Raw genomic sequence first — 56,792 nt, 5'->3', positions numbered from 1 at the left:
CGGCTCGGCGCTGGGGTTGTCAGCCTCGGGCTGGCCCGGCCCGCCGAACGGGCGCTGTGGCATCGAACCGGACGGGTCCACGGCGGCGCTGTCGGTGGGAACACCGTCCGGGGAGTGGCTGAATCGTCGCCACTGCTCCAACTCGGCCATGTAGGCCGCGTCCCGGGCGAGCGTGCGGTCGGCGACCCGGGCGATCCCCGCGACCGCCTCCACCGCCACTGAGCCCACCACCAGTTCCAGCCAGCACCCTTCGGTCTCCGCGGCCTGGCGCAGCCGGAGCCGCTCGGCCGGCGGAACCGGATCCGGCCGCAACGCCCCGCGGTTGCTGTGTCTCAGCGCGATCGCGGCGTACAGCGACTGCTCGGTCGGGGTGGGCGGGCGGCGCGCCGCGGGCGTCAGGCGGGCCAGAACGGACGGATCGTTCGGCAGCGGGCCAAGCGTCAGGTCGGCTGGTCGGCCGGCGATCGCCAACGCCAGCTCCAGGTTGAGCGCCGCGGCCCCGCAGGCCAGCCGGGCGCCCCAGCCGTGCGGGTCGGCCGCCGGGAGCGCCCGGTCGGCGTCCAGCAGCACGTCGATGGCGCCGTCGTGGAGCCGGAACCGCCACGGCTGGCTGTTATGCATCGAGGGCGCCCGCCCGGCAGCCGGGGCCGCGTCCAACAGGTCGTCACGGGTGTATCGCAGTGTCGTCGTCGCCATGGCGGCTCCCTCCGGCTGTGTCCCCGCACTCACCATTACCGGTCATTCCAGTTCCTACCAGGGCCGAATTGCCTATCTCGCACCCTGCCGGCTGGACCGCCGCGCCCAGCTCGGGACCTTGGACTCATAGCGGCGCCTGGCCGCAGCGGGTAGAAAAGGCGCATGATCCGGGTGTTTCTTCTCGACGACCACGAGGTCGTCCGTCGCGGCTTGGCCGACCTGCTGCGCTCCACCGGCGATATCGAGGTGGTCGGCGAGTCCGGCTCGGCCCGGGAGGCCGTGCAGCGGATCCCCGCGCTGCGCCCGGACGTCGCCATCCTCGATGCCCGACTGCCGGACGGCAACGGCATCGACGTCTGCCGCGACGTGCGGGCCATCGACTCGTCCATCAAGGGCCTCATCCTCACCTCGTACGAGGACGACGAGGCGCTGTTCGCCGCGATCATGGCCGGCGCGGCCGGCTACCTGCTCAAACAGATTCGGGGCACCGACCTCGCCGATGCCGTCCACCGGGTCGCCGCCGGCCAGTCCCTGCTTGACCCGGCGGTGACCCGACGGGTGCTGGAACGCATCCGCAGCGGCGCCGACGAGCCGGCCGAGCTGCGTTCCCTGACCGAACAGGAGCGACGCATCCTGGAGCACATCGCCGAGGGCCTCACCAACCGCGAGATCGCCGGCCGGATGTTCCTGGCGGAGAAGACCGTCAAGAACTACGTGTCCAGCCTGCTGGCCAAGCTCGGTCTGGAACGCCGTACCCAGGCGGCGGTCCTGGCCACCCGGCTTCTGGGCGCCCGCCGATGACAGCCGACGCCGTCCGCTGACGGCGTCACGCTGGCAGCGGCACGTCCCAGATCAGCTCGGCGCCGGTCGGCGCGACGGGGCGCAGGCTCAGCTCGCCGGCCCACCCGAGCGCGCGTTCCCGCAGGTTCACCAGGCCACCGCGGGCCCGGTCCCGGTCAGCGCCCCGACCATCGTCGCGCACCGACACCGACACCCTGCCGTGGGCGACGACGACGGCGACATCCACCCTGGTCGCCCGGGCGTGCCGGGCCGCGTTGGACAGCGCCTCGGTCAACACCGCCAGCACGTCGCCGCGCATCGCGTCGGGCACCGCGCTGTCGACCGGGCCGTCCATCCGCAGCGTCGGGGCGAACCCCAACGTGTCGGCGGCTTCGGCGATCGTGGCGTGGATCTCGGTGCGCAGCGTCGCCGTGGCCGGCGCCCGCAGCTCGAAGATCGCCCGGCGGATGTCCCGGATCGTGGAGTCCAGGTCGTCCACGGCCGCGTTGATCCGCTGTGCTACCTCGGGCCGACCGGTGAGCGGCACCGCGCTCTGGAGCTGGAGGCCGGTGGCGAACAGCCGCTGGATGACGACATCGTGCAGGTCCCGGGCGATACGTTCCCGATCTTCCAGGACCGCCAGCAGCTCCCGTTCGTCCTGGGCCCGTACCCGCTCCAGCGCCAGCGCGGCCTGCCCGGCGAAGCTGGCCAGCAACGGCACGTCGCCGTCGTCGCGCCGGTCGTGCCCGACGGGGTACCCGACGACCAGCAGGCCGTGCAGGGCGTCCCCGGTGGTCAGCGGCGACACCACCGCCGGGCCGGCGGGGACCGGGCCGGGCCACGCGGCGGCGGTGGAGAGGTCGTCGAACAGCTGCTGCTTGTTGGACGCGGCGGCCAGCGGGGGGCCCACCGCCGGCAACAGGCAACCGACCAGGCCCACGCCGGCGTCCTCGGTGGCGCCGGCGACCACCTCGATCCGCAGGTTGTCCGACTGCGGCTCGTTGAGCAGCACCATCGCCAGCTCGGCGCCGGCGACCTCCCGGGCCCGCCGCGCGACCAGGGCGAGCGCGTCGGTGCGTTTGACCTGTCCGAGCAGGACGGTGGTGATCTCGGCCGTGGCCGTCAGCCACTTCTCCCGACGGTGCGCCACCTCGTACAGGCGCGCGTTGTCGATGGCCACCCCGGCGGCGGCCGCGAGCGCCACCGCCAGCTCCTCGTCGTCGTCGGTGAACTCCTTGCCGCCGATCTTCTCGGCCAGGTAGAGGTTGCCGAACACCTTGCCGCGCACGTGCACGGGCACGCCCAGGAAGCTGCTCATCGGCGGGTGGTTCGGCGGGAATCCGTACGACCGTGGATGTTTGGTGATGTCGGGCATCCGGACCGGCTGCGGGTCGTCGATGAGCAGGCCAAGGACCCCGCGTCCGCTCGGCAGGTCGCCGATCGCGGCGTGTTGCCGCGGTGTCAGGCCGTGGGTGATGAACTCGACCAGCCGGCGGTCCGGTCCGATCACCCCGAGCGCGGCGTAGCGGGCGTCCAGCAGGTGACAGGCGCTGGCGACCAGGCGGCGCAGGGTGCTGCGCAGGTCGAGCCCGGCGCTGACGGTCACCACGGCGTCGAGGAGCGCGCGTAGCCGTTCCCGGCTGTCGGCGATCTCCTGGACCCGGTCCAGGGTCTCCTGGAGCAGCTCGTCGAGCCGTATCCGGGACAGCGGGCTGAGCCCGAGCGACGGCGCGGCCTCGGCGCCGGCGGTGGACCTGTGCTCGGGCTGCTCCGCCATGCCCGGGATGCTACCGGCCGGGCCCGGCGGTGGGAACGCGACGATGGCGCGGTGGAGCTGTGGACCAACCCGGCATGTTCGAAGAGCGTCGCGGCGGAGAACGCGTTGGCCGATGGTGGCGTGGGACGATCAGACGCTGGCGGGCGCGGTACGAGCTGGAGCCGGCGCTCCGCGGGCGCTCAGTTCCCGTTACGCCAGACGCGACCACTGCGACCGATGAGCCGGTCGGCGTCCATCGGACCCCACGAGGCTGCCTCGTACGTGGGGATCGGCCGGTCATCCTGCGACCAGCGGTCGATGATCGGATCGACGATCCGCCAGCACTGCTGCACCTCGTCCGAGCGGATGAACAGCGTCGGGTCGCCGATGAGGGCGTCGAGCAGCAGCCGCTCGTACGCCTCCGGCGACTCCTCGCGGAACGTGTCCCCGTAGGAGAACTCCATCGACGCCGACCGCACCCGGAACGAGTGTCCCGGCACTTTCGCGCCGAACCGCAGCGTGATGCCCTCATCTGGCTGGATACGCAGGATCAGGGCGTCCGGATCCATCTCCCGGACCTGAGCCGCGCTGATCGGCAGGTGCGGGGGCCGTTGGAACTGCAACACCACCTCGGTCACCCGGGACGGCAGCCGCTTGCCGGTGCGGACGTAGAACGGCACGCCCGCCCACCGCCAGTTGTCGACGTCCAGCCGCATCGCCGCGTACGTCTCGGTGCGCGACAGTGGGTCGACGCCCGGCTCCTCCCGGTAGCCGGGCATCAGCTCGAACCGGGTGCCGCCGCGGGTGTACTGACCGCGCACGGCGAGATCGTCGATGTCCCGGTCTCCCGGTAGCCGGATCGCCTGGAGCAGCTTGACCTTCTCGTTGCGGATCGCTTCAGCCGAGAATGACGCTGGCGGTTCCATCAGCGCCAGCGCCAACACCTGGAGCACATGGTTCTGCACGATGTCGCGCATCGCGCCGGCGTGCTCGTAGAAGCTGCCCCGCGAGCCCACGCCGAGCGTCTCGGCGACCGTGATCTGGACGTGGTCGACCCAGCTGCGGTTCCAGATCGGTTGGAAGATGGCGTTGGCGAAGCGCAGCGCCATGACATTCTGGACGGTGTTCTTACCCAGGTAGTGATCGATGCGGAACACCTGTGACTCGTCGAACGCCCGGTGGACGCAGGCGTCGAGGGCCCGGGCGCTGGTCTCGTGGTGTCCGTACGGCTTCTCGATGACGACCCGGGCGAAACTGTCGCCCGTCGGGCGGTTGAGGCCGGCGCCGGCCAACCCGTTGATGATCTTCGGGAACGCCTGCGGGGGAGTGGCCAGGTAGAACAGCCGGTTGCCGGCCACACCTCGGCTGGTGTCGAGATCGACCAGCAGCTCAGCCAGTCGGGCGTAGGTGGCCGGGTCGTCGTAACCGCCGCTGACGTAGCGGATGCCCCCATGCAACGACGGCATGGAACGGGTGTCGGCGTCCCCGAACGCGGCGGCGGCGAACTGGTCGTCGTCGAGTTGGCTACGGGCCACCCCGACCACCGCGAACTGCTGGGTCAGCCGCTTGTGCCGGGCCAGGTTGAGCACCGCCGGGATCAGCTTGCGCCGGGTGAGGTCCCCTGACGCTCCAAAGATCACCATGGTGGCCGGCGGGGCGCTGCGGTCGTCCCGGAAGCTCGCGTCCAGTGACGCCGCCGCCGCTGACCCGACGAGCCCGGCCCGCCCGTCGGCCCGCGTCTCGGCCGGTGCGCTGGCCGTCGCGGTTGAGGTCGACCGGCCAGCGGTGCGTCCCGCGAGATTCATGCGACGAGCCTAGTGCGCGACCTCAGCTTCAGGGGCGCTATCGGCCGCGTCCGGTACACGCTGGGGCTGAACGGGCGAACGTCTCGGACGAGTAGGCGACCGCGACCGTGAAGCAGTACTCCGCCCGAGGCGACAGACCGTGCACCCGGTAGCTGGTCTCCCCTGGGGGCAGCGTCTGGAAGGCGCTCGGGCGCTCGCTGGTCCGCCCACCGGAGACGACCACGGCGCCCTCGGCCTGCTCCGGGTAGTGCCAGCTGAGACCGATGGCGTCGCCGTTGTCGACGAGCCGCAGCCTGTCCGGCGTGGGCGGCGCTGCGGGCGTGGGCGGCGCTGCGGGGCTGGGCTGTCCGCCGCCTCCCGCGGTCGGCGCGTCGGCGGCTGTGGCGACAGCCGCGCCAGCGCCAGCCGCCGCGATGAGGGCTACGAACACCGCTGCCGTTCGCCGGCGCGACCGCCGACGCGTGCCGGCGATCTCGGCGCCCGGGTCGATCAGCTCGGCGCCGTCGCCGAACACGCTGGCGCCCGCGCCGGGCATCGCCTCCGGCGCGGCTGGGCCGGGTGGGACCAGTCGTTCGGCGAGCGTCCGGACCGGGTGGTCCGGCGCCAGGTGGTCTCGGGCCAGCTCGCGGCCCCGCTCGGCGTACGCGCGTGCCGCTTCGGCGTCGCCGCCGTCCCGGCAGATCACCGCCAGTCTGGTCAGCATTCTGATCCCGGCCGGGTCGGCCACCCCGTACCCGGCCTGTTGGGCCGCGAGCGCCCCGGTCAGCTCAACCCGGCTCGCGGCGAACGCGCCAGCGGAGTGCAGGACGGTGGCGAGGTCCGCCCGGGCGGCGAGGGTGGCGGCGGCTCCGGGGCCACCGATCTCGGTGAGTCCGGCGACGACCTCCCGGTACCGCGCCTCGGCGCCGGCCAGGTCGCCCAGCTGGCGTAGCGCAGCTGCCCAGGTGGCGGCCGCCCGCAGCGCGCCCGCGTCGGTGGCGCCACCGGCGTCCGATGACGACCGGTAGGCGTGCTCGGCCCAGGCGGCGGCGGGGCCGGGTTGGCGATCGGCGAGCAGGATCCGGGCGTAGGAACTGGCGACGGCGCTCGGGGGCCCGTCCGGGCCGTATGCGGTGATGGCCTGCTCAATCGCGTCGCGGGCGCCGGGGACATCCCCGGCGCCCGCGAGCGCGTCCGCGTGTTGGGTGAGTTCGTCCGGAGCCGCCGTCACCGGTCCATACTGATCGGCGCCGAGGGTCTGGACAAGTCCGGTGCGGTCAGCGGCCGGCCAGCAGCCGGTTGACAGCGGCGTCCACATCCAGGTGGTCGGTCTCCTTGCCGCGCGGCACCACCACGTAGGTGCGGCGGAGGAAGCGGACCAGGACGCTGCGGGGCACCTCGAACAGGGCGTTGCCGTCCGGTGAGGAGAGCGCCAGCGCGACGAAGTCCCCGCGCGGGGTGGCCCACGGCCAGACCCGGACGTCGCCGATCCCGGCCGGTTCGTCGAGGCCGGTCATCAGCAGCTCGCGGGCGAACGACCAGCTCACAGCCTCACCGCCGGCGGACTCGGCGTGGAACAGGACGTGGACCGCATACGGATCGGCTGGGTCGTAGCGCAGGCTCGCGCGCACCGGCAACGCGGTGGCGTCGGGCGCGACGAGCCGTAGCGAGGTTTCCACCTCGACGGTGGTTGGTCGAATGGCACTCATGGACGAACTCCCCCCGGCACCGCGGCGGGGCAGCTCAACCCCGCGATTCCCATAGTCAGGCGATAGCTGTCGTTACGCTCAGCCATGCTCTGATCTCACCCAGTAGTGGGAAGGCGGACATTGTGTTGCCGCGGATCGGCCTGTTTGCGGATATGCTGTGCAGTTTGCCCGCGCAGGCAGCACCGCGCAGACGTCGTCGCCCGGCGTCCGGGATGATCCTTGACGTCGACTTACTCCGGTAACGTGCGGCCCACATGGTTAGTGACGGGCCGAGGTCCATGGCGCGGCGAATTGGTGACGGTGTCGACACTAACCGTAATTATGGCAAGTTGTCCGTTTAATTCCAATTACCGGCAGTTAGTGGGGGATGCTGGGTGACGCATTCGCGGCTGATGCGGCGGCTACACGCGACGCTCGACAGCATTCGGGCCCGGCCCACCGGCCGGCTGGCGTTGAAAGTGGCCATCGGCGGCCTCGGTGCGGCAGTGTTCCTGCTCGGCCTGGTCCTCATCCCACTGCCTGGTCCGGGCTGGGCGCTGGTCATCCTCGGCATGGCGATCTGGGCCGTCGAGTTCGTCTGGGCCAAACACCTGCTCGGCTATACCCGCCGCCAGGTCGGCCGGTGGACCAGCTGGGCCAGAGCGCAGACCCTGCCCGTACGACTGCTGCTCGGCGCCTCCGGGCTGCTCATCGTCAGCGTCGCGCTGGTGCTCTCGGTGCGCTTCAGCTTCGGTCGGAACCTCGTCACCGAAGCCTGGATCTACGTGACGACGCACTGACCCCGGTGCGTTCGCGGGCGCTCGGCATCGGGTAGAGTCTGACCGGTCGCGAGCGAGCCGCTCCCGGCTGTTCACGGGCGATTAGCTCAGTGGGAGAGCGCTCCGCTCACACCGGAGAGGTCACTGGTTCGAACCCAGTATCGCCCACCGTGATCAAGTAAAGGCCTCGCAGGTCAGAGAGTTTCTCCACGTCGGAGACGCCTTCTTCGCTGTTCATCTTGTGATCACACCCGTGGTCATGTCGCTGAGATCGCTGCTGATTCCCGTGACCATTGACGTACCGGCGGCTGTTGCGACGGTACTTCGGTAGCGCGGCTCATACCCGGCCACCGAGTCGGGGCCGCCAGCGGGTCAGGATCTCGTACTGGGACGACCTCTGCGCCACGCCGCAGCTCACCGCTGGCGTGCAGCTCGAGCGGGTAGGTGCGGTGGGTGGGGGAGCTTCAGCGCCAGCCTTTGAGCTTGCCTTGGCGCGGGCGAAAGCCATTCCTTCGCTCGTGTACGACGCCCTGCCATGACTGCCCCGTCGTGGTTGGGCGGCTAGTCGGTCAGGTGGCGTTGCGCGTAAGCGTGCATCGCGTCGCGGACGAACTCCATGGTCCCGTCGTCGGGCTCACCGTAGTTGGCGGCGAATCGCGGATCGGCGACGGACATGTCGCCGAAGCCGCTCACGTAGGAGCGGCTGGAGGTTCCGCCGGTGGCGGTGCCCAGCCATGGACGTGCCGGGCGATGATGGCCTGGACAGCGGCATTCGCTGGGAGCCTTGTCGGCCCTGGACAGGCACTGCCACCAGCGGTCGCCACTGCGGTAGGCGTCCTGCCCCAAGGATCGACAGACTTCGGCCTACCGCTCCTGCCGTAGCAGCGGCGCGACCACATCCACCTGGTTGGTCCACACCCAGCCTGTGAACCCCTCTGGCAGCTCTGTCAGGTCTTCCGGCCGGTCGAACCCTTCCGAGAACTCCCCGTCGCCGGCGACGATGACCACACGTGTGTCGGCTGCCCGCATCCTGGCCTCGAATCGGTGCGGCCAACCCCACATGAGCCGCCCGTACTTCTGCGGCAGGTGCAGCTGCCGGCCCCGGCAGGGCTGCGGCACGTGGCCGCTCCAGCCGACGGCCAGGTACCGGATCAAACACTCTTTCATGATCTTCTTTGAGGTCGCCCGGAGGCCGGGCAGCCGCGCTGTCACCGCGTCTACGGCTTCTTCGCCGCCGTACACCGTTAGTAGTCTCTGGCGCGAGGGTGCCAGGGTGGCCAGATACTCGGCCAGCGTGACGCCGTCGGCCGGGTCGGCGCTCTTCAGATGTAGCAGCAGTTCGCGGTCGGGGAAGGCGGCGAGCACCTCCGGGGCGGTCGGCAGTAGTCCCACTCCGGTGCCGCGCAGCGGGTATGTACGTCCACCGTCGGCGGTGTAGCCGTATCCGAGGTCGAGACCCCGCAGCTGGGCCAGGGTGTGTTCCCGGACGGCGCCGAAGCCGTCGGTGCGGCAGTCGAGGGTGTGGTCGTGGAAGACCGCCAGTTGCCCGTCGGCGGTGACCTGAACGTCCAACTCCACCAGGTCGGCGCCGGCGGCGAAGGCAGCCCGCATCGAGGGCAGGGTGTTCTCCAGGTACCCGTGCCGCGGCGGGTCGATTCGGCTGGCGGTGCAGGTGTCGGCGTCGACTTCGGCGAGGACGAACCGTTGGGCCAGGCCCCGATGTGCCAGCAGTTGTGGCGACCCCTGTGGGGTGTACAGGGTGGAACTGTTGCCGATGAACAGAACCAGCCCGATCACGAGCAGGATGCCGCCGGTGAACGCCAGAAGGCGCCGCCAACGCGACCGTCCCGGCCAGGCGGCATGAGTTCTCGCCGACGTCATCACCAGACCGGGCCGGTTGGTACGGACGGCACAAACGGCCGCCGCACGTCGTGCTCCAACAGCCCGTCGAGCTTGCCGAGCAGCGCCTCACGCGCTTCCCGTAGGTATCGACGAAGGCACGCCTTGGTGTTCGGGCCAGTCACGCTGCCCAGAATCTCACCAGCAGGGGCATTACGATGTCCCATGCAGGGCGCCAACTTCACGGAACCGAACCGGCGGGTTCGCCGGAATGCTGTTCAGGAACTTGCTCCGTGCTCGCCGCTAAAGAGCGGGGAGAGGGTAGTCAGAAAAGTTCTAGAGCGGAAATGGTTCTAACATGGCGCCTGCCCCTTATCGTTCGCCAGCTGTTAGCAGCAGCCGCCAACCACTGGTCCCCCGGCTCAGCCGGGTAATCGACAGCGGCGCCGCGTCGAGCCGGGTCCACGCCGTCACCGGCAGACCGAGCGCGTGGACGACCGCCAGTCGCACCACCGTCGGGTGGGTGACCGCGACGACCGGCCCGAGTAGCTCGTCAGTACCGCCAAGCCAGTCGGCCACCCGCCGGCCCGCCGCCCGGACGCTCTCCCCGCCGTGCGGAGCGGCGTCAGGATCGCCGAGCCAGGCTGCGGCGCCGTCGGGGTCGGCCTCGATCACCTGGGGCCAGCTGAGGCCGCGCCACCGGCCCAGGTCCAGGTCGCGGAGCGCCGGGGTCACTTCCGCCTCGAGCCCGGCGAGTTCCACGGTCTGCCGAGCCGCGAGCGCCGGGCTCGACACCACCAGTCCTGGGCGGCCGAACGGCGAGCGTCCGGCGCGCGGGGCCAAAGCGATGAGGGCGGCCGCCCGGCCGCCCTCATCGAGGTGTTCGTCGCCGCCGCCACAGACCGCGCGTCGCACCGCCGCGGTCGGAGCGTGGCAGACCAGCCACACGCTGGTCACCGGATCATCGGAGCGTCGATACCTGCGTCCGTTCGACGTTGGCGGACGTGAGCTGTCGGCCAAGGCGGCCGGTCAGCGTGGCGAACGCCAGGGCGAGCGCCAGCCACAGCGTCAGGTGCATTGCCAGCGCGCTGACCCGGAAGTCCCAGAGCAGGTTCGCCGGGAACCCGTCGGGAGCGGCGGCGGCCGGTGGCAGCACCGCGTACGCGACGCCGACGGTGAGCAGGAACACTCCAACCCCGACGGCGATCCGCAGCGGCGCCACCATTCGTTCGCTGGCTGCCCGGTAGGCGGCGACGCCACCACAGACCGCCAACAGACCGAGCGCCACCAGCAGCAGGTAGGCGACCGTCCGTTCGTCGACGGTGCTCGGGTCGCCGACAGCCGGTGGGTTGGTCGGATACTTGCCGAACGGCACCAGCACCGCGCCGAGGAACGCCGCTCCCGTGAGCCCGAGGGCCGCGGTCGCGTCGTCCCGGACCCCCAGCTTGTGACGCAGCAGCGCGAAGGCGATGGCCAGCAGCCCGCCGGCAACCGTCCCGAACAGCGCCATGGCCAGGAAAAGGCCGAAGCGCTGTCCGTCCCGGCTCACCAGCGGCGCCTCGTTGTCGTGGCCGCCAACGGACGCCGCGGCCTGCTCCTCGAGCGCGATCGCCAAGTCGATGTTGGGCTCGCCGAGTACGAATCCGACGGCGCCAGCCAGCAGGCCGGCGATGAGGCCGGCCAGGAGTCCGCGTAGCAGCAGTGCTCTGAAGACGCTCACCGGATGCTGGGCGCTCAGTGGCAGGGGACGCCGAGCAGGTGGCGGCCGTCGTGCATCAGCTCGTGCATGAACAGGCCGCTCTGAGAAACGGCGCCCTGGTCGAACGCGACCACGTAGGCGAGGGTGAGCAGGCCGATAGTCACCGCGAGCGCGGTGAGGACGAGGCGGGCTGACAGCGGCTGCGCGAGCGCGGACGTGGCAGTAGGCATGGGTTACCTCCGATGGGATGACGCGTCCCGTTCACAGGGCTGTGCCGAAGGAGCGTCCTGACTCGCCCGGGCCGGGTGGCGGGACCGGACTCACAGTGGCGCGACCGCACCGGACTCACACCGGTTTCCCTCGCTTCGGCACAGATGAACAGCAGGACGTTAGCCCGGTCGGCGGACGCGGGTCAACCGAGCCGTCAGCCCCAACTGCTGGGTCTCATTCACTACGCGCTGTTGTCACGGAGTGTCGATGCTCGCCCGCTGGCCGGCGGGCGTCAGCTCGACAGCGCCAGCGTGCGCACGGCCATGTAACCGGCCACCACCAGCGTCAACGTAGCGAACGCCCGGGTGACTGTTCGTTGTGGCACCAGCGCGGCCAGTCGTCTACCCCCCAGCGCCGCGGACATCGCGGCCGCCGCGAACGGCCCGATGACCATCCAGTCCAGATCGGCGACGCCGGTCCGCGCGGCCAGCGCGGTCGCGCAGTTCGCGGCGATGATGAGCAGCGAGGTGCCTACAGCGGCGTTCATCGGCAGCCCGACCGCCAGCACAAGCGCCGGCACGATGACGAAACCGCCGCCGACGCCCAGAAACCCGGTGAGGAAGCCCACGGCGACGCCCGCGCCCGCCACGCGCCCGACCGCCCCGGCGCCCGCCCGTTTCGCCGTCGCGGTGTCGCCAACGCCCACCGGCCCGGGACGACGCGCGTGCCGCAGCATGAGCGCCCCGGACACCAGCAGCAGCGCCGCGCAGCTCAGAATGAGAAACCGGGTGGAGGCCAACTGGTTGAGGGCAGAGCCGAGCACCGCGCCGCCGATGCCGGCGAGCGCGAACTGCGCCCCGATCCGCCAACGCACCGCGCCGGCCCGGGCGTGGCCGACCACGGCCGCCAGGGCGGTGACGCCGACGATGATGAGGCTGCCAGTCGTAGCGTCCTGCGCGTCCTGACCGGCCAGGTAGACAAGGGCCGGGACGGTGAGGGTCGCTCCTCCGCCGCCCATGCCGCCGAGCACGACGCCGATGATCGCGCCGAGCAGGAGAATCCACGCGAACGTCACCGAAGCGCCTCGCGGGTCGTGTGGCGGCTCACGCCGGCGAACCCGGCGGTACGGACGCGTCGCGACGCCAGGCGCCCAGAGAAGGTTGCGTGCCTGGTGACAACGTGCGTCCTTTGATAATGCCGCGGTACGCCTGGGCTGGCGCTGAGTCGACGATTGGCTATCGGCGAATGTACGGACGTTTTACTTTTCGCGCCAACGTGAGCCAACTCACCGCCACACGTCGGCTCTGACAGTTCTCGCTGGTCGAGGGGGAGGCGCCCACTCCTAAAGATCGACTTGGCCGCCGCGATCCTGAGCCCGCCGCTGCCGTGCCGGGGGACGATGCACCGGTGCTTTCAGGGGTGTGGCCACGGTCGTCGCGGCGGTAGGCTCGCTCAATGCCGTCACCCGAGGACGACGCTCCGGCCGAAACCCACTGGCCTGACAGCGCGCCCCGCCGCCCTGACTACGGGCTGACGGCCGACATCCGGTCGTCGCCGGCGGCGCGGATGAAGCGCGGCGAGATCTGGACTGTCGGTGACCGCAGCGATCTTCGATACCGGGTGCTCGTCCTCACTGGTGACAGTTTCAACGACCGGGACAACGTCGCCCCGCTGTGCGCGCCGATCGTCCGGCTGCGCGGCTCAGACGATCTCCCGGCGTACGCGGTGGCGCTCGCCGAGCAGGACCCGATCACCGGCGTCGTGGTCCTCAACCGGCTCCGGAGAGTACCGGCCAGCGCCGGGGCCGAGCGTATCGGCATGGTGACCGGCGCCAGCCTGGCCCGGCTCACCGACGCGTTGCGCGAGCTGTTCGAACTCTGATCAGCAGGGTGAACCGATGCGGTTTCCCTGCACGTACCACGCGATGTTGGTCATCCATCAACTCCGGAGGTGCGCTGTGCCCCGACCCATGCCGGGTCCCCGTCTCGCTGGCGCCGGGCGCCTGGCCGCCGGCCGCCGGTGGCTGGTCGCGCTGGTCATGGTGGCGCTCGCCGGGGTCACCGGCTGCGCCGGGCCGGAGCCGGGCGCCACCGAGCCGGCGAGCGGCGAGCGCGCCGCCGTCCCGTCCGGCGAGGCGTCGGCGACCGGAGGCGCGTCGGCGGCGCCGGCGACGGTGCTGCGGTTCTCCGGGCGGACCCTCGACGGTCGGGACTTCGACGGCGCGAGCCTTGCCGGCAAGCCGGCGATGCTGTGGTTCTGGGCGCCGTTCTGCGCGACCTGCGCCGGCCAGGCGCCCACGGTCATGGATCTCGCCGACCGCTACCAGGGTCGGGTGAGCGTCCTTGGCGTCGCCGGCCTCGGGGACGCCAAGGAGATGCGCGAGTTCGTCGACGACACCGAGATTTCCGCGTTGCCGCAGGTCAACGACTCCGGTGGTGTTCTTTGGCGGCGGTTCGGCGTCGTCGAGCAGAGCGTCTATGTGCTTATCGACGCCTCTGGGAAGGTGACCCACAAGGGTTGGCTCGACAGCGTCGACATCGAGCGCGCAGTGCGGGAGCTGGCGGCCTGAGGCGTCGGCAGCCGCACGGGTGAGCGTGGCGCGTCCCCGGGGTGCCCGCGCGACATCGGAGGCGGCTGGCGGCACAATGGTTGATCGTGACCATCAGCATCGATCAGCGCATCGCCGAGGAGCTGGGTGTGGCCCAGCGCCAGGTCCAGGCCGCCGTGAACCTGCTGGACGGCGGTTCGACCGTGCCGTTCATCGCCCGTTACCGCAAGGAAGTCACCGGTTCGCTGGACGACATCCAACTCCGGGCGCTGGAGGAGCGGCTGCGGTACCTGCGGGAGATGGAGGACCGTCGCACGGCGATCCTCGAGTCGATCCGGACCCAGGGCAAGCTGGACGAGCCGTTACAGGCCCAGATCATGGCCGCCGACTCCAAGGCCCGGCTGGAGGACATCTACCTGCCGTTCAAGCCCAAACGGCGGACGAAGGCGCAGATCGCGCGCGAGGCTGGGCTGGAGCCGTTGGCGCTGGCCCTGCTGGCCGACCCGGCGCTGGAGCCGGCGGTGGCGGCGCAGGCGTACGTGAACCCGGACGTGTCGGTGGCCGACGCCGCGGCCGCGCTCGACGGCGCCCGGGCGATCCTGGTCGAGCGGTTCGCCGAGGACGCCGACCTCATCGGCACGCTGCGCGAGCGGATGTGGACCCGTGGGCGGCTCACCTCCCGGGTGCGTGCCGGCAAGGAGACCGAGGGCGCGAAGTTCGCCGACTACTTCGAGTTCGCCGAGCCGTTCGTCAAGGTGCCCTCGCACCGGGCGCTGGCCCTGTTCCGGGGCGAGAAGGACGGCATCCTGGACGTCACGTTGGAGCCGGACGCCGAGCCCACCCCGGCGGGGGAGCGCAGCGACTACGAGCGGATCATCGCCACCCACGTCGGCGTCGCCGACGCCGGTCGGCCCGCCGACCGTTGGCTGCTGGACTCGGTGCGCTGGACCTGGCGGACCCGGGTTCTGGTGCACCTGGGCATCGATGTGCGGGCCCGGCTGTGGCAGACCGCTGAGGACGAGGCGGTGCGGGTGTTCGCGGCGAACCTGCGCGACCTGCTGCTGGCAGCCCCGGCCGGGGCCCGGTCGACGATGGGCCTGGACCCGGGGCTGCGGACCGGCGTCAAGGTGGCCGTCGTGGACGCCACCGGCAAGGTCGTCGACACCGCTACGATCTTCCCGCACGAGCCGCGTAAGCAGTGGGACCAGTCGATCGCTGTCCTGGCGGCCTTGGCCGCGAAGCACAAGGTGGATCTGGTCGCCATCGGCAACGGCACGGCCTCGCGGGAGACCGACCGGCTCGCCGCCGACCTGCTGAGCCGCCACCCGGAGCTGTCGTTGATTAAGGTGATGGTGTCGGAGGCCGGCGCCTCGGTGTACTCCGCGTCCGCCTACGCCAGCCAGGAGCTGCCGGAGCTGGACGTGTCGCTGCGTGGGGCGGTGTCGATCGCCCGGCGGTTGCAGGACCCGCTCGCCGAACTCGTCAAGATCGATCCGAAGTCGATCGGTGTGGGCCAATACCAGCACGACCTGGCCGAGAGCAAGCTCTCGCGGTCGCTGGACGCCGTCGTCGAGGACTGCGTCAACGGGGTGGGTGTCGACCTCAACACCGCCTCGGCGCCGCTGCTGGCCCGGGTCTCGGGCATCACCCCGACGTTGGCGGAGAACATCGTGTCCTACCGGGACGCCAACGGCCCGTTCCGCTCCCGTGCCGGCCTGTCCAAGGTCTCCAGGCTGGGTCCGAAGGCGTTCGAGCAGTGCGCGGGCTTCCTGCGTATCCGCGACGGCGATAATCCGCTGGACACCTCCGGGGTCCACCCCGAGGCGTACCCGGTCGTGCGGCGCATCGTCGCCGCAGCCGGCACCGACATCGGCGGGCTCATCGGCAACGGGTCGCTGCTGCGTGGACTGCGTCCGCAGACGTTCGTCGACGAGCACTTCGGACTGCCGACTGTCACCGACATCCTCGCCGAACTGGAGAAGCCGGGTCGGGACCCGCGCCCGGCGTTCCGCACCGCCGCTTTCGCTGACGGCGTGGAGACCCTCGCTGACCTGCGCGAGGGCATGGTGCTGGAAGGCGTGGTGACCAACGTCGCCGCGTTCGGGGCGTTCGTCGACATCGGCGTGCACCAGGACGGCCTGGTCCACATCTCGGCGCTGTCGAACACCTTCGTGCAGGAGCCGCGCGACGTGGTCAAGCCTGGCGACATTGTCAGGGTCCGGGTGCTGGAGGTGGACGCCGTCCGTAAGCGGATCGGTCTCACCATGCGCCTTGACGAGGGGGCTCCCGGTGCGCGCGGCGGCGGGCGGCGTGACGACGGCGGCGAGCGGGGTGCCGGCCAGCCCCGGCGCGGCGACGCCGACCCGGGACGTACGCGAGGACGCGGTGGCGCGACCGGCGGCCAGGCGCGCTCCGGTCAGGGCGGCGCCCCGCGTCAGTCGTCGCAGCGCCCGGCGCCACCGGCGACTGGTCCGATGGCGGACGCGCTCCGACGCGCCGGCCTGGCGTGATCAGGCCGGGCGCAGCCGGAGCTGGTCCTGGTCGATGTCGACGATCTGGAAGCGTTCGTCGCCGCCGCCGGGGTGGCTGAGGGCCAGCGCGCCGTTCGGCTCGGCCCGCCAAACGCCGTCCCGGCCGACGGGGGAGTCGACCGGTCCGGAAGAGAACACGGTGAGCGTGCCATCGGGCCGGAACTCCAGGCCATCGCGGCCGCGGGCGGGCGCAATCGGGTGGTCCGCGGGGCGGTAGACTAGGACGCCGTGCGCGTCCTCCTCCCGAACGTGGACCCAGCGTCGGAACAGCGACGGGGGCAGGACGGCGGATCGACTCATGAGCGCCTCCCAGCGGTCCAGTCGGGGCCTCGGCAGATGTAAGAGTCCTATGAAACTATTCCGCCGAGGGCGAAGCAAGCACAAAAGTCCGTTTTGAGATGACTTCCGTCTCGGTTCCTTGCCCGAGGTTACGGCAGTGACCGAAGTGAAACTTCAAGATCCTTCAGCGCGCCTGAGGCATCCCCAGGCTCCTACGCCCGTCACCTTCTCGTAGTAGGGCATAGGTTATGATCGCGCTCATGGCCAAGCAGATCATGTTTGTTAGCGACATCAGTGGCGAGATCGGGGCAAGCACTGTTCCCTTCGCTTTCGACGGGCGGACCTATGAGGTAGACCTGACGGAGCGTGAAGAGCACGAGTTGAGGAACTTCCTCACGAAGTACATTGAGGCTGGCGTCGCTACCGGGGTGGTCCGGGGTGCCTCCGGCCGCGCTGAAGGCTCTACGGGCGACGGTGGCAGGCGGGTCCGTAGAAGTTCAGAAGACGTGGCGGAGGAAAAGGCTGACAAGGAGCGAAAGGCCGCTGAGCTCGCTGCCGTGCGGGCATGGGCGGCTGAGCACTATCAGGCTCGTGAGGTGGCTCCTAAGGGTCGCGTGCCTAAGGAAGTCATCGTCGCTTACCGAACGTGGATGCAGGATCAGGTGTCCAAGGGCGGTAGGGCGGCGAAGGAAGCGGAGCTTTTCAAGGCCCCTGAATAGTCGCTGACAGAATTAGGTCCCTGGCTGACGGTCAGGGGCTTGTTCATTTCTCGTTACAGTTATGTGGGCGGCCTCCAGCAAGGCTAGCGGGCTAGAGATCTGTCCTGCGTCAAGTGTCCGTGTAGATCTCGGCCATCATGAGCTTCAGGCTCAGTGATCGCTTCTCGGGTGGCAGCTTGTCAAGAGCGGCACGGGCGTAACTGGTTCCTCGGTCCCTGTCGCAGTGGCGGACCATCATGAGCGCTCTGTGTAGCTCGATGTGCGTGGCGAACCGGGGAAGCGTTGTGAGCCGCGTACGGTCAGCGGCTTCCTGCTCAGCCTCAGCCTCGGGCAGGCCCATCCGACTCAGCAGCATTGAGGCGAACGTGCGATACCGCCACTCAGGCACGGCGAAGTCAGAGATCTGGTCGTCAACTCATCTTTGCCTCTTATGAGCAATGGTCTTAGCGGTGCGGGTGGATGAACGAGGACCGTGCCCCTTCAAGGCAGGCGTCCATCCTCTCGACCTGGCCCTTTGTGTAGCAAACCATTGCCGCGTCGTCGGTGTAATCCATGTAGTTCATGAACATGTCTCCGTCGGGGGCGTTGCCGCACGACAACTGCGGGAACGTCGGCTTGCCGAGGTTCGGCCCGCCCTGGTTCGGGGTGTCGGCGACGAAGTCGGTGCCGCTGCACCCTTCGCCGTCGTCGCCCCAGATATGCCGAAGGTTCAGCCAGTGCCCCACCTCGTGGGTGGCGGTGCGGCCCAGATCGAATGGCGCCGAGGCGGTGCCGAGCGTCCCGGTCGCGGTGTGCAGCAGGACCACCCCGTCGGTCTCCGGCGGCCCACCGGGGAACTGCGCGTAGCCGAGCAGCCCGCCGCTGAGCTGGCACACCCAGATGTTGAGGTACCGGTCGCTGGGCCAGGCGTCCGTGCCGCCGCGCCGGGCGAGCTTCATCGCGTCGTCGCTGCCGAAGGCCCGGGTGGTGGTGTGAGTGCGGGTGACCCCGCTGGTTGGCCGCCCGGCGGGGTCGCGGCTGGCCAGGATGAACTCGACCCGGGCGTCGCCGACCCGGTCCGCCCAGACCGGCGGGACGCCGGCGCGGTCAGGGTTGGTGGCACGGAAGTCGGCGTTGAGGACGTCGATCTGGCTGCGGATCTGGGCGTCGGAGATGTTCTGCGCCTCGCTGTTCCACACGACGTGGACGGCGACGGGGATGACGACGACCGGTCGGCCGCCGAGCCGGCCGCGCCCGCGCCGGACATAGGTGAAGCTCTCGATCTCGCTGCGCGTCTGGGCGTAGAGCGGATCGGTGTCGAGCAGGTGCCGGTGCACCGGCATCGTGGCGCACCAGTTCGTCGCGCCGGCCGAAAGAGCGGGAGACTGGCTCATGGTGCCTCCTTACGGGCGCCGGGCCGGCTGGCGCGCCCGCGGGCCGGCCGAGGGGACCAGCCCGCGGGCCCACCGTCTCCGCGAGGCGCGGCTGCCCACCCAACAGCCGCCTCGCGTCAGCGGCAGCCCCCTGTTCGGCTGACCGGCGGTCCGCGTCACGCCGTCGTGGAGACAGCTTGGCTCGGTCCCGGCGGCCGGTCGCGCCGGCGGCCCGCTATTGACGCCTATCGTGATTGTTCGACGGCGTTGCGTCACTGCAATTGTCGGATGCCCGACTGGTGTATTCCCTTTCCTGCCAAGCGCTGGGATAATGCGGGCTTTGGCAGCTCGGAGGAGACCCATGGCGATCGCTCATCTTCGACGCGGCGACGGCCCGCGACATGTCATCGCCCTCAACGGCTGGATCGGCGCCGCGGACGGCTGGGGGCCGCTCGTCGATCTGATCGACCCGAATCGATTCAGCTACGCCTTCCTCGAATACCGCGGCTACGGACGTCGGCGTGCCGAGACCGGCGCCCACACCATGTCCGAGATCAGCGCGGACGCGCTGGCGCTGGCTGACCAGCTCGGCTGGGACGAGTTCAGCGTCGTCGGACACTCGATGGGCGGGATGGCGGCCCAGCGCGTCTACGCCGACGCCCCCGACCGGGTTCAGCGGATCGCCGGCATCAGCCCGGTCCCGGCCAGCGGGGTGCCGTTCGACCCCGACGCTCGCGCGTTGTTCGACGGGGCCGCCGCCGACCCGGCCAACCGCCGCCAGATTCTCGACCTCACCACCGGCAACCGGCTCAGCGGATGGTGGCTCGACACGATGGTCGCGTTCTCGGTCGCCCACAGCGACCCCGCGGCGTTCGCGGACTACCTGCGGGCCTGGGCGGACACCGACTTCTCCGCCGAGATCGCCGGCGCCGACGTCCCGGCGCTCGCCGTCGTCGGCGAGCACGACCCGGCGCTCGGAGCATCGGCGATGGAAGGGACCTGGCTGCGCCACTACCCGAAGGCATCGATGGACGTGCTGGCCAACGCCGGGCACTACGCGATGTTCGAGACGCCGGTCCGGCTGGCCACGCTGCTGGAGGAGTTCCTCGGCTGATCGCTCCCGCCGGCCCGTACCGTGAGCGGGCGTCGGCGCCCGTCGGCGCCCAGCGGGAGCGCCCGCCGGTCATGGTTGAGCGTGGGACAGAACGCGTTGACCGGGAGCGATGACGATCGTGAATGACGTTCCAGTAGGCCAGCGGCCACAGCCGGCGGCGGTAGACGTAGCCCGGGATCCCGCTGACGACCATGCCTGCGACCACCTGGCCGCGCTCATCGCGCTGGCAGCGCAGGCGCCGACGGCATGGGTGTTGCTGCGGGTCGGCGACCTCCTCCGGCTCGTCGGCGCCTACGGCGCCCCGCCTGACGCGCTGTTGCTGCGGGCGGCGCCGCTGTCGTCGACCCTGGCCGGTGTGATCTTCGCCAGCGGGACCGTGCACATCGTCGACGACGTCCACCACGACGCCAACCTTCCCGCCGACGCCCCCATCCGGTTGCTCGGCATCGGCGCCTACCTGGGTTGCCCCGTCCGTGACCGCAACGGCGACGTGGTCGGCATCTGCGCTGCCACCGACCCACAGCCGCGGCGTTGGCGTTCCGAGCAGGTCGCCGCCGTCGAACACGCCGCGGCCTTCCTCGCCGCGTCCAGGCGACTGGGATCGGCTGAGACGACGCCATGATCCTTGGCACAACGTGGGACCACCCAGCGTCCCACCGTGCACGATGGAGGAGGTGGGCCGTCGATCGGCTGCCATCCATCGAAGAGGGGACTCCAATGTCGACCACGATCAGGCGAGGTGCGCGCCAACTGGCCGCCGCTGTCCTCGCCACCGCCCTCGTCGGCGCCGTCAGCGTCACCGCTGCCGCGGCGGCCCCCGCGGGACCTGCCCTGACCCGTTCCGCGGTGTGGAGCGAGGTGCCGGGCGGCGGCGCCACCCCGGACGCTCCCGGCGTGACCACCCACGGCGATGACACCTGGGTATTCGTCCGCGGCACCGACAACCGCATCTACCGCAACATCTTCAACGGGGTGACCTGGACCGGCTGGGCTGAGGTGTCCGGCGGCGGGGCCACGTTGTCCGGCCCGACCGCCGCCTCCCACAACGGACAGCTCCACCTGCTCGTCCGGGGCACCGACAGCCGGATCTACGCGAACCGCTACAGCGGCACGACGTGGAGTGGTTGGGGCGAGATCGCCGGCGGCGGCGCCACGCCGGACGCCCCGGCCGTCGCCGAGTTTGACGGTGGCCTGCGGGCGGTGGTCCGCGGCACCGACAACAAGATCTACATCAATGAGTTCGCCGACGGCGCCTGGGGCGGCTGGGCCGAGGTTCCCGGCGGCGGGGCCACCCTGTCCGGGCCGGCTGCCGCATCCCAGGGCCGGGCGTTGACAGTCGCCGTCCGCGGCGCCGACAACCGGATCTACACGAACCGCTACCAGGGCAATCGCTGGGGCGGCTGGGCGGAGGTCCCTGGCGGCGGGGCGACACCGAGCGCGCCAGCGTTGGCGGCCAACGGCCGGAAGTTGGAGGCCGTGGTCCGCGGCGTCGACAACCGGATCTACCGCAACACCGCCCAGAACCAGACCTGGGGTCAGTGGCGGGAGCTTCCCGGTGGCGGCGCCACCGCGTCGGGCCCCGCAGCCACGGTCGAGGGCGGCTGGCTATACGTCGTCGTCCACGGCGCCGACAACCGGATCTACGCCGAGCGCGTTCGGGCCTGACCGGTACGGGGGTGGGTGCCGTCCAGCGGCGGGGCCCACCCCCGTATCAGGCGTTCTCACGGTCGCGCCAGGCGATCCACTCCTGCAACGGGGCCAGGTCCGGCTCGGGGCCGCCGATACCGACGGTGAACAGGGACACGCCGAGCTCCCGCAGCGGCTGGCCGACGTCATCAGGCTTGGCCGTGGCGGCCGGCACGCCGGTGGAGACCTCGATGTCGGCGAGGTCGCGGCCAACCTCGGCGCAGTGCCGGCCCAGGACAGCCAGTTTGTGTCGGAGCGTGTCGGCGTCGGAGAAGCTGTGCCAGATGTCAGCGTGCCTGGCGACCAGCCGCAGCGTCTTCTTCTCGCCGCCGCCGCCGATCAGCACCGGAATCCGGCGCGTCGGCGCGGGGTTCAGCCTGCCCAACCGTGATTCGATCCGCGGCAGCGCCTCGCCCAGATCGTCCAGCCGCCCACCGGCCGTCCCGAACTCGTACCCGTACTCGGCGTAGTCCTTGGCGAACCAGCCCGAGCCGATGCCGAGGATGAGCCGACCGTCGCTGATGTTGTCGACCGTCCGGGCCATGTCGGCGAGAAGCTCCGGGTTGCGGTAGCTGTTGCAGGTCACCAACGCGCCGATCTCGACCCGGGTGGTCGCCTCCGCCCAGGCCCCCAACATCGTCCAGCACTCGAAGTGCTTGCCCTCGGGCTCGCCGTAGAGCGGGTAGAAATGGTCCCAGTTGAACAGCACGTCCACGCCGAGATCCTCGGCCCGGGCGGCCGCGCGTCGGATCGTCCGGTAGTCCATGTGCTGGGGCTGTAGCTGGAACGCGATACGGATCGGCCGCATGGTCATGCCCGCAGCCTACGGCGTTTGACACATGGGCTGGCGGGTACGCGACCCGCGTACGGAGGAGTTTCGTGTGCTGCGCTCACAAGGGGGAGACATGGCCGACAGCCGCGCCGAGTCGGCGGGGACGCTGACGAACCGTCAGGGTCACCCGGTCTACGACAACCAGAACCAGCGGACGGTCGGCGCTCGCGGCCCGGCGACGTTGGAGAACTACCAGTTCCTTGAGAAGATCAGCCACTTCGACCGGGAGCGTATCCCCGAGCGGGTCGTGCACGCCCGCGGCGTCACCGCCCACGGCTACTTCGAAGCCACCGGGAAGTGGGGCGACGAGCCCATCGACCGGTTCACCCGGGCCTGTGTCTTCGCCGAGCCGGGCAAGAAGACCGATCTCGCTGTCCGATTCTCCACCGTGATCGGCGGTCGCGACTCCGCGGAGACCGCCCGTGACCCCCGCGGTTTCGCCGTCAAGTTCTACACCGAGAACGGCAACTGGGACCTGGTCGGCAACAACCTCGGGGTCTTCTTCATCCGGGACGCGCTCAAGTTCCCGGACGTCATCCACGCGCTCAAGCCGGATCCGGTGACGTTCCGTCAGGAGCCGAACCGCATTTTCGACTTCATGTCGCAGACACCCGAATCAATGCACATGCTGGTCAATCTGTTCAGCCCGCGCGGCATTCCGGCCGACTACCGGCACATGCAGGGTTTCGGCGTCAACACCTACAAGTGGGTCAACGCCGCGGGGGAGACCCGGTTGGTGAAATACCACTGGATGCCCAAGGCCGGCGTTCGCAGCATGACCGCGGCCGACGCCGCGAACATCCAGGCCAACGAGCTGGGCCACGCCACCCGCGACCTGTACGAGTCGATCGGGCGCGGCGAGTTCCCCGAGTGGGAGCTGCGGGTGCAGATGATGAGCGACGACGAACATTCGGAGCTGGAGTTCGACCCGCTCGACGACACGAAGGTCTGGCCCGAGCAGCAGTTCCCGCCGAAAGCGGTGGGCCGGATGGTCCTCAACCGGATGCCCGACAACTTCTTCGCCGAGAACGAGCAGATCTCGTTCGGCACCGGCGTGCTCATCGACGGACTGGACTTCTCCGACGACAAGATGCTCGTCGGCCGGACCTTCTCCTACTCCGACACCCAGCGGCACCGCGTCGGCCCCAACTACCTTCAACTACCGGTCAACCACGCCAGGAACGCTGACGTGCGCACCAACCAGCGCGACGGCCAGATGACGTTCCACGTCGACGGCGCCGGGGAGAACCCGCACGTCAACTACGAGCCGTCAATCACCGGCGGGTTGTCCGAGGCCGGCGGCATGACGCACGACGAGCAGGGGCCCGAGATCAGCGGCCGGTTGACCCGGGCCCGCATCCCGCGAACCAACGACTACCAGCAGGCAGGTCAGCGTTACCAGCTCATGGAGCAGTGGGAGCGCGACGACCTGGTGCGCAACATGATCGACCAGCTGTCGCAGTGCGACCGTCCGATCCAGGAGCGGATGGTGTGGCACTTCCTGCTCATCGAGTCGGACCTGGGGAACCGGGTCGGCGACGGCCTCGGTATCAGCGCCCACGACGTCGCCGAGCTGTCGCCGCTGCCGAAGCAGGAGCTCACGCCCGAGGACCGGGACCGGTTGGCGAACCTGGGCAAGAACCCGCCCCGGGACGTCAGTGGGCTGACGATGACGCACTGCGTCCCCAACGAGCGGGCCGAAGTCACCCGCTGAGGCCGGCGGGGGAGGACCTGAGCGCGGCCGGGCGCCCGGTGGCCGAGCGGCACGACGAGTCGAGCGCCTGGCTCGGCCGCCGGTTGCGTCCGATGCCCTGTAGCAGGGAGTCCTCGATGTGGATGCCGTACGCCCAGAGCCGGTACCGGGGCGTCTGGCTGGAGTCCGGGCACAGCACCCGGGAGACGATCGTGGCGTTGGGCACGAAGTCGACGCCGCCGCGTTCGTGCAGGAGCGCCGTCGTGGCGTCATTGACCTCGACGACCCAGCCGCGCGCGGACACCGGCTGGGCGTTGTCACCCTCGGCGATGGTGAGCACCGACAGCGGCAGGACCGGGGCCTCCAGCACCGGCACGGTGGCGGCCGCGACGAGGGCGACGGTGAGGAGCTGTCCGACCCTGGCGTAGGGCACGGCGAGCGGGGTGGCTACCGGAGTGGCCACCCCGAACGGCAACAGCGTCGCCGGCGCCACGATGAGCAGCGCTGGCACCAGCTCGCCCTGCTCGACGGCCTGCGCGAGGGTCGGCCCGGCTAACGCCAGGTACCCGGCGCCGGCGGCGAGCCAGCCGAACCACCGCATCGGGGGCAGGCCGAGCGCGACGCACGCCCCGAGCAGCAGCAGCGGCAGGTACATCGTCTGCCAGGTCAGCGCCGCGAAGACGAAGACCACAACCTTCAGCGGAGTGGGGGTGGCGGCCGCGATGCGGGCGAACCTGAGCCGCCACGGCCGCGGCTCCGGATGTTCGTCGAGGGCCGCAACGGTCAGCTGACCCACGGCGAAAACCGCCACCAGGGCCGCGGTGAGCAGCCACGTCGCGGTGACGATGAGCGCAGCGACCAGGTTGATCGAGCCGACGTTGGCGACCAGCAGCAGGGTCGTCTGGAGGTCGCCGCCGGCGAGCACCCACAGTCGCAGCACCGAGATGACCGCGGGCAGTCCTACCGCGACGCTCCACAGCGCCTGCTGGTCGACGCGGGCCCGGGCGGCCGCGGCGGCGGTCTCCTCGACGTCGCCGACCGCCGCGGCGTCGAAGACCCAGCCCGGATCGTTGACCTGACCCGGCTCGTCGCCGTGGCCCGGTTGGTTGACCTGGAACGGGCCCTGCGGCCGGTCGGGTCCGGTCACCGCCTCAGCGCCGGCGGTCGTTGTAGTCGCGCAGCTTCACCGACACCACCGGCCTCGGCTGGACCTGCTGCCGTCGGACCACCTGCCCGAGCGTGCCTGACCAGGCCTGATGCCACGCGCCGTTGTCGCCGCGCTCGTAGCTGTCAAGGAGAAAGTTGTCGACGAGCGTCTTGAGTTCGGCATTGCCGTTGGCCACCGCGATCCCGTAGTACTCGGCCTGGTCGAAGACCAGATCCACCAGGGCGAGCTGCGGGTGCGACTTGCGGAAGCCGGCCAGCACGACCTCGTCGAGCACGAAGGCGTCGTACTTTCCGTTGAGCAGGCCCCGCACGCACTCCTGGGCCTGCCCGACGCCGTCGACCTGCCTGATGCCCTTGCGGTTGAGCGCCGCCTCCGAGGTGGAGCTGCCGGTGGTGCAGATCCGGCCGGCCATCCCCCCCAGCGCCTGGAAGGTGATGCTCGGCGGGGCGTCCTTGGCGCGCATGAGCACCTCCGGCATCGTCCGCAGGTACGGTCCGGAGAAGTCGACCTCCAACTCCCGCTCGGGGGTCATCGAGTAGTTGGCGATGACGATGTCCACCAGGCCCTCGTTGAGGTCGCGGGCCCGGTTCTGCACCTGGGTGGGCGCGAGCTTCACGCTCGCGGGCCGGAAACCCAGGTACGCGCCGAGCCGGCGGGCCATCTCGATATCGAACCCGCTGTAGTCCTCCAGCCGGTCCGAGTCCGGCTTGGCGGGGTCGCGGTACGACAACAACGGCTCGTCGCCGAAGACTCCGATCCGCAGCTCCCGCTGCTCGGCGAGACTCGACCTGGCGATGTACGCCTCGACGGTGTTCCCGTCGTCGCGCCGTAGCAGCGTCCACCCTGACAGCGCGGCGACCACCAGCAGCGCGGTCGCCGCGGCCGTCGCCGCCGCGACCTGTCGCCGGGTCAGCCGCCGCACCGCCGTGCTCAGTTCGCCCACCATGAGGCCCGACTGTACGTCACTCCTTTGTCGCCGGACGGCGCCGATCGCCCGGCCGGCGCGCCACGGTCAGCGAGCGGCCAGCTCGTCCATGGCCCGGTAGATGCGCACGTCGGAGACCGGGTACGGGGTGCCGAGGTTCTGGGCGAACAGACCTACCCGCAGCTCCTCGATCATCCAGCGGACCCGGGTCAGCTCGGCGGTGTGCGCGCCGCCGCCGCGCAGCTGGTCGAACAGCTGCCGGTACTCCTTCTGCACCTCGTGCACGGTCGCCGTCAGCTCCCGGTCCCGGTGGGGGTTGCCGGGCAGCTTGTCCAGCCGCACGCCGATCGCCGTGAGGTAGCGGGTCAGGTCAGCCAGCCGGGACGCCCCGGTCACCGCTACGAAGCCGGGGTAGAGCAGTCCGCCGAGCTGGGCGCGGACGTCCGCCAACGCGGGGACGACCAGCGGGTTGCTGGTCCCGCCGAGCCGCATCTGGGCGGCGTGGGCGGCCGTGAGCACGCCACGTACGTCCCGGACCACTCCGAACAGAACGTCCGGCAGGTCGGCACGTACCCGGTCTCTGAGAGCGGCGAAGGCGTCGGCGTCCCACACCGGCCCGCCGTGTCGGGCCAGGAGCGCGTCGAGGGCGGCGGTCACGCAGTCGGCCAGCAACGCCGGAACCGACGGGTAGGGGCTGCGCGAAAGCGCCAGCCGCTCCTCGTTGGAGAGCCGCCCCTGGATCGACTTGAGCGGCGGCGGCACGGTGAGCGCCAGGAGCCGTCGTGTTCCCGCCCACATCCGGGCCTGCTGCTGCGCCGGGCTCTCGGTGATCGTCACACCGACGCTGGCGCCCTCGTCGGTCAGCGCCGGATACCCGGTGACCGCGAAGCCGCCGCGTTGACGGTGCACGGCCCGTGGCAGCTCGCCGAAGTCCCAGCTGGCCGCCCCGGTCCGTTCCAGCTCGTCCGCGCCGGCGAAGGTCTCCCGCACCGCCGGCCGCAGCTGCTCCCTGATCGCGTCGAGGTCCTTGCCCTCGGCCAGGGTCCGGTCGCCGTCGACGACCCGGAAGGTGATCTTCAGATGGTCGGCGACCTTCGTCAGATCCCACTCGTGGCGTGGCGCCGCGACGCCGGTGAACCGCCGCAACGCCGTCTCCAACGCCGGCAGCAGCGGCCCGTCACCGGGGGTCAGCTCGGCGTTGATGGCGGCGGCGTAGTCGGGGACGGGCACGAAATGCCGGCGGATCGCCTTAGGCAGCGACTTGATCAGCGCGGTGATGAGGTCCTGGCGCAGACCGGGCACCTGCCAGGTGAACGGCGCCGGCTCCACCTGCGGCAGCAGCGCCACCGGCACGGTGATCGTCACGCCGTCGGCGGCCGCGCCCGGCTCGAACTGGTACGACAGCGCCAGCTCGTGCCCGCCGACCGACCAGACCGGCGGGAAGTCCAATTCGCTCACCCCGCCGCGCCCGGCGTTGACCAGGAACTCCTTGGTGAACGTCAGCAGCTCGGGGGTGTCCCGCCGGGCCTTCTTCCACCAGGTGTCGAAATGCCGCCCGGAGACGACGTCCGCCGGCACCCGCTCGTCATAGAAGGCGAACAGGGTGTCGTCGTCGACGAGGATGTCGCGGCGCCGGGCCCGGTGCTCCAGTTCCTCGACCTCCTCGCGCAGCTCCTGGTTGCGGGCGAAGAACTCGTGGTGGGTCTGCCAGTCGCCTTCGACCAACGCGTGCCGCAGGAACAGCTCGCGCGCCGTCGGCGGGTCGATGCGGCCGTAGTTGACCTGCCGTTTGGCCACCAGCGGCAGCCCGTAGAGCGTCACCTTCTCGTACGCCATCGCCGCGGCCTGCTTGCGGGACCAGTGCGGCTCCGAGTACTGGCGTCTGACCAGGTGCCCGGCGATCGGCTCCACCCACTCGGGCTCGATCCTGGCGACCATCCGGCCCCACAGCTTGCTGGTCTCGACCAGCTCGGCGGCCATCACCCAGCGCGGATTCTTCTTGAACAACGCCGATCCCGGGAAGATCGCGAAACGGGCGCCGCGGGCCCCGAGATAGTCCCGCTTCTCCTGCTCGAACAGGCCCAGGTGCGACAGCAGGCCGGCCAGCAGCGCGGTGTGCACGGCCTGCCCGTCGGCGGGAACGGTGTCGACCGTCACCCCGATCTCGCGGCCCACCTGCTTGAGCTGGCCGTAGATGTCCTGCCACTCGCGGACCCGCAGGTAGTTGAGGAACTCGGCCTTGCACATCCGCCGGAAACCGCTCGACGAACGCTCCTGCTGCTGCTCCTTGACATACCGCCACAGGTTCAGCAACGTGAGGAAGTCGGAGTCCTTGTCGACGAACCGCAGGTGCTTGGCGTCGGCGGCGGCCTGGTTGTCGGCGGGCCGCTCCCGTGGGTCCTGGATGGACAAGGCCGCCGTGATGACCATGACCTCGTCGAGCGCGCCCAGCCGGTCGGCCTCCAGCACCATCCGGCCCAGACGTGGGTCCACCGGCAGCTGGGCCAGCTTGCGACCCAGCGGCGTGAGCTGCCGGGCGGCGCCGCTGGGGTCGGCCACCAACGCCCCCAGCTCCTCCAACAACCGGACGCCGTCGGCGACCTGCCGCCGATCCGGCGGCTCGACGAACGGGAACGCGTTGAGATCGCCCAGGCCCAGCGCGGTCATCTGGAGGATGACCGAGGCCAGGTTGGTGCGTAGGATCTCCGGCTCGGTGAACTCAGGGCGGCTGAGGTAGTCGTCCTCGGAGTACAGCCGGACGCAGATGCCCTCGGCGACCCGGCCGCAGCGCCCCTTGCGTTGGTTCGCCGACGCCTGCGACACCGGCTCGATCGGCAGCCGCTGCACCTTGAGCCGGTGGCTGTACCGGGAGATCCGGGCCGTTCCCGGATCGACGACGTAGCGGATGCCGGGCACGGTCAGCGACGTCTCGGCGACGTTGGTGGCCAGCACCACCCGGCGCCCGGTGTGCGGGGCGAAGACCTTGTGCTGCTCGGCGTGCGAGAGCCGGGCGAACAGCGGCAGGATCTCGGTGTTCCGCAGGTTGAGCCGGGCCAGGGCGTCGGCGGTGTCACGGATCTCGCGTTCCCCGGACAGGAACACCAGGATGTCGCCGGGGCCCTCGGCGCTCAGCTCGGTGACGGCGTCGGCGATAGCGCTGACCTGGTCGCGCGGCTCGGCGACGGAGTCGCCGTCGCCGTCGGCGCTGTCGTCGAGCAACGGTCGGGTCCGGACCTCGACGGGAAACGTGCGCCCGGACACCTCGATGATCGGGGCGGGTCTGCCGTCGACGTCGCTGTAATGCCGGGCGAACCGCTCCGGGTCGATCGTGGCCGAGGTGATGACGACCTTGAGGTCCGGTCGTTTCGGCAGGATCTGCCGCAGGTACCCGAGGATGAAGTCGATGTTGAGGCTGCGCTCGTGGGCCTCGTCGATGATGAGCGTGTCGTACTGGCGCAGCAGCCGGTCGGTCTGGATCTCGGCGAGCAGGATGCCGTCGGTCATCAGCTTGACCATGGTCCGGTCCCCGACCCGGTCCGAGAAGCGCACCTTGTAACCGACCGCGCCGCCGACCTCTCCGCCCAGCTCCTCGGCGATCCGGTCGGCGACGGTGCGGGCGGCCAGCCGTCGGGGCTGGGTATGGCCGATGAATCCGCGGGCGCCACGGCCCAGCTCCAGGCAGATCTTCGGCAGCTGGGTGGTCTTGCCGGACCCGGTCTCGCCGGCGACGATGACGACCTGATTGTCGCGGATCGCGGCGGCGATGTCCTCGGCCCGCTGACTCACCGGCAACTGCAGTGGGTAGGTCACCGTCGGCGTCGCCGCGACGCGGTCGACCAGCCGTTGCCGGGCCGCCGGCAGCTCGGCGCGCACCTGATCGAGCGCCGCGTCGCGGGCGGCGGGGTCGCGCAGACCACGGGCACGGTCCAGCCGACGGCGAAGCCGCACCTCGTCGCGCAGGGTCAGCTCCGCCATCTGGGCTGTCAGCTCGGCCAGCGCGGGGGAGAGAGATCGGGTCGCCATGACGTTGGTCAGCCTACATTTGCCCGGACCACTCCGCAGGCGCCGAATTGGGCGGCAGGCCGATGCCCGTACAACTATGAGCGTCGATAATTTGCCCCATCGACCGATGTGCCCCTCTGACCAGGACGCTAGCTTGTGGCGAACGCTTGCAGGACGGCTCAGGGGAGGGCTCATGCATAGGCGGACCATGACGGGAGGCATCGCGGTGGCGATGCTGTCGACGATCGTGGCGGCGGCGCCAGCGTCGGCCCAGTCGCCCCACCAAGCCGTGACCGTGGGCCACGACGCCTTGTCGACGACGATGGCGAGGTTCTACGACCGGCAGATCGACCTGGCTCGGGGCTGGCAGCAGGCGCGCTCCTGCATCGTCATCACCGGCGCCGACATCCGCTGTTACCGGACGAACATCGAGGCCGACGCGGCGGTGCAAGCGTTTGCCGGCGGGTTCGTCCCGGTATCCCGCCGGACCTCGGTCCTCGACTGCGCGGACCGGACGTTGTGCCTCTACGAGCACATCAGCGGAGGCGGTCGTCGGCTCGCGTTCGGACCCGCCCAGAGCGGCGCCCAGGAACTGTCCCGGTACCGGTTCGAGAACATCACCTCGTCGTGGCGTAACAACCGCCGCGCCTCCACCGTGGTGATGTCAACGGGGAGCCCGTCGCCGACGCAGGTCATCGCGCCGGCGAACGAGGAGAACATCGATCTGGGCGGATACAGCGACCGGGCGATCCGGGTGCAGCTGGACTCCGCGCGTTCGTAGCCGCGGCGTTCGGCGGGATGATCGTGTTTCAGCGGAGCGTCAGCTCCGCCTCTTCGCCTCCGGTGGCGCGGGGGACGTGCGCCACCGGAGGCGAAGAGCTAACCGGACCCTCACACCCGGCCCAAGCGACCCTTGCGGGCTACTCGGATATCAGAAAAGTCTCGTAGCTGATGACGGCCGGGGTGCGAATGTTCAACCCGTCGGCGCCGGACAGCAGTGTTTCCTCGGCCGCGAGGATGCGGCCGTCGCCAGGATCGATGACGAGCAGGTAGGCCGCCGTCGACGCGCTGTCGTCGGACAGCAACCGGAAGCCGTCGCCTCGCCGGCCGGCCCGCTCGACGACCATGCCGGTGTGCTCAAGGCCCGGTGTCGCGGCCAGAACCCGTAGCAGCGCAGCACGTTCGGCAGCGTTCAGGGCCCGCTCACGCACCAGATCCCTGACGGCGGTGATCACGTCGCTCGGCCCGCCGCCCTCGGGGCGGTTGCGCAGCAACCAGGACCGCAGCGCCGCCGTCTCGACCGGGGGCCGGTCGGCCCGCCAGACCGCCGGATACTGCCCAGCCTGGTACGACGCGGCACGCGGCTCCTCGGTGTTGATCTCCCACCAGATCGTGATCCGGTCCCGCAGCGACGCGGAGTCGACGATCGGCTCACCGACGCCCTGGACGACACGGCCGGACCCGTCCGGCGCCCGCCAGCTCTCGACAAGCGTCGGCACGACCGCGGAGTTGGTCTCGTCGTCGACGGAGGTAAACAACGACCACTCGGACCGTTTGAGATGCTCGGTCGCGCCCGCTCGCGGGCCGGAGCTGCTCTGCTCGGCCCGCAATGCCAGCTCGCGCAGCACCGGCGCCGCCGGCGCCGGCGCGCCGGCGGGCAGCGCCAGCGGAGGCGGCGTGACCGCGAACGCCGGGCCCTGGGCCGGATTGGCCACCACAAGCACGCCGCCGATGGCGACCGCGCCGGCCGCCGCGAAGATCGTGCGCCGTAGCCGGCCGGCGCGAACCGTCGGCGCCGGAGGGACGAGCGTCAGATGCGAGGCGTACAGGATGCGCTGGAGCTGACGTTCCTGCGTCGCGGCGTCGGGGAGCTCGGCGCGCAGCGCGGGGTCGTGGGGTTGCCACTGCGAACGCAGCTCGACGACGGCCCGGCTCTCGTTCATCGCACCCTCCCCACCAGATCGTTGTCTGACCGTTCTTCGTCCGGCGTCTCCGGCGCCCGGAGGTGCTGGAACTTGCGTCGGAGCCGACGAACCCGCATCGCCACCGTGGTCCGGCCACAGCCGAGCACCAAGGCCGCCTCGGCAACGGTGAGGCCCTCCCAGGCGATCAGCCGCAGGATCTCCTGATCCCGTTCTGACAGCCCGTCGAAGGCCGCACGCATCGCCACCTCCTCGACGATCCTCCCGGAGTGGTCCGGCAGGTCGTGCGTTGGAGCGACGATCTCGACCCGCTGCTGCAACCGGCGTGAACGCTGGATGCCACGGATCTCGTTGGCCAGGACCCGACCAGCCACGGCGTAGAGCCAGGGCAGGGGCGACTCCTGCGGGACATCGGCGAAGCGACGCCACGCCGTGAGAAACACCTGGGCGACCACTTCACCGGTATCGACATCACCCGCCCGGCGAGCCACGTAGCGGGCCACTGCCGGGTAGTGCTGTCGGTACAGCGCCGTGAAGCGCTCCTCCATGTGTCCCTCCACCCAGTAGGTGTCCGGCACCGGTCAAGCTGTCACACCTGTCGGCAAGTTTTTTCCGGCACGCGGCGCGCCCGCCTTCGGTTCAGCGCGTCGATCATCCACGCGCATCGGTATAGATCGCGATCATACGGCTCTGACCTGCCAGGATGCTGCCCCGGCGACCATGTGGCACGCTGGCTCCAGGCCACCGACGACCCAGCCCCCGAGGAGCGCCCAGGTGACTGAGCACGCTGCTGTCCCGCCCGTCCCTGACGTTCCCCTGGCGCCCCCGCCGGTCCCGGGCCAGTCGCTCGCCGGCGCCGGACCGGTCGTCGGGCCCGCCAGCGACGCCATCGGGCCCGACAGCGGCCTGTGGCGGCAGATGAAGGCGGACCCGGAGTACGCGCCGGAGCATCTGGCGCTCGCGGCGGTCCGGGTGATCGGACCACAGGCGCAGGCGTGGGCGGCTCAGATGCGCGCCCACTACGCCGGGGTTCAACCGGATCAGTTGGCTCACTGGGCGGTGAAACGGTTCACCACCCACGCTCGGGTGTCCGGCGCCATCTCCGGGGCCACCGGCCTGCCCGGCGCCGTGCTGGACGTCGGCGTGCTGGCCTGGACCCAGGCCCGGCTCAGCCTGCACGTCGCCGCGGCCTACGGATACGACCCGACCCACCCGGACCGGGCGGTCGAGCTGCTGGTCCTGCAACAGGTTCACCAGATCGCCCAGACCGCCCGAACCGCGCTCGGCGTCGCGGCCGGACGGGAGCGGGTGGGCGCCCTGCTGAGCCAGTCCGGGCACCAGTCGGTAGGCCGGACCATGACGGTGCTGGCCGTCCGGCTGGCCAAGATGTCAGGGATGAGGGCGGCCCAACGGATCTTCGCAAAGCTGATCCCGGGTGCCTCGATCATTCTCGGCGCGTGGTCGAACTCGGCGGCGGCCACCGAGCTGGGACGTCGCGCGGTGGCCCACTACCGTCGTCCGGCGCTGCCCGGGCAGCGCGTTCCGTAGCCGGGGGACGCCACGCCGCCGGGCCCCCTGCGGCGGGTCAGCGGCGCAGCCGGCGCATCAGCCGCCGCAGGGACAGCGGCGAGACCGCCACGGCGAGCGTCCCCCCGGCGGTGCGCACCGGACGGACCAGAGCCAGTCGTCGGCCGACCCGGCGCCACCGTCGGCGGGGCAACGGCACGCCGTCCAACCGGACGGCGGCGGCGCCGCTGCCCTCGGCGGTGACGACGGTGGCCTGCACGGCGCGGAGGCTCCCCAATTCCGGGCTGCTCGCGACGATGGCGTCCAGCGGGATCGCCACCTCCGCGGTGAACCCGTCCGCGTCGGGGGTCACGACGGTCGGCCCTGCCGTGGTTCGGGCGATGCCCAGGCGGACACTGTCGGCTCTCGCCGCGGCGTCCGCCGGCGCTGTGCTCCGGGCGCTCAGGGTCAGGGCGACCTGGCCGTCGGCGCGCCGCCACCGTACCGAGGTGACCTTCAGTCGGGCCACCCACGCCGCCAACTCGGCGGTCACGTCGAACCATTCGTCGGGTAGCGCCAGGCCCGGTTCGCCGAGCCCGGCATAGGCAGCCCGCCACTTGTCAGGGCCGCCGACGACCAGCGGCGCCGGCTCCTCAGACCACCGTCGCAACAGGTTGGTCAGCGTGTCGAGATCGCGGTTCTGGGCGACGCTGACGGGCAGCCGGGCGGCGACGTCGAGCCGGCCGCGGATCGCGCCGGTGAGGTAGCGGTCGGCCAGGGTCCGAACTCCTTCGTGGATCTCGTGCTGGGCGTCCCGACCCAGGCGCAGGAAGTCCTTGCGCAGCAAGTTGGCGACCTCCCAGGAGAAGTGTCGCAGGTGGACGGCATCGCGGCGGGGGCCGGGCTCGATCCGGGTCGCGGTGAACTCCATGAGCCGGGTGACGCAGCGCAGGGCGGTGGCCTGCCGGGTGCGGTAAGTGATGTTGGTGTTGGCCAACCGGCGGACCGCGAAGTAGCAGTCGTAGTCGGGGAGGACGTGGATTCTGCCGGCATGCAGCGCCGCGTCGAGGGTGAAGGGTTGGTCGCTGAGCATCGGCATGTCTTCGGGAAAACGCAGTCGGTGCGTTTCGATAAGCGAGCGACGGAACAGTTTGGTGTTCGCGAGCGCCCACGGCAGCGGCGAGTCGAACAGGCTGATGTCACGCTTGTCGTGTTCGTAGACCTGCTGGTCGACGTTGCGGCCGTTGACTCCGATGACCCGGCCGAGGACGATGTCGGCGTGCTGCTCGTCGGCGGCCCCGACGAGCCGGCGCAGCGCGTCCGGGCCGAGGTAGTCGTCGGCGCCGAGGAAGAAGACGTAACGGCCACGGGCCAGGTCGAGGGCCCGGTTGCTGGGGCTGGCCGGGCCGCCGGAGTTGGGCTGCCGGACGGTCCGGACCACTCGCGGGTGGCGGCGCGCGTACCGGGCCAGGACGCGGGCGCCGGAGTCGGTGGACCCGTCGTCGACGGCGACGATCTCCATCCGGTCGGACCCGATGCTCTGGGTCAGCAGCGAATCCAGACAGCGGGTCAGGTAGGGCATGGCGTTGTAGACCGCGACGACGACGGTGACGTCGGGCGTCCGGGTGGCGGTCGGCGCGGTCTGGTGGAGGCCGGAAAGGCCGGCGGCGGTCATACCGTGATTATCGGAGATACCGACAGGAGGAAACGGGGCGGTACGCCGGGAGTCCGGAATCAGTCGCGTCACGCCAGCTGGAATGACCGTTTCGACAGCCCCATCAGGTAGCCCTCGATCGCCGTCTCGGGGGGACTTCCGGGATCTGACGCGGCGCCCAGGGTGAGGAACAGCGGGGTGAAGTGCTCGACCGTGGGGTGGGCGTACGGCATTCCCGGCGCTGCCGCCCGGTAGTCCGCCAGCTCGTCGACGGCGCCGCGGGCGAGCGCGTCGGCGGCCCAGGCGTCGAAGTCGGCGGACCATCCCGCGGGCCGGTTGTGCCGGGCCATGTCTGCCGTGATGAACGGCAGCCCGTGGGTCATGAACCCTGAGCCGACGACGAGGACCCCGTCGTCGCGCAGCTGCCGCAGCCTGCGTCCGAGGGCGAGCAAATCGTCGGGCCGGTCGGTGGGCAGGCTCAGCTGGATCACCGGCACGTCGGCCGCTGGATACATGATCTTCAGCGGTACCCAGGCGCCGTGGTCCAGGCCCCGGCTCCGGTGTTCGTGAAGGTCGACGCCGTCGGGCATGAGCCTGGTCACGGCGCTGGCAAGCTCGGCGGCCCCGGGCGTCGGGTAGCGCATCTGAAAGTACCGGCGGGCGAAGCCGCTGAAGTCGTAGACCAGGTCCGGAGCGGGCCCGCTGCTGGAGATGCTCAGCGGCGCGTGTTCCCAGTGGGCTGACACGATGAGGATCGCTTTCGGTTTCGGCATCCGCTGCGCCCAGGCGAACAGCTCGCCGATGAAGGTGGCGTCGTCGAACAGCGGCGGGGCGCCGTGGCTCAGGTAGAGGGCCGGCAGCGGGCCGTCGGCGGGGGCCCAGGGGCGCTGCCGGGCGCTGGTGGCGAGAGCGTCGGGGAGGAAGTCGTCGAATGCCTGGCCAGGTCTGGTGAGCCGGTTCTGTGCGGTCATCTCGCCTCCTCGAAAATCGCCATCTACTTGCTGCGTCAAATAAATCTAGCGGTCAGTTAGTTGTTCCGTCAAGTAATTGACGGAAGGTGGCGGTCTTCCTCGCCACGCTGACGCATGGCCGAGCGGCGAGCGGGTAGTCAAGACCGTCAACTCGGACACGAGGTCACAGAACGACGAGAGGTGGGTCGGATGACTACCAGCAGCGCGCGTGGCTGGGCGGCAGGCGGCGCGGCGTTGGCCGCGAGCCTCATGATCATGTTGGGCTTCTGGCAGTTCTTCATCGCCGTCGCCGCGATCGCCAAGGACGAGATCTTCGTCAACGCGCCCAAGTACACCTTCGCGATCGACGTCACCGCCTGGGGCTGGATTCACCTGCTGCTCGCCCTCACCGTCATCGCTGCCGGCGTCGGCGTCATCGTCGGGGCGACCTGGGCGCGGGTCGTCGGGATCACCGTGGCCGTTTTGGTGGCCATCAACAACTTCCTGTTCCTGCCGTACTACCCGCTCTGGTCGATGGTCGTCATCGGACTGGCCGTATTCACCATGTGGGCCATGGCCAACTGGGACCCCAACGCCATCGACGCCGACGCCGCGGCGCCCTGAGTCAGGGTCACCGGGGCGTCGGCAGACGCGGCCCTACCGGATCAACCGCGCCACCAGGCAGCCGGGATCTCCCGCAGCGAGTTGGACGCGCAGTGCACCTCGCCGTCGCGCATGTGGTACGTCGTGTAGTCGTCGACGAACGCGACGCTCATCCCGGCTGACTGGTACGCGGCCGTGGTCGCCTCGGCCATGAGGTCCCGGCCGTCGACCAGCGGCCCCCACTGCTTCGCCGCGACCACCCGAGTCGGCGACACGACGATGCTGTTGATCGCCGCCGGCAGCAGCGCGCCCATCCCCTGCCGCAGAGCCGCCCGGCGGTCCTTGTCGGTCAACCCGGGTCGTGGGCCGAGCGCGGCGAGCTGACGGTTGGCCGTGGCATCGGTGACCGACAGCCTCGCCGCGCTGGTGTAGAGGCCGGGAACCCGGACGATCTCGGCGTCGGTGACGCCGGTCTCGGCCTTGAGCGTCGCCAGGTTCGCCTCGATCTTGCGGGCGGCGTTCTGCTGATCGTCCTGTAGCCCACGATCGGCCAGGAAGGCCGACAGGGTCATCCGTCGCGCCTGCGCGTGGCTGGAGATGCTGACCCCGCCCTTGCCAGCGTCAACGGCCTTGCGAATCACCGCCACCGCGCCCAGCGGGTCAGCGACCGCGACCCGCCAGCCACGTGGGGTGTTCGCCGGCACGAACTGCACGAACTCGTCCACATGCCCGACCGCCAGCCACCCCGAGTCCAGCATCAGCGGCGACTGCGTCTGCTGGGCCGCCAGCAGCTTGCGGGTGTTGGCGGACGGACCCTCGGATCCCGGGTTCTCACCCATGATGATCCGTCCGGCCGGGAACGCCTTCCCACCGTGCGAGTACGGCGGGATCGTCTCAAGATTCCCGAACGAGCTGAAGGTCGCCGACCGCATCGCCCGGGGCGACGCGGCGGGCGGGCGGGCGACCGTCATCGACACCACGCCGACGTCCCGACCGCGAAGGCCGAACAGCTTGAGCTGAGCGGGGCGGGCCTGGTCCGAGCGCAGCAGCAACCGCAGCCGCTGCGCCCCGCCGTCGCGGGCGACCGAGGCGTAGGCCGGCTCGAACCAGTCCTGGGCCCAGACGTCCCCGGCACGGTCGAAGGTGTGCAGGGGCTTGGGCATCGCGGCGCCCGTGCCCGCGGCGGCCAGGTCGCGCCGGAACTTCTGGTAGTCGGCGGACGCGTCCGGCGCGGCGACAAGCTGCTGGTTGGTCTGGGTGTGGGCGTGGGTGAGCAGCGGCGCCACCGACAGCTTCACCGAGTCAGCGGCGCGGGTCGCGCCGTCGGTGAGGGTCACTGTCACGGTCGCGGTGCCGTCCCAGACCGCGCGGTCCCGGACGATGTCCCTGCCCTCCAGGCCCAGGGTGAGGCCCTGGCGCAGGTCGCCGCTGTTGAACGTGGCGGACGTCGTCAGCGGGGTCCAGGTGGATCCCTTACGGACAAACAGACGGGTGTAGTTGGCGCCCGTGCCCTCCACTGCGACGGTGGCGGTGGCGTCAGCTCGCGCTGACGGCAGGGGCGTGGTCAGCACCGGCGCGAGATCCTGAGCGTCGGATTCGCCGTTGACGACGGCGTCGGCAGCGTCGTTGCAGGTCTGGTTCGAAGCGGCGCAGCGGGCCGCGTCGTCGTCGAGGTTAGGCAGGAACAGGGCGCCGCGGGTCGGCGTCGCCACGGTCTTGCCGGCTTCGTCGCTGTCGCCGGTCAGGTCGACCCGGCCGTCACGATCGGTATCGGCGCGGATCGACAGGCCGGCTGCGCTGCCCGTCGGCTCCGCGGGGGCGCTGGCGCCTGGCGAAGCTGCGCCGACGACGGCCAGGGCGGTCACACCGACCACGGCCAGGGAAGACAACAATCGGAGAGGTACGACGGGGTGCACTGGCGTGCTCCTTAACCGCAGGGGTGGGAGCGCCATCGTACGAACAGCCAGCGATGTCTGTCGATACCTGCGCGAGCGGCCGGGCGGAGCGGCGGCAGGACCTGGGAACTCAGTGCGGTCCGACGTCGGTGACCCGGACGACCGCCGCGCCGGCCTCGTCCGAGGCAGCCAGATCGACCTCCGCGCTGATGCCCCAGTCGTGGTCCTCGTCCGGGTCGGACAGGATCTGGCGCACCGTCCACCGCAGCGGACCCTTGTCGATCATAAGCATCCGGGGGCCGCGGGCGTCCGGGCCGACGCCGATGGCGTCGTAGTCCTCGAAGTACCCCTCGATCGCCTCGGCCCAGGCGTCGGCGCCCCAGCCGTCGTCGCCGTCCAGCTCGCCCAGCTCGTCCCAGCGGCGCAGCGCCGCCAACTCCACCCGCCGGAACATCGCGTTGCGCACCAGCACCGTGAACGCCCGCGTGTTGCGGGTCACCGTCGGTGGCTCCGGCGGCGCCACCGGCTTGGTCGGGTCAGCCGACGGGTTGCGTAGCTGCTCCCACTCGTCGATGAGCGAGGAGTCGACCTGTCGGACCAGTTCGCCCAGCCACTCGATGAGGTCGCCCAGCTCCTCGGTGCGGGCCTCCTCGGGAACGGTCTGCCGTAGCGTGCGGTAGGCGTCGGCCAGGTACCGCAGCACCAGGCCCTCGGAGCGGGCCAGCCCGTAGAAGCTGACGTACTCGTTGAAGGTCATCGCCCGTTCGAACAGGTCCCGCACCACGGACTTGGGGCTCAGCTCGTGGTCGGCCACCCACGGGTGCCCGCGCCGGTAGGTCTCGTAGGCGGCGTCCAGCATCTCCGCCAGAGGCTTGGGGTGGGTGACCTGCTCCAGCAGCTCCATCCGCTGGTCGTACTCGATGCCGTCGGCCTTCATCGCCGCGACGGCCTCGCCCTTGGCCTTGAACTGCTGGGCCGAGAGCACCTGCCGCGGATCGTCCAGGATCGACTCGATGACCGACACGACGTCGAGCGCGTAGGTGTCGCCGTCGCGGTCGAGCAGCTCCAGTGCGGCCAGCGCGAGCGGCGAGAGCGGCTGGTTGAGGGCGAAGTCGAACTGGAGGTCGACAGTCAGCCGCACGGTGCGGCCGTCCCCGTCGGGCTCGGGCAGGCGCTCGACGACGCCGCCGGCCAGCAGCGCCCGGTAGATGGCGATGGCCCGCCGGATGTGCCGGCGCTGGGAGGCGGGGTCCTCGTGGTTGTCGGTGAGCAGGTGGCGCATCGCGGCGAACGGGTCGCCCGGCCGGCCGATGACGTTGAGGATCATCGCGTGTGAGACCTGGAACCGGGACGTCAACGGCTCCGGCTCGGCGCCGACGAGCCGCTCGTAGGTGGGCTGACCCCAACCGACCGCGCCCTCCGGCGGCCTCTTCTTGACGATCTTGCGGCGCTTCTTCGGGTCGTCGCCGGCCTTGGCGATGGCCTTCTCGTTCTCGATGACGTGCTCGGGCGCCTGCACCATGACGGTGCCCAGGGTGTCGAAGCCGGCCCGCCCGGCCCGCCCGGCGATCTGGTGGAACTCACGGGCGTACAGCAGACGGGTCTTCACCCCGTCGTACTTGGACAGTCCGGTGAACAGCACCGTGCGGATCGGGATGTTGATGCCGACGCCGAGGGTGTCCGTGCCGCAGATGACCTTGAGGAGGCCGGCCTGGGCCAGGGTCTCCACCAGACGCCGGTACTTGGGCAGCATCCCGGCGTGGTGCACGCCGATGCCGTGCCGGACCAGCCGGGACAGCGTCTTGCCGAACCCGGTGGCGAACCGGAACCCGCCGATCAGCTCGGCGATGGCGTCCTTTTCGGCCCGGGTGCAGACATTGACGCTCATCAGCGCCTGGGCGCGTTCCAACGCGGCGGCCTGGGTGAAGTGGACGACGTAGACCGGGGCCTGCTTGGTGCTCAGCAGCTCGTCGAGCGTCTCGTGCAGCGGGGTCGTCGCATACGAGAAGATCAGCGGGACGGGGCGCTCGGCGTTGCGGACCACCGCGGTCGGCCGGCCGGTGCGCCGGGCCAGATCGTCCTCGAAGCGTCTGGTGTCGCCGAGGGTGGCGGACATCAGGACGAACTGCGCCCGCGGCAGCTCCAGCAGCGGCACCTGCCAGGCCCAGCCGCGGTCGGGCTCGGCGTAGAAGTGGAACTCGTCCATGACGACCTGGCCGACGTCGGCGGTGGCGCCGTCCCGCAGAGCGATGTTCGCCAGGATCTCGGCGGTGCAGCAGATAATGTCGGCGTCCGGGTTGACGCTGGCGTCGCCGGTGAGCATGCCGACGTTCTCCGGGCCGAACGTCTGGCACAGGTCGAAGAACTTCTCGCTGACCAGCGCCTTGATCGGGGCGGTGTAGAAGCTGCGCACCCGTTGGGCCAGCGCGTGGAAGTGCGCCCCGGCGGCGATGAGGGACTTGCCCGAGCCCGTGGGGGTGCTGACGATGACGTTCGCCCCCGAGACCAGCTCCATGAGCGCTTCGTCCTGGTGGGGGTAGAGGGTGCGGCCCTGTTCGGCGGCCCAGCCGACGAAAGCCTCATAGACCGCGTCCGCGTCGGGAGCGACGTCGGGAGCACGGTCCGGGGGGATGCGGTCAAACAGTGTCATGGCCCGCCCATCCTGCCCCGGATGATCGCCCCGCGCCAACCGGTCGGCGCCCTCAGCGGCAGGCGCGGCGGAAGACCAGATCGAAGATGTCCCGGCCCGCGGTGACGCCGCGCCGTTCAAACTTGGTCAGCGGTCGGTGCGCGGGGCGTGGCGCGAACCCGTCATGGTCGTTGCGCAGGCCGTCGGTGGCGCTCAGCGCCGCCAGGGCGGCGCCGGCGTACTCGGCCCAGTCGGTGGCCATGTGCAGCACGCCGCCGTGGCGCAGCCGGGAGGCCAGCAGCGGCAGGTGCGCGTTCTGCACGAGTCGGCGTTTGTGGTGCCTGGCCTTGGGCCACGGGTCGGGGAAGTAGATGTGGACGGCGTCCAGGCTCGCCGGGGCGATCTGGTGGCGCAGCAGCTCCAACGCGTCGCCGCAGGCTACCCGGACGTTCGTCAGGTTCTCGGCGTCGACCATGCGTAGCAGGTTGCCGATGCCGGGGGTGTGGACCTCGACGGCGAGGTAGTCGCGGCCGGGGTCGGCGGCGGCCATCGTCGCGGTGGCCTCGCCCATCCCGGAGCCGATCTCCAGGACCAGTGGCGCCTGCCGGCCGAACAACGCGCCGGGGTCCAGGGGCTCGGTGGCGGCCGGGTCGATGTCGAGGCCGTGCCTCGGCCAGAGGCGGGCCAGCGCGTCGCGGTTGGCATCGCTGAGCCGGCCGCGGCGGGGGTGGAATGTGCGGATCCGGGCGAGTGGTCGGCCGTCGAGCACCTGCTGGCTCCTCGGTGGGGTGGGTGGGCCCTCAAGAGTGTCACCACGTCGGTGGGAGCGGAAATCGCTCCCCGCCCGGTGTACGTATAGTGTCGCTTTTAACTTTATTGCGTTGAATGTGGCATGTCCGTTTCCACCCAACGGCGAACCGTCGGTCCCCTCCCCGCGCCCCGGGCCGGCGCCGGCGCCCACCCACCCACCCAGCCCGGCCGGGAGACCGGCCTCGACCTGCTGCGTCTGCTGGCGATCTGCGGGGTCGTCGCCATCCACGTCATCGGCATGATCGTCTCCAACAAGGACATGCGCGGCACCGCGACCTGGTGGGCGGCCGCGGCCATCGACCTCAGCTTCGTCTGGGCAGTACCGGTCTTCGTCATGATCAGCGGCGCGTTGGTGCTGGCCCCCCGCGCCCACGCCAGCGGCCCCGGCGCCTTCTACCGCAAGCGGTTCGCCCGGATCCTGCCCGCACTGGTCGCCTGGCACCTCATCTACCTCGTCGGCGTCCGGCTCATGCTGCGCGGCGAGAACCTCTCTGGCGAGACGATCACCCGACTGTTCATCGACGCCAAGGTCTTCACCGCGCTGTACTTCCTGTGGCTCATCGCCGGGCTCTACCTCATCGCCCCGGTGCTCGCCGCGTTCCTGCACGCCGGTGGCCGTCGCCGCGCCGCCGCGGTCGCCGCGACCGCCCTCATCTGGACCCTCGGCGCTTCCATGGTTTCCGGACTCGCCGCCCTCATCGGCATCCAACGACCACTCAACCTCGGCGCCCTCACCATCTCCTGGATGTACGTCGGATACTTCGTCGCCGGCTGGGCGCTGCTGGAGGTCACCATGCGACGGCGGTGGATCGGCACTCTCGCCGCCGGTGGCGGGCTGCTGCTCGTCGGGGTCATCGCCCAGTACGGCGTCCGGCCCGACCTGCGCGAGCTGCAACTGCTGCTGCCCGTCAGCTACCTCGGGCTGTCGGTGGCCGTCCTGGCGATCTGCGTCTTCCTCATCGGCACCAACCTCGGACGCCGTTGGTCGGTGCCGTCCCGGCTCAGCCGCGCGCTGGCGAGGCTCTCGGACGCGTCATTCGGGGTGTTCCTGGTGCACCTGCTCATCTACGAACTGATCAAGAAGGCGTTGCCGGTGACCGCCGCGGGGGAGTCGCTGCCGGTCATGGGGACGACGTATCTGGTGGTGCTGGTGCTGTCGTTCGCGGTGTCGCTCGGAGCTGCCCGGACGCCCTACCTACGAACGATCTTCTGAGCGCCTTCTGGACGTCATCGTCGCCGAAGCCGCCCCTGGCGGAGACGCCCACCAGCACAGGCGACCATTGTAGACCTCGGAGCTGCCTCCGGTGACCAGATTAGGGCGAGTGCCCATTCGACGCGTCAGGGTTGGGCTGCCGCCTTGCGGGCGCGGTAGGCGTTGACGGCGGCGCGGTTGCCGCAGCCCGCATCGCAATAGCGTCGCGACCGGTTCCTGGTGAGGTCCACGACGACGTTGTCGCAGTCGCTTGACTCGCAGAGGCGTAGCCGGTGCAGCTGGTCTTCTCGGATGACGTCCACGAAGGCCATTGCGGCTTCGACGGCCATCCGGTCGGCGAGCGGGGCGTCTGACGAGGTGGCGTGTAGGTGGTATGGCCAGTTGTCGTGTCGGACGAGCTGCGGGAGCGCGTCCGACTCTCGCAGCAGGGCGTTGACGATCGCCACAGCCTCGTCCTCTCCGGCTTCCCAGACGCGCCGTAGGCGGGGGCGTAGCCGCTGCACGGAGCGCAGTTCGTCGTCGGTGTTGTCGTGGCGGCCGGTCCAGCTGTGCCGGTGGATGAAGTCGGCGAGCGCTGCCACGGTCGGTATCGCCTCGTCGCCGCCGCTGGCGGTGTTGACCAGGGCCGCGGCGCCAGCCAGGGCCACCTCCGTGTCATGAGCAAAGGCCACGTTGACTCCTGTCAAAGATCCAGTTAGCGTCATGAGCATAACGCTGTTTTGCTCATGACAATTCGGGGGTGGCTGTGCGATCCGAGCATTCCGCTGGCGCGGGCCTGGGCCTGGCGCTGCTGTCGGCGGCCACCTTCGGCTCCTCTGGCGCCTTCGCCCGTCCGTTGCTCGACACCGGCTGGTCCGCCGGCGCCGCGGTCGCCGCCCGGGTGGGCATCGCCGCGCTGATCCTGGCCGTGCCCGCGGCGCTGGCGCTGCGTGGCCTCTGGGGAGTGGCCCGGAGCGCGTCGGGCAGCGTCGCGCTGTTCGGCCTGCTGGCCGTCGGCGGCGCGCAGGTCGGATTCTTCAACGCGGTGCGATACCTGCCGGTGGGCGTAGCGTTGTTGTTGGAGTACTCCGGGATCGTCCTGGTCGTCGCATGGATGTGGGCACGGCACGGCCACCGTCCGCGGCGCCTCACTGTCGCCGGCGTCGCGGCGGCGGTCGTCGGCCTCCTGCTGATCCTCGACATCGCAGCCGGCGCAGACATCCACCCAGCCGGCGTCGCCTGGGGGCTGGTCGCAGCCGTCGGGTTGGCCAGCTACTTCGTGCTGTCCGCCCAGCTCGATCCGCGATTGCCGGCAGTCGCGCTGGCGGCTGGCGGCATGGCATTCGGCGCGGCGGTCCTGCTCGCGTTGGGCGTCGTCGGCGCGCTGCCCATGCGGGTCGCCAGCGGCCCGGTGCTCCTCGCCGGGCACTCGGTGAGCTGGCTGGTCCCGGTCGTCGGGTTGTCGTTGGTCGCCGCGGTCATCGCCTACCTCGCCGGCATCGGGGCAGCCCGCACCCTCGGCGCCGCGCTGTCATCCTTCGTCGGGCTCACCGAGGTCGTGTTCGCGGTGCTCATCGCCTGGCTGGCCCTCGGCGAGCTGCCGACCGTCATCCAGGCCGTCGGTGGCGGCTGCGTCGTCGCGGGCATCGCGCTGGTGCGTCTCGACCAGCTCCGCCACGCCCGCCCGCTGCCGCCCCCTGCCGGAAACAGCGGGCAGGGGACGGCAGCGAACGACGAGCTCAGGTCACCCGCAGGCTGCGGGAACCGGTGACGTTCGACAGGTGGTCGGCATCGGCCGGCTTGGACACCCGGTAGGCGAACAGGCCGGGGGAGGTGTGCCGGATCGCGAACGCGTACCCGCCGGCGCCGGTCAGCCTCCGGCTGGCGACGTTCCGCCACGAGCCGCGGGTGAGCCGCTGGAGGTAGACGACCTGCCCGCCGTGCGCCGGCCGGACCGCTCCGCTCAGCCGTACCGTCTTTCCACGTCGGACCTTGGCCGCCGACAGCGCGCCGCTGATCGCCACCCTGACCGCGACCGTGCGGATCGCCTGGGAAGCGAGCAGTCCGCCGCCGGCCAGGTGCAGCAGCCGGTAACTTCCCCGCGCGGGGGGCCGGTGCCGGTAGGTCACCGCGCCGGAGGCGCTGGTCGTCAGGTTCGCCAGGAACGTCGCCGGTCGGCCGACGGGCTGGAAGTACAGCCGCACCGGAGCGTTGGAGACCGCCGCGCCGTTGTCCCGGCGGGTCACCCTTCCGGTGACCGTCACGGTTCCGCCGTAGACCAGGGCGGTCGGCGCCGCGCCGAGAATGGTCGCCGTGCCGGCCAGCTGGACGACCCGGACCGGCGACGCCACGCCCGAGCGGTCCCGGGCCCACACCGCGAACGTGTGACTGGCGCCCACCAGGCCGGTGGCGGTGGCGGAGGTGAGCCCGGCCCGGACGGCCAGGCCGCTGCCCGGACCGCCATCGGGTCCGTTCGGGGCGACCGTCCCGACGTTCTGCAGGACGACCACCTCGGCCAGGTCGCTGATCTGCGGGGCCGCCCAGGTGAGCGTGGCCGTGTTGAGGCCGCCGACGGCGGCTACCGGCCCGACCTGCGGCGGCGCCTGGTTGGCGACCCGGAACACCGACCGGATCAGGCCAGCGTGGGTGGCGCCGGCGGCGTCCTTGACCGCGCCGACCTCGACAAGGTGCGGCGCCCCCTCAGCCATCGGGGCCGCCGGGGTGATCGTCGCCACACCGGCGTCGAAAGCGACGTCGGCCGGCACGATCGCGCCGCTGTACCCGTCGCGCAGCCGGACCGTCTCCGCAGTGACCGAAGCGGGCGTCATGGCGCGGGCGAACGTGACCGTGGGGGTGGCGGCGGCGTCGACGCTCGTGGCGTGGGGGACCGGGCCGAGGTCCTTCACCCACAGCTGCTCGCCGGGCGCGGTCGGGGTTCCGGGCGGTCCCGTGGTGATCTTGACCATGTGGGTGGCCTCGGTACGGGCGCCGTTGTAGGAGCTGACCGCCACGAACACCGGGCCGGCGGGGACGGTGACCGTCGCGGTCTCGGTGGCATCGGCGTGGGGGCTGTCCACCCGGGAGAGCAGTCGGAGGTCGGCGTCGTAGACCTCGATCACCGGGTCGAAGTTCTTGACGTGATGGTCGCCGTGCGGGGCCGGCGTCACGACGACTTCCACCGCCCGCGCCTCGTCGCCGTGGTTGACGTGCCAGTCGACGTCCCCCTCGATATCGATCAGGCCGGCGGACTCGCCGTGCGCGCCGGCCAGGGCCGGGGTGTTGTCGTTGTCGCCACCAGGCGGGAGCAGATCTCCGGCCCAGCTGCCGTCCAGGGCCCGGTAGGCGTCGAGCACGCCGGCGCCGTAGTACGGGTCCCGGCCGGCGGGGCCGGCGTCGCGGGCGGTCCGGGCGAGCCGGGCCGCCACCTCTGCCGGGGTGAGTGTGCGGTGCGCCGAGCGCGCCAGCGCGACTGCTCCGGCGACCAGCGGCGCGGAGAACGACGTGCCGCTGTCGGAGACGTAGGAGCCGGACCCGGCGTCGGCGGACCAGATGTTGAAGCCAGGGGCGACCAGGTCGACCCAGTCGCCGGAGGTGCTGAAGTCGGCGAGCGCCCCGGCGTCGTCGGTGGCGCCGACGGCGATCGCCTCCGGGTAGGCGGCCGGGTACTGGGGGGTGTTCTCGCCGGTGTTGCCGGCGGCGGCCACGACGACGACGCCCGCTGCGACCGCCCGTTGCAGCGCCTCGCGCAGCAGCGGGCTGTCCTCGGGGCCGCCCAGCGACAGGTTGATTACCTTGGCGCCGTGGGCGGTGGCCCAGTCGATGCCCTCGATGATGTCGAGGTCGGCGGCGGACCCGTCGGGTCCGAAGACCTTCACTGGCATGATCCGGCCGGTGTGCGCGGCGCCGGCGATGCCCACGCCGTTGTTGGTCCTGGCGGCGGCGACGCCGGCGACCATCGTGCCGTGGCCGCCGTGCGGGGCGGTCTCGGGGTCGAAGGCGGTGTCGGTGGTCGAGCCGCCCGGGGTGACCGCGTTGAAGCCGGGGACGAGCCGCCCGGCCAGGTCCGGGTGGCTCCCGTCGACTCCGGTGTCGATCACCGCGATGATCTGGCTGGTGGTGTCGGTGACGACGTCCCACGCCTGCGGCAGGCGGACCGTCTTGAGGTACTCCTGCGCTCCGACGACGAAGCCCTCGTCGTCGGGGGCGGCGGCGAGCGTCCGGCGGTGGTTGAGAGCGGCCGAAGCGACAGCGGGGTCGCGGCGCAGCGCGCCGAGCAGCGCGGTGGCCGGGCCGCCGGCCTTGACCTGGACGATGCCGTCGCCGGCTACCGAGCTGATGGCGCGGGCGCCCCGGGCCCTCAGGGCTTTGGCCCGTCTCGTCGCCGTCGCGCCGTCCTTGAACCGTACGAGGACGGTGTCCGGCACGGCCCGCGGCGCGGCGGCGGTCCGGCGGGGGGCCGGACGGCTCTCGGCGGCGAATCCGTCCGGCCGCGCTGCTGTCGGGGGCGTGGCGTCGGCTGGCGGGGCCGTCAGCGCGGAGGCCGCGCAGGCGACGGCCGCGGTCAGGGCGAGAGCTCGGGGGAGCAGGCGCACAGATGTCTCCATGGGTCGGGGGGACATCCAGCTTGCGGTGAGATGACCGCTTCGTCCGACCTCCGCGGGGCCAGATCTGGTCGGTGGGCGGCTCGGCCCGACCGTCACCTGGCCGTCCTAGAATTGGACAAGATGCCTATATCGGTTCAGGGGTGTCCGGCGTCGACGGCGGATTCCCGCGAGCGTCCCGGGTTTGACGCCGGCCAGGGGCGTAAGCGAGCATGGCCCGGCAAGCGAGCGTGGAGGAACCCGGCGCGAATCCGGGAGGGGGCTCTAATGCGTTAGATACCCACTACACTGAGTAGTGAGGTGGGTGGCGTGCGAAGCCTTGCAGTAACGCGGCTGAGCCGAGACACCGACGTTTCCAGCTCGATCGAGCGCCAGAGAGCGGACATCGTTCGCTGGGCGGCAGCTTTTGACCATGAGGTCGTGGCCTGGGCAGAAGACGTTGACGTCAGCGGCGGTGTGTCCCCGTTTGACCGTCCCGAGCTGGCACCGTTCCTGGACGAGGACGGAGCCGACTCGTGGGACATCGTTACATGTACACGTATCGATCGGTTAAGTCGGCGTGTCTACCACGTTGTTGACGTCTTACGGTGGTGCGAGGAGTGAGGCAAATCCGTTCAGAGCATCAGCGAGAACTTCGACCTGAGTACGCCGATTGGTCGTGCGCTTCTTCTCTTGCTGGCCAGCATCGCCGAGGGTGAACTTGAGACAACGAAGGCTCGCGTCAACTCAGCCCGTGCGCGTTTCCGTCGAGAGGCACGGTGGAGCGGCGGAACGGCACCCTACGGAACCCGCCCAGTACAGCAGGCCGACAAGACGTGGCGTCTAGAGCACGACACTGGCACAGCTCCAGTTCTTAGAGAGTTGATTACTCGTGCCCTGCGGGGCGACTCTCCGCACGCGATCGCGATCGACCTGAACGAGCGAGGCATCCCGGCTCAGAAGGGCGGCGGGTGGTTCGGCGGCACGGTCAGGAACTTGCTGAAGAGCCGGACGTTGCTCGGTGAGCACACTTGGCGTGGCCAGGTTGTGCGCGGCGAGGACGGAACCCCGGTAGTCCGGTACCCGCCTTTCCTGTCCGAGGCAGAGTTTGCTGAATTGCAAGCACGGCTCGAAGACCGTGCTCGTGGTGCTTACCGGCGGCAGTCACCCAACCTGCTCCTTCGAGTGGCCTTCTGCGGGAGTTGTGACACCCCGCTGTCTCGGTACGTGAACACGAGGCCGTATCACCGTTGCGCGCGGTACGCGGGAGCTTCCGTTCCGGCTCGCCGAGGTCTCCGGTCTAGACGAGAAGGGCGAACTGATCTACGCCCTGACAGAGGAAGGGCTGTAGGCATTCAGGAACAACACTTGGTACGTGTAGGCCGCTGACAGCCAGCTCCAGGCCACATCTTCAAATCCGAATAGGGCGGTAGGCATCCGGTCTGCCTCTGTCCCTGGTCAAGCTCAGGCCCTCCACGAGCGAATAGTTGACCTCCAGCAATCGCTATGTTTTCTGGTTATCGCAGCGGAAGCACAGACGAGTGATCTGGAGGGTTGGAGAAATGACTACTCCAGTTGCGCCCCTCCAGGCGCTTCCGCCCCGGTGGCTGCCTCTCGCCGAGCGCCACCGGGGCTTCTCATTGAGCGACTTCGGCCCGCACCACCGTGCAGCATCGCGTGCCGTCGGGTGCGGGCACGGGTATCACTAATGTAGCGTCGAAGCCGCACGAGACCACCATGTCGGTCCATTGTCCGGGGGAGCCGGTCTGTCGGCGGACGGGGGCGCAGGTGCCGTCGCCTAGCCTGATGTGGTCCCGTCGACCAGCGAGCCACGACTCCTCCGGGACGGAGAACAGCAGGACCCCGCCAGGCCTCAGCTTGTGGCGGACGAGCGGCAGGACCGCCGCCGGGTCGCAGAGGCCCACAACCCCGAAGATCGACACAACAACGTCCACCTGGTCGGCGTGGTACCGCAGGTAGCCCCGTGCGTCGTCATGGACGAACGGTATGCCGAGCCATCCCCAGCGTGCTTTTGCTCGGTTGACCTGGGCTACAGCTAGGTCGACTCCCGTGCATCGAGCGCCCAGCACCGCCAGTGCAGCCAGGTTGTCACCGTTCCCGCATCCCAGCTCCAGCACGTCCCGTCCGCACACGTCGCCAAGCAGCTCCGCGCCTGGTCCGTGACCTGGGTACTGGGTTAGCTCGAACCGTCCCGGCCGCTGTGGTTCATCGTGGGGGAGGGCAAGCCTCGCCTGCGCCTCCCACGCCGCCCGGTTGATCTCGGTCTCACGGTCGACCAGGATCACGTTGCCGTCACTTCCAGACAACTGCCGGCCCGGCGCAGCTTCCGGGAGTTGTTGAGCAGCGACTTGGCAACGGCCCGGTACTCCTTTGCCGCCGCCTTCATCGCGGCCAGGTTGGCAGCGTCGTGGTTCGGGTTGGCCTTGACCCAGCCTTCGATGTTCGTGGCCAACAGGTCTGCCGTCTCGGCCTCCTTCTGGAGTACGGACCGGAAGTGGCCGGACACCTCGGTCCAGTTGTACGGGTGCGGGAAGCTGCCGCTGCCGGCGAAGCTGAGGTGGTAGTTGCAGTGCTTCAGTCCGGTGGTCATGCCGTTGTAGGCGTCGGTGACGCCGACGACGCGGCCGGACTTGTCTTTGAGGTCTGCGGTCACGGTGCGCTCCTGATGTACGGAGCCAGCACCGGGGACGACGGTTCGCACGCGAGTCGCCATCCCCGGTAGCCGACTTCAGCGGTTGTCGAGCGTCTGCTCGATCCAGGGAGTACGCATCGCGGCGAGGTTGCGGCGGAAGGCGTCAATGTCAGCCCCGAAGGGCACGACGCAGCCACCGCTCATGTTAGGCGAGCCCTGGCATCCGTGAACCAGGCGACCACCCAAAGCCGCGTGCGCTAGAACTGACTCGCGGCGTCGGGACTCGTTGAACCACGTGCTGTGGTAGCACTCGTCAAGGGCCTGGGACTCCGCCTCGGTCAGATCGTAGACCACCTGGGCGGCGTGGCCGAGCATCCACACAGGCGAGACGTTGGTGATGTCGCCGTTCAGCTCAACCTTGTTGAGCGCCATGAGGGTCGCCAGCTCGCGGAGCTGCACCAGCGTCCGAGGCGTGACGTAGTCCAGCTCCGGGTCCGTCAGGTGTTCCGGGCGGAAGAGGTAGGCGTACACCTCGTGCGCCGCGCGCAGCACCTCGGCGGCGTCGGTGGTGCTCCGGCCGCGCTCGCGCACGTAGTCCAAAGCCATCTGCTCCAGCGCTGTGTCTGTCCCCTCCTTCGCCGGCAGCAGCTCGTCGTGGACCCGTTGCCAGTCGCAGATCATCCAACTTGGGGAGCGGTAGTCGAAGAAGAAATCCTCGGGCCCGATAGTCAGCGAGGCCCCATCCACGGAAACCCCGTTGATTCGGTTCCAGGTCGGAGTGAACGCCACGGGCAGCTCAACCCGGATGATTTCTGCGGTCATGGTCATCTCGTCGCCTCTCGTTGTGGGGGAGACGGAGGACCGGCTCGGGGATGCCGACCCTCCGTCTGCTTCGTCGGCCGCCCTGCACCCGGTTCTCCACGTCATCTATCGGGCGTGGAGCCGGGGCGTCGTCAGCGGCCTGCTCAGGTGTGGAACGCGACTGAGTGTGTCGGCTTCCTGGCCCTCCTGAAATGATCAGCGTCCGTGGTACGAGCCCACGGAGTGAGCCCACACAGGGTGTGTCCAACACGTGTCGGTCGGCTACGCTGCTCGGGTCCACGGCCCCGTCCTGAGAAGGTCCAGGTGGCGAGACGCAAGACTTTTGACCCCAGCGCAGCTCCGCGAGCCTTCTGGCGGCGTGACGACGTTCAGCGTGTGCTTGCCCGGCGTGAGGTCGGAAACCTGTTTTCGATCTACTTAGCTGCGTTCCCCAACTGCACGCAGACGCAGCTAGCCCTCATGACTGAGCACGACCGTTCCGACATCTCGAACTTCATCCGTGGCGCTCGCTCTCCACGTGTCACCGACATCGACGTGCTGAACCGCGTGGCCGACGGCATGGGGATGCCTGACGAGTCCCGCCTGCTGCTCGGGCTGGCACCGGCCAATGTCCGCATGTCTGACGTCGCCGCTCGGACGGGCTGGTACTGCCCTGAGCAGGCAGCGTCGCCCCTGCGCCTAGCGGTGTGTGGCTCCCGGTCTCCTGGTTGCAACAGCGACATCATCGACGAATCAATCTTGGCGCTCAGCCGGCTCCTTATGCGCCGACGGTGCGAGGTTGACCACGGCCCTGTCGGCGTGGGCGTCGAGGTCATGACCTTCATCGCCGACCGCTACAACCCGCCGACCCTCAAACAGGTTGTCGGTATCTTCGGCCACCCGAACGTGGTGAGGAACGCCGACTACGTGCTGGTGGTGGGCGGAGGGCCGGGCACCCTCGATGAGGTTGAACTTGCCCTCGTCATGGACAAGCGCCTGCTGCCCTTCCGAGCCTCTGGCGGGTCAGCGGCGTCCGCCTACACCCGTCTCCATCGGGAGCCAGCGGTGCGAGGGTGGCTCGCTGCCGACATCTTCGCCCAGCTCGGCGACTGTTCGACTGCCGACGACTACACAAGCCTCGTGGACCACGTCTTCACCCTGGGAGCGACAAGAAGTGACTGAACGCCCGTACGTCCTGCTGTCCTGCGCCGTGTCCGTCGACGGCTACCTGGACGACGCCACCGGCAAGCGCCTGATGCTGTCCAACGACGAGGACTTCGACCGCGTGGACGCGGTGCGAGCCACCTGCGACGCCATCCTGGTCGGGGCTAACACCATCCGGCAGGACAACCCTCGACTTCTCGTACGCTCGCAGGAACGGCGAGACAAGCGGGTCAGCGATGGGCGTACCTCCTCGCCGCTGAAGGTGACCATCACCGAGCGCGGCGCGGTGGACCCTGACGCCGCCTTCTTCTCCTCTGGCGACGGCAAGGTGGTCTACACCTCTACCAACGCCCACAGCAAGGTGGTCGAGCGGCTGGGCGTGGTCGCAGACGTGGTCGACGCCGGCGACCCGCTCTCCTTCGGCCGCGTCCTTGACGACCTCGCCGGCCGCGGTGTCAGGCGGCTCATGGTCGAGGGCGGCAGCACGATGCACACCCAGTTTCTCACTCACCGCCTGGCGGACGAGTTGCACCTCGTCATCGCACCGATCTTCGTGGGAGACTCGTTTGCACCTCGGTTCGTAGGTGACGGCCAGTTCCCCCATCATGGTGACAACCGCGCCCGCCTCCTGGAAAACCGCAGCATCGGTGATTGCGTGCTCCTGCGCTACGGCCTGTCGGACCGGGCAACGAGCTAACCTGCGCCGCCCGCTCAGGTCCACCTCCAGCCACCTTCTTGCCCTCCACAAGGGCAGGTATAGCCCGGCTTCCTGCCGTAGTCCTGAACCTGGAGAAGGTCGACGGACACCGCTGCCGATGTACCTGTCTAACGGTGGCTGGTATTCGCCATGGATCACCTCGGGAACTTCCGTCACCGCCCGGCCGCCGCTCCTCAGCCCGGCCGGGGCCACCCCACCCAGGAGGACGAGATGCCACCGAAGCCCGGCTACCGAAGGCGGACTGCCGCTGAAGTAGCTGAGATCACCGAGAAGGCCGTGCGCTTGTACGCCGCACGTCGTTCATATCGGGAGATCGGCGAGGAGTTGGGCTGTGTGACCACGAGTGGGCAAGGCAGATCATCATCCGATTCTTCAAGGAACGTCCGCTCCCGAGGTAGAGGAAGCGCGAAAGGTTGATCTACAGCTAATCGACCAGCTCATCGACAGGCTCTGGCGCACCATCACAGCCTCGGACAGCCTGGATCTGAGCGCCAAGAACAACGCTTCTGCCACGCTCCTAAAGGCCCTCGACCGTCGCGCCCGCTACCTCGGTCTTGACGCTCCCGCCGCAGCCGAGGTCACGGTGACCCATCGCGGACCAGCGGACGCCGAGCTGGCGCAGATGATCTCCGAGGCAAAGATGCGTGCCTCGATGCCGATCACTGACGAGGTACCAGAGGACGCTAGGTGAGCTTCGTGCACAGCCTCGTGAGGCAGATCGCCCACCTCATCGACGACCCTGCCGCGATCGTCTTCGTCCGCACCACTGACGGCCAGTACGTCTTCGTAAACGAGGCCTACGAGCGTCAGCTCCACCTCACCCAAGCGCAGGTACTCGGCAAGGCGAACGAGGAGATCTACGGCTCGGAAGACTCCGTCAACTGGCAGTCCGCTGACTCCTTCGCCCTGGCGCTCGGTGTCCCCGTCGTCACGGTTGAGGCGTGGTACGACCCCAGCCTCCGTAGGTGGCGGAAGTTCAGCGCCTTGAAGTGGAAGGCCACCGACCCTGACACCGGCGACGAGTTCCTGGTTGGTGTGTCCGTCGAGGCGACTGACGGCGAGGTCCTGGTGCAGCAGCGGCTGGCGAACCTCCAGGCCGGTGTCATCGCGGCTTGGGACAGCACGGCGACCGGTCGGAAGGAAGCTCGTGAAGCAGATGATCAGCGAGGACCATCTCGCGGTTCTACGGAGGATCGCAGTGCAGGTGCGTGACACCGCAAGGGAGATCGTTGAGGTAGTGGACGACATCGAGCGGCACATCCCGTCGAGAAAGCGAAGACTGTGATTGACAACGGCGGATTCTCAAATGGTGGCTACATCTCCAGCCCTGGTGGACAAGCCTCGGACGAGATTCCGGCGATGCTGTCCAGTTGCTACGAACCCGGTACTGCAACGGACGAGAATCGGGAGCTTATCCTCGACCGACTCCGGGCCGAGTACCTGCGCGCTGGTAACCGGTTGTCCGACTACGTGAAGTACCTCTGTCCTGGACCTCACAAGCCGACCCAGCATCGGGACGCACGGCCGCCGTGGTGCAAGGCGTGCGGCCGAACTGCTACGGGAGGACTGGTTCCCTCTCGTCACCAAGCGCGGTACAGCTAAACGCCTGACGGATACACCCAGCCTCGACTAGCCTATCCCCATAGAGACGTACACCCGAGCTGTCTAGGAGTGGACCACTGCGGCGGACGTTGATCACTCAGTTCTTGCCTCGACGATCGTTGGTCTAGCTCAGTGCCTTCCCGATGACGTGCCCTTGTTGGAGACCGTGAAGTTTCTGCTCCTCCTAACGAACGTCGAGTCTACCGCTGAGCTTCGTGAGATCGCGGAAGCGATGAGGCAGCTGAGCGCGCCGGGTGAGGGACAGCCTCTAGCCTTCAACTTCCTTAACGCTCAGATCCGTATGGCCAATCTTCTGGAGTTATGGCCGACAACATTTGACCCTTCCGGCCAGCGCCAAATCAAATGCTGTAAGCACTGGCAAGCACGGCCTCCCCGATCCCTGGCGTCCAGGACGCCGGCCGTGCAGCGTCACGCACCCACCACGTATGCCTGACGCCACCAGCCCGTAGACCAGCGTTCCCCCGTCACCGAGTGTGGCCGCTCGGAAGATCAAGGGGTGGGGTCGCGGTGCTGAAGGTGGAGCGTAAGAACGCGCGTGCAACGGCATGGCTATCGGCATTAGCCGAATTCGCTCTGTACCAACTGCATCTACTGGGGAACCCATCTAAAACAGTGGGTATAGACCACAAAGCTACGACCCTGTTGCTCAACCTGCACGTCGCAGGCCTGGAGGTAGCGGTTTCCGGGTTCGTTCGAGCTGGTTCCGCTGTCGAAGGTCTGGTATGCCACTCCGCTCCGGTAGTGCCAGTTTACTGACTCAACCTCCCGCTCCCGGTCGTTTTCCAGCTCCTTTCCGTCCACGACGCCGGTGGCGTCCAAACTGTTGGTGCTGACGAAACTGTCAAGGCAGCTGCGGTCCGGGGCAACTAATCTGATAAGTAGGTGACGCCAATCGGACATCGGCCACGGCCGTTTGGCCAGGAATCGCACATCTGTGGCGCACGGCGGAAGTGTGAGTTGGAAGGCGCGCAGCGTTTGTTCCAGGGTCCGATCACCGCGACTGCCAGGATAGGCGCGCGGGTCATCTGAGGTGGCAATGACAGCTGCCCAGAGGTACCAAGCTCCGCCCAGTGCCACTATCACCAAGATAGCGACAATGGCTACGCGGTTGCTCCATCGACGAACCAGCATGGCGACAGTGTCTCAGGTGTCGTAAGCTGTAGGCGCGGTCTCCCCACATCGCCCACGCTCAGGACCACGCAGACCAGCACACTAAGCGTCAATCTGCCGGTCAACCGTCCGTGAAGCGCGTCCAGGAAGCCCCGAGGGTAACGCCGCTGGCGGGTCTCGTGGAGGGCTGTAGGCACGGTACTGACGAACCTAAGAAGTTGGGGAACAGATCAGTCGTCGGCTTCATTACGCTTGAGGCGCAGTCCCTTAGCTCGGTTTGAGCGTGCTGGCGGCTTGACTCCGAGTGCCTTCTGGATTGACAGAATCCTCTTCACTCGCCAACCCTTCACATCGTCGCGGCTCCCCTCGCCCCACGCTGCCTTTAGCGAAGCGTGGAGGTACATCGCCGCGTCGTCGCACACCTCCGGCCGCAGTAGCAGCACGAGCGTTTCAGCTTGCCTGGTCATACGTTCGATCCGTGTTCTGACGCCGATCTTCGGCGTCCTCTTTCGCCTCCTCGATTTTGCCCTCGTCTCCAAGGGCTCCATATATCGTGATGACTACCCGGGCCTTCCTTGACTCCTCAACCGCGTCGTTGTAGGCATGAACAGCATCCAAAAATCGGCTCGCCACCTTGATGCGTTCGTCAAGTAGTTTCGATCGATGCCCTACTCTCAGGTCGGCAATATACTTTCCGAGCACGCCGAGCAGGACTCCTGCTAGGCCAGTCGCCAAAGGCAGCCAAGAGGTCACGGTGGCCAGCATAGGGCTGTCTGGCAACAATGCCACTGTCGAGTGACCTCCAATGAGGTGATCTCAGCAAGGGCGTGATCGTCGGCGGGGACGACACGGGCACCTCGTCCATAACGGACGGTGTTGGAGAGGGCGCGGGGCCCTCGGTA

54 protein-coding genes, 1 tRNA gene and 1 riboswitch (1 of these 56 running past the window's edge) are annotated in these 56,792 nt (G+C 69.7%); of the genes, 22 read left to right on the top strand and 33 right to left on the bottom strand.

The genetic code is table 11. The annotated features are described in order from the left end of the window. On the bottom strand, positions 1–696 hold the 5' portion of the coding sequence (locus ABD287_RS14400; RefSeq protein WP_344173270.1) for an Acg family FMN-binding oxidoreductase. 276 nt of this gene lie to the left of the window's left edge; only the first 696 of its 972 coding nucleotides appear in the window; its start codon is at positions 694–696; the stop codon falls past the left edge of the window. Between the two features lie 162 nt (positions 697–858). Between ABD287_RS14400 and ABD287_RS14395 the strand changes: the two genes are divergently transcribed. Then, positions 859–1,497 carry a response regulator gene (locus ABD287_RS14395; protein WP_344173268.1) on the top strand — a complete coding sequence of 213 codons (639 nt, stop codon included), beginning with the start codon at positions 859–861 and terminating at the stop codon, positions 1,495–1,497. Positions 1,498–1,522: 25 nt separating this feature from the next. Here the strand turns inward: ABD287_RS14395 and ABD287_RS14390 are convergent, their stop codons facing one another. From ABD287_RS14390 to ABD287_RS14375, 4 genes are all read right to left on the bottom strand, one after another. After that, entirely contained in the window at positions 1,523–3,253 is a 1,731-nt protein-coding gene (locus ABD287_RS14390; protein ID WP_344173265.1) for a sensor histidine kinase, read from the bottom strand. A 179-nt stretch (positions 3,254–3,432) separates the two neighbouring features. Then, complete coding sequence (gene zwf / locus ABD287_RS14385) at positions 3,433–5,037, bottom strand: glucose-6-phosphate dehydrogenase (RefSeq protein ID WP_344173262.1); 1,605 nt, start codon at positions 5,035–5,037, stop codon at positions 3,433–3,435. A gap of 37 nt (positions 5,038–5,074) precedes the next feature. Beyond that, positions 5,075–6,247: a fibronectin type III domain-containing protein gene (locus ABD287_RS14380; RefSeq protein ID WP_344173259.1), complete on the bottom strand. Its 1,173-nt coding sequence runs from the start codon at positions 6,245–6,247 to the stop codon at positions 5,075–5,077. Between the two features lie 46 nt (positions 6,248–6,293). Further along, a complete protein-coding gene (locus ABD287_RS14375) occupies positions 6,294–6,725 on the bottom strand; it encodes an SsgA family sporulation/cell division regulator (RefSeq protein WP_344173257.1) in 432 nt (143 codons plus the stop codon). Between the two features lie 374 nt (positions 6,726–7,099). Here ABD287_RS14375 and ABD287_RS14370 point away from each other — a divergent pair, with 374 nt between their 5' ends. Then, positions 7,100–7,504: a TIGR02611 family protein gene (locus ABD287_RS14370; RefSeq protein WP_344173255.1), complete on the top strand. Its 405-nt coding sequence runs from the start codon at positions 7,100–7,102 to the stop codon at positions 7,502–7,504. Positions 7,505–7,579: 75 nt separating this feature from the next. Then, positions 7,580–7,651 (top strand) — tRNA-Val (locus tag ABD287_RS14365). A gap of 393 nt (positions 7,652–8,044) precedes the next feature. Here ABD287_RS14365 and ABD287_RS14360 read toward each other — a convergent pair. The 7 genes from ABD287_RS14360 to ABD287_RS14330 form a co-directional block, all read right to left on the bottom strand. Further along, entirely contained in the window at positions 8,045–8,329 is a 285-nt protein-coding gene (locus tag ABD287_RS14360; protein ID WP_344173253.1) for a TipAS antibiotic-recognition domain-containing protein, read from the bottom strand. Between the two features lie 18 nt (positions 8,330–8,347). After that, entirely contained in the window at positions 8,348–9,364 is a 1,017-nt protein-coding gene (locus ABD287_RS14355; protein ID WP_344173251.1) for a glycerophosphodiester phosphodiesterase family protein, read from the bottom strand. Beyond that, complete coding sequence (locus ABD287_RS14350; protein ID WP_344173249.1) at positions 9,364–9,507, bottom strand: DinB family protein; 144 nt, start codon at positions 9,505–9,507, stop codon at positions 9,364–9,366. The genes ABD287_RS14355 and ABD287_RS14350 overlap by 1 nt, the downstream gene beginning before the upstream one ends. Before the next feature lie 187 nt (positions 9,508–9,694). After that, on the bottom strand, positions 9,695–10,279 hold the full coding sequence (locus tag ABD287_RS14345) for a histidine phosphatase family protein (protein WP_344173247.1): 585 nt from the start codon (positions 10,277–10,279) through the stop codon (positions 9,695–9,697). Between the two features lie 4 nt (positions 10,280–10,283). Further along, positions 10,284–11,042 (bottom strand): CbtA family protein, encoded by a 759-nt coding sequence (locus tag ABD287_RS14340; protein ID WP_344173245.1) that lies wholly within the window; start codon positions 11,040–11,042, stop codon positions 10,284–10,286. 14 nt (positions 11,043–11,056) lie between these two features. Continuing rightward, positions 11,057–11,251 (bottom strand): CbtB domain-containing protein, encoded by a 195-nt coding sequence (locus tag ABD287_RS14335; protein ID WP_344173243.1) that lies wholly within the window; start codon positions 11,249–11,251, stop codon positions 11,057–11,059. A 3-nt stretch (positions 11,252–11,254) separates the two neighbouring features. Then, positions 11,255–11,408, bottom strand: a riboswitch (adenosylcobalamin (AdoCbl) riboswitch). A gap of 115 nt (positions 11,409–11,523) precedes the next feature. Further along, complete coding sequence (locus ABD287_RS14330) at positions 11,524–12,306, bottom strand: sulfite exporter TauE/SafE family protein (protein WP_344173241.1); 783 nt, start codon at positions 12,304–12,306, stop codon at positions 11,524–11,526. A 380-nt stretch (positions 12,307–12,686) separates the two neighbouring features. On the opposite strand from ABD287_RS14330, the gene ABD287_RS14325 reads away from it, so the two are divergent. From ABD287_RS14325 to ABD287_RS14315, 3 genes are all read left to right on the top strand, one after another. Further along, positions 12,687–13,112 carry a type II toxin-antitoxin system PemK/MazF family toxin gene (locus ABD287_RS14325; RefSeq protein WP_344173238.1) on the top strand — a complete coding sequence of 142 codons (426 nt, stop codon included), beginning with the start codon at positions 12,687–12,689 and terminating at the stop codon, positions 13,110–13,112. A gap of 76 nt (positions 13,113–13,188) precedes the next feature. Then, entirely contained in the window at positions 13,189–13,800 is a 612-nt protein-coding gene (locus tag ABD287_RS14320) for a redoxin domain-containing protein (protein WP_344173236.1), read from the top strand. 86 nt (positions 13,801–13,886) lie between these two features. After that, entirely contained in the window at positions 13,887–16,289 is a 2,403-nt protein-coding gene (locus ABD287_RS14315; RefSeq protein WP_344173234.1) for a Tex family protein, read from the top strand. On the opposite strand, the gene ABD287_RS14310 is transcribed toward ABD287_RS14315, so the two are convergent. After that, on the bottom strand, positions 16,290–16,610 hold the full coding sequence (locus tag ABD287_RS14310; RefSeq protein WP_344173232.1) for a hypothetical protein: 321 nt from the start codon (positions 16,608–16,610) through the stop codon (positions 16,290–16,292). A 239-nt stretch (positions 16,611–16,849) separates the two neighbouring features. Between ABD287_RS14310 and ABD287_RS14305 the strand changes: the two genes are divergently transcribed. Further along, a complete protein-coding gene (locus ABD287_RS14305; protein ID WP_344173229.1) occupies positions 16,850–17,308 on the top strand; it encodes an Lsr2 dimerization domain-containing protein in 459 nt (152 codons plus the stop codon). A 109-nt stretch (positions 17,309–17,417) separates the two neighbouring features. On the opposite strand, the gene ABD287_RS14300 is transcribed toward ABD287_RS14305, so the two are convergent. Together ABD287_RS14300 and ABD287_RS14295 are read right to left on the bottom strand one after the other, a co-directional pair. Beyond that, positions 17,418–17,663 carry a hypothetical protein gene (locus ABD287_RS14300; protein ID WP_344173227.1) on the bottom strand — a complete coding sequence of 82 codons (246 nt, stop codon included), beginning with the start codon at positions 17,661–17,663 and terminating at the stop codon, positions 17,418–17,420. An 88-nt stretch (positions 17,664–17,751) separates the two neighbouring features. Then, a complete protein-coding gene (locus tag ABD287_RS14295; protein WP_344173225.1) occupies positions 17,752–18,681 on the bottom strand; it encodes a zinc metalloprotease in 930 nt (309 codons plus the stop codon). 340 nt (positions 18,682–19,021) lie between these two features. Here ABD287_RS14295 and ABD287_RS14290 point away from each other — a divergent pair, with 340 nt between their 5' ends. From ABD287_RS14290 to ABD287_RS14280, 3 genes are all read left to right on the top strand, one after another. After that, positions 19,022–19,774, top strand: a complete 753-nt coding sequence (locus ABD287_RS14290; protein WP_344173223.1) for an alpha/beta fold hydrolase — start codon at positions 19,022–19,024, stop codon at positions 19,772–19,774. A gap of 118 nt (positions 19,775–19,892) precedes the next feature. Then, positions 19,893–20,396, top strand: coding sequence for a GAF domain-containing protein (locus ABD287_RS14285; protein ID WP_344173221.1), 504 nt, complete (start codon positions 19,893–19,895; stop codon positions 20,394–20,396). 95 nt (positions 20,397–20,491) lie between these two features. After that, positions 20,492–21,439 (top strand): PLL family lectin, encoded by a 948-nt coding sequence (locus ABD287_RS14280; protein WP_344173220.1) that lies wholly within the window; start codon positions 20,492–20,494, stop codon positions 21,437–21,439. 46 nt (positions 21,440–21,485) lie between these two features. On the opposite strand, the gene ABD287_RS14275 is transcribed toward ABD287_RS14280, so the two are convergent. Further along, positions 21,486–22,274 (bottom strand): LLM class F420-dependent oxidoreductase, encoded by a 789-nt coding sequence (locus ABD287_RS14275; RefSeq protein WP_344173218.1) that lies wholly within the window; start codon positions 22,272–22,274, stop codon positions 21,486–21,488. Positions 22,275–22,365: 91 nt separating this feature from the next. Between ABD287_RS14275 and ABD287_RS14270 the strand changes: the two genes are divergently transcribed. Continuing rightward, the gene (locus ABD287_RS14270) at positions 22,366–24,006 is read left to right on the top strand and encodes a catalase (protein WP_344173216.1); all 1,641 of its coding nucleotides are present in this window, start codon (positions 22,366–22,368) and stop codon (positions 24,004–24,006) included. Here ABD287_RS14270 and ABD287_RS14265 read toward each other — a convergent pair. The 3 genes from ABD287_RS14265 to hrpA form a co-directional block, all read right to left on the bottom strand. Then, the gene (locus ABD287_RS14265) at positions 23,996–25,132 is read right to left on the bottom strand and encodes a hypothetical protein (RefSeq protein WP_344173214.1); all 1,137 of its coding nucleotides are present in this window, start codon (positions 25,130–25,132) and stop codon (positions 23,996–23,998) included. The genes ABD287_RS14270 and ABD287_RS14265 overlap by 11 nt on opposite strands. A 4-nt stretch (positions 25,133–25,136) precedes the next feature. Next, entirely contained in the window at positions 25,137–26,099 is a 963-nt protein-coding gene (locus tag ABD287_RS14260; RefSeq protein WP_344173212.1) for a transporter substrate-binding domain-containing protein, read from the bottom strand. Between the two features lie 66 nt (positions 26,100–26,165). After that, positions 26,166–30,101 (bottom strand): ATP-dependent RNA helicase HrpA, encoded by a 3,936-nt coding sequence (gene hrpA, locus ABD287_RS14255; protein ID WP_425565627.1) that lies wholly within the window; start codon positions 30,099–30,101, stop codon positions 26,166–26,168. A gap of 187 nt (positions 30,102–30,288) precedes the next feature. Between hrpA and ABD287_RS14250 the strand changes: the two genes are divergently transcribed. Next, positions 30,289–30,861, top strand: coding sequence for a peptidase inhibitor family I36 protein (locus tag ABD287_RS14250; RefSeq protein ID WP_344173210.1), 573 nt, complete (start codon positions 30,289–30,291; stop codon positions 30,859–30,861). Between the two features lie 139 nt (positions 30,862–31,000). On the opposite strand, the gene ABD287_RS14245 is transcribed toward ABD287_RS14250, so the two are convergent. Continuing rightward, complete coding sequence (locus ABD287_RS14245) at positions 31,001–32,023, bottom strand: CU044_5270 family protein (RefSeq protein WP_344173208.1); 1,023 nt, start codon at positions 32,021–32,023, stop codon at positions 31,001–31,003. Continuing rightward, a complete protein-coding gene (locus ABD287_RS14240; protein WP_344173206.1) occupies positions 32,020–32,580 on the bottom strand; it encodes an RNA polymerase sigma factor in 561 nt (186 codons plus the stop codon). The genes ABD287_RS14245 and ABD287_RS14240 overlap by 4 nt, the downstream gene beginning before the upstream one ends. A gap of 196 nt (positions 32,581–32,776) precedes the next feature. On the opposite strand from ABD287_RS14240, the gene ABD287_RS14235 reads away from it, so the two are divergent. Then, complete coding sequence (locus tag ABD287_RS14235; RefSeq protein ID WP_344173204.1) at positions 32,777–33,550, top strand: EcsC family protein; 774 nt, start codon at positions 32,777–32,779, stop codon at positions 33,548–33,550. 37 nt (positions 33,551–33,587) lie between these two features. On the opposite strand, the gene ABD287_RS14230 is transcribed toward ABD287_RS14235, so the two are convergent. Beyond that, complete coding sequence (locus tag ABD287_RS14230; RefSeq protein WP_344173202.1) at positions 33,588–35,183, bottom strand: glycosyltransferase family 2 protein; 1,596 nt, start codon at positions 35,181–35,183, stop codon at positions 33,588–33,590. A 68-nt stretch (positions 35,184–35,251) separates the two neighbouring features. Beyond that, positions 35,252–36,133 carry a dioxygenase family protein gene (locus tag ABD287_RS14225; RefSeq protein ID WP_344173200.1) on the bottom strand — a complete coding sequence of 294 codons (882 nt, stop codon included), beginning with the start codon at positions 36,131–36,133 and terminating at the stop codon, positions 35,252–35,254. 189 nt (positions 36,134–36,322) lie between these two features. Here ABD287_RS14225 and ABD287_RS14220 point away from each other — a divergent pair, with 189 nt between their 5' ends. After that, the gene (locus ABD287_RS14220; protein WP_344173198.1) at positions 36,323–36,736 is read left to right on the top strand and encodes a DUF7144 family membrane protein; all 414 of its coding nucleotides are present in this window, start codon (positions 36,323–36,325) and stop codon (positions 36,734–36,736) included. Between the two features lie 41 nt (positions 36,737–36,777). Here ABD287_RS14220 and ABD287_RS14215 read toward each other — a convergent pair whose 3' ends face one another. The 3 genes from ABD287_RS14215 to trmB all read right to left on the bottom strand — a co-directional run bounded on the left by ABD287_RS14215 (position 36,778) and on the right by trmB (position 42,008). Further along, the gene (locus tag ABD287_RS14215) at positions 36,778–38,604 is read right to left on the bottom strand and encodes a protein-arginine deiminase family protein (protein WP_344173196.1); all 1,827 of its coding nucleotides are present in this window, start codon (positions 38,602–38,604) and stop codon (positions 36,778–36,780) included. Positions 38,605–38,740: 136 nt separating this feature from the next. After that, on the bottom strand, positions 38,741–41,260 hold the full coding sequence (locus tag ABD287_RS14210) for a DEAD/DEAH box helicase (RefSeq protein ID WP_344173194.1): 2,520 nt from the start codon (positions 41,258–41,260) through the stop codon (positions 38,741–38,743). A gap of 52 nt (positions 41,261–41,312) precedes the next feature. Beyond that, positions 41,313–42,008, bottom strand: a complete 696-nt coding sequence (gene trmB / locus ABD287_RS14205) for a tRNA (guanosine(46)-N7)-methyltransferase TrmB (RefSeq protein WP_344173192.1) — start codon at positions 42,006–42,008, stop codon at positions 41,313–41,315. Between the two features lie 123 nt (positions 42,009–42,131). Here trmB and ABD287_RS14200 point away from each other — a divergent pair, with 123 nt between their 5' ends. Further along, complete coding sequence (locus ABD287_RS14200; protein ID WP_344173190.1) at positions 42,132–43,262, top strand: acyltransferase; 1,131 nt, start codon at positions 42,132–42,134, stop codon at positions 43,260–43,262. A gap of 125 nt (positions 43,263–43,387) precedes the next feature. Here ABD287_RS14200 and ABD287_RS14195 read toward each other — a convergent pair whose 3' ends face one another. Next, the gene (locus ABD287_RS14195) at positions 43,388–43,933 is read right to left on the bottom strand and encodes a CGNR zinc finger domain-containing protein (RefSeq protein ID WP_344173188.1); all 546 of its coding nucleotides are present in this window, start codon (positions 43,931–43,933) and stop codon (positions 43,388–43,390) included. A 74-nt stretch (positions 43,934–44,007) separates the two neighbouring features. Between ABD287_RS14195 and ABD287_RS14190 the strand changes: the two genes are divergently transcribed. Then, on the top strand, positions 44,008–45,012 hold the full coding sequence (locus ABD287_RS14190; RefSeq protein ID WP_344173356.1) for an EamA family transporter: 1,005 nt from the start codon (positions 44,008–44,010) through the stop codon (positions 45,010–45,012). Here ABD287_RS14190 and ABD287_RS14185 read toward each other — a convergent pair. Continuing rightward, the gene (locus ABD287_RS14185) at positions 44,981–47,833 is read right to left on the bottom strand and encodes a S8 family serine peptidase (protein ID WP_344173185.1); all 2,853 of its coding nucleotides are present in this window, start codon (positions 47,831–47,833) and stop codon (positions 44,981–44,983) included. The genes ABD287_RS14190 and ABD287_RS14185 overlap by 32 nt on opposite strands. Before the next feature lie 309 nt (positions 47,834–48,142). Between ABD287_RS14185 and ABD287_RS18570 the strand changes: the two genes are divergently transcribed. Then, positions 48,143–48,445, top strand: a complete 303-nt coding sequence (locus ABD287_RS18570; protein WP_425565625.1) for a recombinase family protein — start codon at positions 48,143–48,145, stop codon at positions 48,443–48,445. Positions 48,446–48,514: 69 nt separating this feature from the next. Then, positions 48,515–49,210, top strand: coding sequence for a recombinase family protein (locus tag ABD287_RS18565; protein ID WP_425565624.1), 696 nt, complete (start codon positions 48,515–48,517; stop codon positions 49,208–49,210). 248 nt (positions 49,211–49,458) lie between these two features. Here the strand turns inward: ABD287_RS18565 and ABD287_RS14180 are convergent, their stop codons facing one another. The 3 genes from ABD287_RS14180 to ABD287_RS14170 form a co-directional block, all read right to left on the bottom strand. After that, positions 49,459–50,127 carry a class I SAM-dependent methyltransferase gene (locus ABD287_RS14180; protein ID WP_344173182.1) on the bottom strand — a complete coding sequence of 223 codons (669 nt, stop codon included), beginning with the start codon at positions 50,125–50,127 and terminating at the stop codon, positions 49,459–49,461. Continuing rightward, the gene (locus ABD287_RS14175; RefSeq protein WP_344173181.1) at positions 50,124–50,495 is read right to left on the bottom strand and encodes a hypothetical protein; all 372 of its coding nucleotides are present in this window, start codon (positions 50,493–50,495) and stop codon (positions 50,124–50,126) included. The genes ABD287_RS14180 and ABD287_RS14175 overlap by 4 nt, the downstream gene beginning before the upstream one ends. Before the next feature lie 75 nt (positions 50,496–50,570). Beyond that, a complete protein-coding gene (locus ABD287_RS14170) occupies positions 50,571–51,296 on the bottom strand; it encodes a hypothetical protein (protein WP_344173179.1) in 726 nt (241 codons plus the stop codon). 375 nt (positions 51,297–51,671) lie between these two features. Here ABD287_RS14170 and ABD287_RS14165 point away from each other — a divergent pair, with 375 nt between their 5' ends. From ABD287_RS14165 to ABD287_RS14150, 4 genes are all read left to right on the top strand, one after another. Next, positions 51,672–52,457 (top strand): hypothetical protein, encoded by a 786-nt coding sequence (locus tag ABD287_RS14165; RefSeq protein ID WP_344173177.1) that lies wholly within the window; start codon positions 51,672–51,674, stop codon positions 52,455–52,457. After that, on the top strand, positions 52,450–53,136 hold the full coding sequence (locus tag ABD287_RS14160) for a RibD family protein (protein WP_344173175.1): 687 nt from the start codon (positions 52,450–52,452) through the stop codon (positions 53,134–53,136). Before ABD287_RS14165 ends, ABD287_RS14160 begins: the two co-directional genes overlap by 8 nt. 364 nt (positions 53,137–53,500) lie before the next feature. Continuing rightward, positions 53,501–53,848 carry a hypothetical protein gene (locus tag ABD287_RS14155; RefSeq protein ID WP_344173173.1) on the top strand — a complete coding sequence of 116 codons (348 nt, stop codon included), beginning with the start codon at positions 53,501–53,503 and terminating at the stop codon, positions 53,846–53,848. Then, complete coding sequence (locus tag ABD287_RS14150) at positions 53,845–54,369, top strand: PAS domain-containing protein (RefSeq protein WP_344173171.1); 525 nt, start codon at positions 53,845–53,847, stop codon at positions 54,367–54,369. Before ABD287_RS14155 ends, ABD287_RS14150 begins: the two co-directional genes overlap by 4 nt. A gap of 999 nt (positions 54,370–55,368) precedes the next feature. On the opposite strand, the gene ABD287_RS14145 is transcribed toward ABD287_RS14150, so the two are convergent. After that, positions 55,369–55,911, bottom strand: coding sequence for a hypothetical protein (locus ABD287_RS14145; protein WP_344173169.1), 543 nt, complete (start codon positions 55,909–55,911; stop codon positions 55,369–55,371). Between the two features lie 429 nt (positions 55,912–56,340). Next, positions 56,341–56,643, bottom strand: coding sequence for a hypothetical protein (locus ABD287_RS14140; protein WP_344173167.1), 303 nt, complete (start codon positions 56,641–56,643; stop codon positions 56,341–56,343). Positions 56,644–56,792 lie beyond the last annotated feature (149 nt).

Origin of the sequence: Pilimelia columellifera subsp. columellifera, from assembly GCF_039532605.1 — a bacterium.
Lineage (GTDB): Bacteria > Actinomycetota > Actinomycetes > Mycobacteriales > Micromonosporaceae > Pilimelia > Pilimelia columellifera.
The sequence above is the reverse complement of the archived record's forward strand: the minus strand, read 5'-3'. Positions and strand labels throughout refer to the sequence as shown.

Coding starts and splice junctions, on each gene's coding strand:
- ABD287_RS14395 (WP_344173268.1), top strand. CDS start 859: ATGATCCGGGTGTTTCTTCTCGACGACCACGAGGTCGTCCGTCGCGGC.
- ABD287_RS14390 (WP_344173265.1), bottom strand. CDS start 3,253: ATGGCGGAGCAGCCCGAGCACAGGTCCACCGCCGGCGCCGAGGCCGCG.
- zwf (WP_344173262.1), bottom strand. CDS start 5,037: ATGAATCTCGCGGGACGCACCGCTGGCCGGTCGACCTCAACCGCGACG.
- ABD287_RS14375 (WP_344173257.1), bottom strand. CDS start 6,725: ATGAGTGCCATTCGACCAACCACCGTCGAGGTGGAAACCTCGCTACGG.
- ABD287_RS14355 (WP_344173251.1), bottom strand. CDS start 9,364: ATGACGTCGGCGAGAACTCATGCCGCCTGGCCGGGACGGTCGCGTTGG.
- ABD287_RS14335 (WP_344173243.1), bottom strand. CDS start 11,251: ATGCCTACTGCCACGTCCGCGCTCGCGCAGCCGCTGTCAGCCCGCCTC.
- ABD287_RS14325 (WP_344173238.1), top strand. CDS start 12,687: ATGCCGTCACCCGAGGACGACGCTCCGGCCGAAACCCACTGGCCTGAC.
- ABD287_RS14310 (WP_344173232.1), bottom strand. CDS start 16,610: ATGAGTCGATCCGCCGTCCTGCCCCCGTCGCTGTTCCGACGCTGGGTC.
- ABD287_RS14305 (WP_344173229.1), top strand. CDS start 16,850: ATGGCCAAGCAGATCATGTTTGTTAGCGACATCAGTGGCGAGATCGGG.
- ABD287_RS14300 (WP_344173227.1), bottom strand. CDS start 17,663: ATGCTGCTGAGTCGGATGGGCCTGCCCGAGGCTGAGGCTGAGCAGGAA.
- ABD287_RS14295 (WP_344173225.1), bottom strand. CDS start 18,681: ATGAGCCAGTCTCCCGCTCTTTCGGCCGGCGCGACGAACTGGTGCGCC.
- ABD287_RS14290 (WP_344173223.1), top strand. CDS start 19,022: ATGGCGATCGCTCATCTTCGACGCGGCGACGGCCCGCGACATGTCATC.
- ABD287_RS14280 (WP_344173220.1), top strand. CDS start 20,492: ATGTCGACCACGATCAGGCGAGGTGCGCGCCAACTGGCCGCCGCTGTC.
- ABD287_RS14275 (WP_344173218.1), bottom strand. CDS start 22,274: ATGACCATGCGGCCGATCCGTATCGCGTTCCAGCTACAGCCCCAGCAC.
- ABD287_RS14270 (WP_344173216.1), top strand. CDS start 22,366: ATGGCCGACAGCCGCGCCGAGTCGGCGGGGACGCTGACGAACCGTCAG.
- ABD287_RS14260 (WP_344173212.1), bottom strand. CDS start 26,099: ATGGTGGGCGAACTGAGCACGGCGGTGCGGCGGCTGACCCGGCGACAG.
- hrpA (WP_425565627.1), bottom strand. CDS start 30,101: ATGGCGACCCGATCTCTCTCCCCCGCGCTGGCCGAGCTGACAGCCCAG.
- ABD287_RS14250 (WP_344173210.1), top strand. CDS start 30,289: ATGACGGGAGGCATCGCGGTGGCGATGCTGTCGACGATCGTGGCGGCG.
- ABD287_RS14245 (WP_344173208.1), bottom strand. CDS start 32,023: ATGAACGAGAGCCGGGCCGTCGTCGAGCTGCGTTCGCAGTGGCAACCC.
- ABD287_RS14230 (WP_344173202.1), bottom strand. CDS start 35,183: ATGACCGCCGCCGGCCTTTCCGGCCTCCACCAGACCGCGCCGACCGCC.
- ABD287_RS14225 (WP_344173200.1), bottom strand. CDS start 36,133: ATGACCGCACAGAACCGGCTCACCAGACCTGGCCAGGCATTCGACGAC.
- ABD287_RS14220 (WP_344173198.1), top strand. CDS start 36,323: ATGACTACCAGCAGCGCGCGTGGCTGGGCGGCAGGCGGCGCGGCGTTG.
- ABD287_RS14210 (WP_344173194.1), bottom strand. CDS start 41,260: ATGACACTGTTTGACCGCATCCCCCCGGACCGTGCTCCCGACGTCGCT.
- ABD287_RS14200 (WP_344173190.1), top strand. CDS start 42,132: ATGTCCGTTTCCACCCAACGGCGAACCGTCGGTCCCCTCCCCGCGCCC.
- ABD287_RS14170 (WP_344173179.1), bottom strand. CDS start 51,296: ATGACCGCAGAAATCATCCGGGTTGAGCTGCCCGTGGCGTTCACTCCG.
- ABD287_RS14145 (WP_344173169.1), bottom strand. CDS start 55,911: ATGCTGGTTCGTCGATGGAGCAACCGCGTAGCCATTGTCGCTATCTTG.